General features: G+C 68.0%; 48 protein-coding genes and 1 pseudogene (2 of these 49 running past the window's edge). 23 read left to right on the forward strand and 26 right to left on the reverse strand.

Annotated features, from left to right (window positions below):
• A protein-coding gene (locus ACM6JT_RS32740) for a hypothetical protein (RefSeq protein WP_175747873.1) crosses the window boundary here: on the forward strand, positions 1–263 show its 3' portion. Its footprint begins 88 nt before the window's first position; only the last 263 of its 351 coding nucleotides appear in the window; its start codon lies off the left edge, out of view; it ends in the stop codon at positions 261–263.
• Positions 260–472 (forward strand): twin transmembrane helix small protein, encoded by a 213-nt coding sequence (locus ACM6JT_RS32745; protein WP_006489184.1) that lies wholly within the window; start codon positions 260–262, stop codon positions 470–472. The genes ACM6JT_RS32740 and ACM6JT_RS32745 overlap by 4 nt, the downstream gene beginning before the upstream one ends.
• A gap of 247 nt (positions 473–719) precedes the next feature.
• Here ACM6JT_RS32745 and ACM6JT_RS32750 read toward each other — a convergent pair whose 3' ends face one another.
• On the reverse strand, positions 720–1,382 hold the full coding sequence (locus ACM6JT_RS32750) for a response regulator (RefSeq protein ID WP_175747871.1): 663 nt from the start codon (positions 1,380–1,382) through the stop codon (positions 720–722).
• Here ACM6JT_RS32750 and ACM6JT_RS32755 point away from each other — a divergent pair.
• From ACM6JT_RS32755 to ACM6JT_RS32765, 3 genes are all read left to right on the forward strand, one after another.
• Entirely contained in the window at positions 1,353–3,293 is a 1,941-nt protein-coding gene (locus ACM6JT_RS32755) for a hybrid sensor histidine kinase/response regulator (protein WP_243712486.1), read from the forward strand. The two genes, ACM6JT_RS32750 and ACM6JT_RS32755, sit on opposite strands and share 30 nt — an antisense overlap.
• 480 nt (positions 3,294–3,773) lie before the next feature.
• Positions 3,774–4,655, forward strand: coding sequence for a sterol desaturase family protein (locus ACM6JT_RS32760; protein ID WP_034184407.1), 882 nt, complete (start codon positions 3,774–3,776; stop codon positions 4,653–4,655).
• Between the two features lie 118 nt (positions 4,656–4,773).
• Positions 4,774–6,705: a serine hydrolase domain-containing protein gene (locus ACM6JT_RS32765; protein ID WP_235212581.1), complete on the forward strand. Its 1,932-nt coding sequence runs from the start codon at positions 4,774–4,776 to the stop codon at positions 6,703–6,705.
• A gap of 119 nt (positions 6,706–6,824) precedes the next feature.
• On the opposite strand, the gene ACM6JT_RS32770 is transcribed toward ACM6JT_RS32765, so the two are convergent.
• Entirely contained in the window at positions 6,825–8,129 is a 1,305-nt protein-coding gene (locus ACM6JT_RS32770; RefSeq protein WP_217589203.1) for a HipA domain-containing protein, read from the reverse strand.
• Positions 8,119–8,403 carry a helix-turn-helix domain-containing protein gene (locus ACM6JT_RS32775; protein WP_034184404.1) on the reverse strand — a complete coding sequence of 95 codons (285 nt, stop codon included), beginning with the start codon at positions 8,401–8,403 and terminating at the stop codon, positions 8,119–8,121. The genes ACM6JT_RS32770 and ACM6JT_RS32775 overlap by 11 nt, the downstream gene beginning before the upstream one ends.
• 422 nt (positions 8,404–8,825) lie before the next feature.
• On the opposite strand from ACM6JT_RS32775, the gene ACM6JT_RS32780 reads away from it, so the two are divergent.
• The 7 genes and pseudogenes from ACM6JT_RS32780 to ACM6JT_RS32810 all read left to right on the forward strand — a co-directional run.
• Positions 8,826–10,061 (forward strand): hypothetical protein, encoded by a 1,236-nt coding sequence (locus ACM6JT_RS32780; protein WP_414857987.1) that lies wholly within the window; start codon positions 8,826–8,828, stop codon positions 10,059–10,061.
• A gap of 167 nt (positions 10,062–10,228) precedes the next feature.
• Positions 10,229–11,158 carry a TauD/TfdA dioxygenase family protein gene (locus ACM6JT_RS32785; protein ID WP_175747863.1) on the forward strand — a complete coding sequence of 310 codons (930 nt, stop codon included), beginning with the start codon at positions 10,229–10,231 and terminating at the stop codon, positions 11,156–11,158.
• A gap of 46 nt (positions 11,159–11,204) precedes the next feature.
• Entirely contained in the window at positions 11,205–12,236 is a 1,032-nt protein-coding gene (locus ACM6JT_RS32790) for an ABC transporter substrate-binding protein (RefSeq protein WP_131949569.1), read from the forward strand.
• Positions 12,237–12,303: 67 nt separating this feature from the next.
• Positions 12,304–13,281 (forward strand): ABC transporter ATP-binding protein, encoded by a 978-nt coding sequence (locus ACM6JT_RS32795; RefSeq protein WP_414857988.1) that lies wholly within the window; start codon positions 12,304–12,306, stop codon positions 13,279–13,281.
• The gene (locus ACM6JT_RS32800) at positions 13,278–14,165 is read left to right on the forward strand and encodes an ABC transporter permease (protein WP_175961694.1); all 888 of its coding nucleotides are present in this window, start codon (positions 13,278–13,280) and stop codon (positions 14,163–14,165) included. The genes ACM6JT_RS32795 and ACM6JT_RS32800 overlap by 4 nt, the downstream gene beginning before the upstream one ends.
• 172 nt (positions 14,166–14,337) lie before the next feature.
• Positions 14,338–15,555: an acyl-CoA dehydrogenase family protein gene (locus ACM6JT_RS32805; RefSeq protein WP_407972776.1), complete on the forward strand. Its 1,218-nt coding sequence runs from the start codon at positions 14,338–14,340 to the stop codon at positions 15,553–15,555.
• Positions 15,556–15,562: 7 nt separating this feature from the next.
• Positions 15,563–15,809: pseudogene (locus tag ACM6JT_RS32810) on the forward strand (nitrilotriacetate monooxygenase); the annotation flags it as partial.
• 18 nt (positions 15,810–15,827) lie between these two features.
• On the opposite strand, the gene ACM6JT_RS32815 reads toward ACM6JT_RS32810, so the two are convergent.
• From ACM6JT_RS32815 to ACM6JT_RS32830, 4 genes are all read right to left on the reverse strand, one after another.
• Positions 15,828–17,015: an LLM class flavin-dependent oxidoreductase gene (locus ACM6JT_RS32815; RefSeq protein WP_217589208.1), complete on the reverse strand. Its 1,188-nt coding sequence runs from the start codon at positions 17,013–17,015 to the stop codon at positions 15,828–15,830.
• Positions 17,016–17,130: 115 nt separating this feature from the next.
• Positions 17,131–17,655: a c-type cytochrome gene (locus ACM6JT_RS32820; protein ID WP_414857989.1), complete on the reverse strand. Its 525-nt coding sequence runs from the start codon at positions 17,653–17,655 to the stop codon at positions 17,131–17,133.
• Complete coding sequence (gene soxC, locus ACM6JT_RS32825) at positions 17,648–18,913, reverse strand: sulfite dehydrogenase (RefSeq protein ID WP_414857990.1); 1,266 nt, start codon at positions 18,911–18,913, stop codon at positions 17,648–17,650. Before soxC ends, ACM6JT_RS32820 begins: the two co-directional genes overlap by 8 nt.
• A 132-nt stretch (positions 18,914–19,045) precedes the next feature.
• Positions 19,046–20,230 carry a porin gene (locus tag ACM6JT_RS32830; RefSeq protein WP_414857991.1) on the reverse strand — a complete coding sequence of 395 codons (1,185 nt, stop codon included), beginning with the start codon at positions 20,228–20,230 and terminating at the stop codon, positions 19,046–19,048.
• Positions 20,231–20,716: 486 nt separating this feature from the next.
• Here ACM6JT_RS32830 and ACM6JT_RS32835 point away from each other — a divergent pair, with 486 nt between their 5' ends.
• Both ACM6JT_RS32835 and ACM6JT_RS32840 read left to right on the forward strand, forming a co-directional pair.
• Positions 20,717–21,061, forward strand: a complete 345-nt coding sequence (locus tag ACM6JT_RS32835; RefSeq protein ID WP_072437935.1) for a DUF3088 domain-containing protein — start codon at positions 20,717–20,719, stop codon at positions 21,059–21,061.
• A 53-nt stretch (positions 21,062–21,114) separates the two neighbouring features.
• Positions 21,115–22,122, forward strand: a complete 1,008-nt coding sequence (locus ACM6JT_RS32840) for an ABC transporter substrate-binding protein (protein WP_414857992.1) — start codon at positions 21,115–21,117, stop codon at positions 22,120–22,122.
• A gap of 230 nt (positions 22,123–22,352) precedes the next feature.
• On the opposite strand, the gene ACM6JT_RS32845 is transcribed toward ACM6JT_RS32840, so the two are convergent.
• From ACM6JT_RS32845 to ACM6JT_RS32855, 3 genes are all read right to left on the reverse strand, one after another.
• Positions 22,353–23,495: an FAD binding domain-containing protein gene (locus ACM6JT_RS32845; RefSeq protein ID WP_414857993.1), complete on the reverse strand. Its 1,143-nt coding sequence runs from the start codon at positions 23,493–23,495 to the stop codon at positions 22,353–22,355.
• Between the two features lie 39 nt (positions 23,496–23,534).
• Positions 23,535–24,410, reverse strand: coding sequence for an alpha/beta fold hydrolase (locus ACM6JT_RS32850; protein ID WP_034184392.1), 876 nt, complete (start codon positions 24,408–24,410; stop codon positions 23,535–23,537).
• 364 nt (positions 24,411–24,774) lie between these two features.
• Positions 24,775–25,494: a TetR/AcrR family transcriptional regulator gene (locus tag ACM6JT_RS32855; RefSeq protein ID WP_034184391.1), complete on the reverse strand. Its 720-nt coding sequence runs from the start codon at positions 25,492–25,494 to the stop codon at positions 24,775–24,777.
• A gap of 351 nt (positions 25,495–25,845) precedes the next feature.
• On the opposite strand from ACM6JT_RS32855, the gene ACM6JT_RS32860 reads away from it, so the two are divergent.
• Genes ACM6JT_RS32860 through ACM6JT_RS32870 form a run of 3 tightly spaced genes read left to right on the forward strand, consistent with a single transcriptional unit; the run spans position 25,846 to position 29,048 of the window.
• A complete protein-coding gene (locus ACM6JT_RS32860; RefSeq protein ID WP_105392429.1) occupies positions 25,846–26,586 on the forward strand; it encodes a YoaK family protein in 741 nt (246 codons plus the stop codon).
• Positions 26,587–26,634: 48 nt separating this feature from the next.
• A complete protein-coding gene (locus tag ACM6JT_RS32865) occupies positions 26,635–27,576 on the forward strand; it encodes a hypothetical protein (protein ID WP_034184659.1) in 942 nt (313 codons plus the stop codon).
• A gap of 14 nt (positions 27,577–27,590) precedes the next feature.
• A complete protein-coding gene (locus ACM6JT_RS32870) occupies positions 27,591–29,048 on the forward strand; it encodes an alginate export family protein (RefSeq protein ID WP_258170593.1) in 1,458 nt (485 codons plus the stop codon).
• Positions 29,049–29,076: 28 nt separating this feature from the next.
• On the opposite strand, the gene ACM6JT_RS32875 is transcribed toward ACM6JT_RS32870, so the two are convergent.
• Positions 29,077–29,982 (reverse strand): LysR family transcriptional regulator, encoded by a 906-nt coding sequence (locus ACM6JT_RS32875; protein ID WP_414857994.1) that lies wholly within the window; start codon positions 29,980–29,982, stop codon positions 29,077–29,079.
• Between the two features lie 124 nt (positions 29,983–30,106).
• Here ACM6JT_RS32875 and ACM6JT_RS32880 point away from each other — a divergent pair, with 124 nt between their 5' ends.
• Positions 30,107–30,757, forward strand: a complete 651-nt coding sequence (locus ACM6JT_RS32880; protein ID WP_414857995.1) for a DsbA family oxidoreductase — start codon at positions 30,107–30,109, stop codon at positions 30,755–30,757.
• Positions 30,758–30,958: 201 nt separating this feature from the next.
• Positions 30,959–31,900 carry an MBL fold metallo-hydrolase gene (locus ACM6JT_RS32885; RefSeq protein ID WP_105392463.1) on the forward strand — a complete coding sequence of 314 codons (942 nt, stop codon included), beginning with the start codon at positions 30,959–30,961 and terminating at the stop codon, positions 31,898–31,900.
• A gap of 28 nt (positions 31,901–31,928) precedes the next feature.
• Here ACM6JT_RS32885 and ACM6JT_RS32890 read toward each other — a convergent pair whose 3' ends face one another.
• Entirely contained in the window at positions 31,929–32,837 is a 909-nt protein-coding gene (locus ACM6JT_RS32890; RefSeq protein ID WP_414857996.1) for a helix-turn-helix domain-containing protein, read from the reverse strand.
• Between the two features lie 397 nt (positions 32,838–33,234).
• Here ACM6JT_RS32890 and ACM6JT_RS32895 point away from each other — a divergent pair, with 397 nt between their 5' ends.
• The 3 genes from ACM6JT_RS32895 (at position 33,235) to ACM6JT_RS32905 (ending at position 38,955) form a co-directional block, all read left to right on the forward strand.
• On the forward strand, positions 33,235–36,132 hold the full coding sequence (locus tag ACM6JT_RS32895) for an ATP-binding protein (RefSeq protein WP_414857997.1): 2,898 nt from the start codon (positions 33,235–33,237) through the stop codon (positions 36,130–36,132).
• 164 nt (positions 36,133–36,296) lie between these two features.
• Complete coding sequence (locus ACM6JT_RS32900; protein ID WP_243712485.1) at positions 36,297–38,186, forward strand: amidohydrolase; 1,890 nt, start codon at positions 36,297–36,299, stop codon at positions 38,184–38,186.
• Positions 38,187–38,283: 97 nt separating this feature from the next.
• Entirely contained in the window at positions 38,284–38,955 is a 672-nt protein-coding gene (locus ACM6JT_RS32905) for a phosphohydrolase (protein WP_414857998.1), read from the forward strand.
• A gap of 78 nt (positions 38,956–39,033) precedes the next feature.
• On the opposite strand, the gene ACM6JT_RS32910 is transcribed toward ACM6JT_RS32905, so the two are convergent.
• The 13 genes from ACM6JT_RS32910 to ACM6JT_RS32970 all read right to left on the reverse strand — a co-directional run bounded on the left by ACM6JT_RS32910 (position 39,034) and on the right by ACM6JT_RS32970 (position 54,325).
• On the reverse strand, positions 39,034–40,146 hold the full coding sequence (locus ACM6JT_RS32910) for an alkene reductase (protein ID WP_414857999.1): 1,113 nt from the start codon (positions 40,144–40,146) through the stop codon (positions 39,034–39,036).
• A gap of 181 nt (positions 40,147–40,327) precedes the next feature.
• On the reverse strand, positions 40,328–41,545 hold the full coding sequence (locus tag ACM6JT_RS32915) for an MFS transporter (RefSeq protein WP_034184384.1): 1,218 nt from the start codon (positions 41,543–41,545) through the stop codon (positions 40,328–40,330).
• Positions 41,546–42,175: 630 nt separating this feature from the next.
• On the reverse strand, positions 42,176–43,093 hold the full coding sequence (locus tag ACM6JT_RS32920; protein ID WP_034184382.1) for a LysR family transcriptional regulator: 918 nt from the start codon (positions 43,091–43,093) through the stop codon (positions 42,176–42,178).
• Positions 43,094–43,163: 70 nt separating this feature from the next.
• On the reverse strand, positions 43,164–45,425 hold the full coding sequence (locus tag ACM6JT_RS32925) for a molybdopterin cofactor-binding domain-containing protein (protein WP_414858000.1): 2,262 nt from the start codon (positions 45,423–45,425) through the stop codon (positions 43,164–43,166).
• Positions 45,425–45,925 carry a (2Fe-2S)-binding protein gene (locus ACM6JT_RS32930; RefSeq protein WP_105392436.1) on the reverse strand — a complete coding sequence of 167 codons (501 nt, stop codon included), beginning with the start codon at positions 45,923–45,925 and terminating at the stop codon, positions 45,425–45,427. Before ACM6JT_RS32930 ends, ACM6JT_RS32925 begins: the two co-directional genes overlap by 1 nt.
• Positions 45,922–47,202: a c-type cytochrome gene (locus ACM6JT_RS32935; RefSeq protein ID WP_414858001.1), complete on the reverse strand. Its 1,281-nt coding sequence runs from the start codon at positions 47,200–47,202 to the stop codon at positions 45,922–45,924. The genes ACM6JT_RS32930 and ACM6JT_RS32935 overlap by 4 nt, the downstream gene beginning before the upstream one ends.
• Before the next feature lie 412 nt (positions 47,203–47,614).
• Positions 47,615–48,739, reverse strand: a complete 1,125-nt coding sequence (locus ACM6JT_RS32940) for an FAD-dependent monooxygenase (RefSeq protein ID WP_414858002.1) — start codon at positions 48,737–48,739, stop codon at positions 47,615–47,617.
• A gap of 166 nt (positions 48,740–48,905) precedes the next feature.
• Positions 48,906–50,039, reverse strand: coding sequence for an amidohydrolase family protein (locus tag ACM6JT_RS32945; protein ID WP_414858003.1), 1,134 nt, complete (start codon positions 50,037–50,039; stop codon positions 48,906–48,908).
• 40 nt (positions 50,040–50,079) lie between these two features.
• Complete coding sequence (locus ACM6JT_RS32950; protein ID WP_414858004.1) at positions 50,080–51,714, reverse strand: cation acetate symporter; 1,635 nt, start codon at positions 51,712–51,714, stop codon at positions 50,080–50,082.
• Positions 51,711–52,070: a DUF485 domain-containing protein gene (locus tag ACM6JT_RS32955; RefSeq protein ID WP_243566928.1), complete on the reverse strand. Its 360-nt coding sequence runs from the start codon at positions 52,068–52,070 to the stop codon at positions 51,711–51,713. Before ACM6JT_RS32955 ends, ACM6JT_RS32950 begins: the two co-directional genes overlap by 4 nt.
• A 75-nt stretch (positions 52,071–52,145) precedes the next feature.
• Positions 52,146–53,372: an FAD binding domain-containing protein gene (locus ACM6JT_RS32960; RefSeq protein WP_414858005.1), complete on the reverse strand. Its 1,227-nt coding sequence runs from the start codon at positions 53,370–53,372 to the stop codon at positions 52,146–52,148.
• A 1-nt stretch (position 53,373) separates the two neighbouring features.
• On the reverse strand, positions 53,374–53,853 hold the full coding sequence (locus ACM6JT_RS32965) for a VOC family protein (protein ID WP_414858006.1): 480 nt from the start codon (positions 53,851–53,853) through the stop codon (positions 53,374–53,376).
• Positions 53,854–54,052: 199 nt separating this feature from the next.
• Positions 54,053–54,325, reverse strand: a complete 273-nt coding sequence (locus tag ACM6JT_RS32970) for a ubiquitin carboxyl-terminal hydrolase 14 (protein WP_034184373.1) — start codon at positions 54,323–54,325, stop codon at positions 54,053–54,055.
• Positions 54,326–54,542: 217 nt separating this feature from the next.
• On the opposite strand from ACM6JT_RS32970, the gene ACM6JT_RS32975 reads away from it, so the two are divergent.
• Positions 54,543–55,814 carry an NAD(P)/FAD-dependent oxidoreductase gene (locus tag ACM6JT_RS32975; protein ID WP_414858007.1) on the forward strand — a complete coding sequence of 424 codons (1,272 nt, stop codon included), beginning with the start codon at positions 54,543–54,545 and terminating at the stop codon, positions 55,812–55,814.
• Positions 55,815–55,857: 43 nt separating this feature from the next.
• Here the strand turns inward: ACM6JT_RS32975 and ACM6JT_RS32980 are convergent, their stop codons facing one another.
• Positions 55,858–57,671, reverse strand: the final stretch of a protein-coding gene (locus ACM6JT_RS32980) for an AAA family ATPase (protein WP_414858008.1). Its footprint extends 3,271 nt past the window's final position; the window shows 1,814 of its 5,085 coding nt (coding positions 3,272–5,085); the start codon falls outside the window, past its right edge; the stop codon is at positions 55,858–55,860.

Here is a 57,671-nt window from a genome sequence, read left to right on the forward strand (position 1 = left end):
CGAAAGAGATCGATGCGAGACAATATGCGGCGCTGTCGCGTTCGTATGCAAGTTTCCCGCTGCCGTTCCGGCACGAGATCTCGGAAGCGATGGACCACGGCCGGATCAACGACCGGCGCTACCAGGCACTCGTGCGCGATTCGCTGGGCAACGGCGTCGCGCTGGACTGGCCGGCATCAGGCGTCGGCGACATCGCGGACGAACGACAAAAACTGGCCGAACTGATTCAGGCCGATTCGGATCTTCAAAGGCAACACCCATGAAAACCCTGCTGGTCTCCGTGGCATTCGCGATGATCATCGCGAGCCTGATTTTCGCGCTGTATTTCATGAATCACGATCGCGGCAAGTCGAAGCGGATGGCGTGGTCGCTCGCGGCACGCGTCGGGCTGTCGGTCACGCTGTTTCTGTCGCTGCTGATCGCGTACAAGCTCGGCTGGATCGAACCGACCGGATTGCCGATCGGGCGTTGAGCGGGGCACGCCCCGCGGCATGCGGGGCGTTTTCGTGAATGCAAGTTTGATTCGGTAATCGAGGTGTTGTGATAAGAATACTTATCCCGATGGTACTGGTCGGATGCCGATGAACGTGCGGCGAGTCGGGTAGATCCCCCCGTTTATCGGACGATCGCGTGCCGTCTGATCGCGCTCGAGGGCACGGGGGCTTGCATGGCGGTATTCGTGGTCGGCGCGAAGCGTGTCGCCTTCGGCCGACGGACCTTCAGCGCAGCAATTCCTCGGCGCGAAGGTTGCCGGGAAGCGGTAATTCGGCGAGGCCGTCGCGTATCGCATACGCGGTCACTTCGGCCACGTTATGCAACGACAGTTTCGTCATCAGATTCTGACGATGCTTGCGTACCGTCAACACGCTCAGGTTCAGCCGGGTGGCAATCTCTTTGCTGGAGTGTCCGTTGGCGATCAGCACGAGGATTTCCTTCTCCCGCGCGGTGACCGGTGGTGGTGCGGCACCGCCGCCGGCGTTCTCCAGCACATGGGCGAGCGCGTCGCTGATATAGCGGATACCCGACAGCACCAGGGAAATGGCATGCAGCAGTTCGTCGCCGTCTTCGTGCTTGAGCATGTACCCGTCGACGCCGATCGCCACAGCCGCGCGCACCGTGACGGGGTTCTGATTGCCCGTGACCACCAGGATCCGGGTCTGCGGCGATTGCGTCTTGATTTGCTTCGCCAGTTCGATGCCGGGGTAGCCCGGTAGATCCAGATCCAGCAGCAGTAAATCCGCCTGCGTGTCGCGCACCAATCGAGCGGCGATCTGTCCGTCTCCGGTTTCCCCCACGACCTGCCAGTTGGCGCGCGTTTGCAGCAACAACTTCAACCCGTCGCGAATAATGGCGTGGTCTTCGGCAAGCACGATGCTTTTCATTTTTCTTTCGCCTTCTCCCGGATCACCCGGAAGTGCATTCCTTTGCGACAATACGACGCGATCCCCGTTGCCGGTGCGTCACGCGGCGGACCCGATCGACACCAGGCCAGTTTAACGCCGGATTTGCTACGCGACTTTGAAATGGCAAAAAGCATAGCGCAAGAATATCGTGCCAACGTGCGGCTGGAACTGGTCAATACGCTATACCGCCAGTCGCCGCCCATCCTGTTCGGCAACATCGCCGTGGTCAGCCTGACGACCTTCCTGCTGTGGAACGAGGTGTCGCGACGCACGCTGCTCGGATGGGCCGCGGCGATCTGCGTGCTGACCGCGATCCGCGCCGTGATGGTCTGGCGCGATCGCCGCGCGGGCGAGCATCCCGTCGAGACGGCCAGCGGCCGCGCGCGGCGATACGTGTTGTTAGCGGGATTGTCCGGCTGCCTGTGGGGCGCCATGGGCGTCCTGTTTTTCTCGCCGCACAACACGATCGTGACAGCCTTGATCTGCATCGTGCTGGCCGGCATGACCGGCGGCTCGGTGGCGTCGCTTTCATCGTGGTGGCCGACCTATGTCGCTTACGCATTGCCGACCGTGCTGCCGTTCGCGATTCGGTCGTTCGAGTATGGCAATGCGCTGTTTTCGGTGCTCGGATTGCTGTCGCTGTTCCTGCTCGCGGTCAATCTCGCGTTCAGCCGCACGCTGCAGCGTACCGTGCGGGACGCGGTATCGCTGCGCTTCGAGAACGTCGACCTGATCCGGCAGCTGACTGCGGAGAAGGAGCGCGCCGAACTCGCGAATCGAAGCAAGTCGCAATTCCTGGCTGCCGCCAGCCACGACCTGCGTCAGCCGACGCATGCGCTGGGCCTCTACATCGCGACGCTGCGTGCAATGGCCCGGGCGCCGACCGTCGACGGAACCGCGCTCGACGATATTGCCGAACGGCTTCGGGCCGCGTTGAAAGGCATGTCGCAATTGCTGAACGTGTTGCTGGACATTTCCCGGCTCGATGCGGGCGTGATCGATGCCGAGCCGCGCCGCTTTCCGCTGCAGCAGGAACTCGATGCACTGGACAATCAGTTTCGTCAGGCCGCGTTGGCGAAAGGATTGACGCTCAGGATCCGGCCGACGTCGATCTGGCTGGAAACCGATGCGGTGCTGCTGCATACCATCCTGTCGAACGTGTTGTCGAACGCGGTGCGCTATACGCGCAGCGGCGGCATTCTGGTGGGCTGCCGCCCGCGCGGCACGGACGTCGAAATCCAGGTCTTCGATACCGGCATCGGCATCGAAGCCGATCAGCTGCCGAACATTTTTCGGGAGTTTTACCAGATCGGCAATGCGGCGCGCGACCGGGAACAGGGGCTGGGCCTCGGGCTGGCCATCGTGCAGCGCACGGCCGTGCTGATCGGGGCCGGCGTCCAGGTGCGCTCGGCAGCGGGCCGCGGCTCGCTGTTCTCCGTGCGGCTTGCCGCGATCCGGCAAGCGCAGTTGCGCGAGGCCGCGATGGATCTGCGGAGCAGGGGCCCGGAATCCGCACGCGGGCGAACGCGGAAAACCTTTCTTGTCGTCGACGACGATCGCGACGTGCTGGCCGGCATGCAAACCCTGCTTCAAACCTGGGGCCACACCGTGGTCGCCGCGCAATCGCTGGAGCGCGCAATCGAGCTGGCCGCGTCCCGTCGTGCCGAGCTGGACATGATCGTGACCGATTTCAGGCTGGCCGGGCACGTGACCGGCGCGGATGTCGTCCACGCGGTGTTTCGGGTCATCGAACGCGAGATCCCGGCAATCATCATTACCGGCGATACGTCGCCCGAGGGCATCCATGCCGCTTCGGCGAGCGGCTTCAGCGTGATGCACAAGCCGCTCGATCCGCAGGAAATGCAGGCGCTGATCGACGGATCGGCCTGACGGCCTCGTTCCCGCCCGTGCCGGCGCACGGGCGTGAGGCATTCGACGCGTCGGCCGGTGCGGCGAATACTGCATATGCGGTATTTACCCAAGCGAATCGCGTGCAGTACCTTCGCACCTGCTGGCAATCGTAAAAAAACAGCAGCGCGGGGTATCGAAGAAAGCCTGGATAGCCGGGGAGACCAACCTGTCGTTCGGGCCGGCGGGCAGTTGGCCGGCCCGATCGCGACGGCGGCCGGGCCGCACGTCCGATCGGATCGGCACGTCGCCGGCACGGCCCGATGTGGCGCAAGAGCCGGTCGGACCGGCCGCGGCCGATTTGTCCGGGCGCAGTACTTTCTGAAAGCATCGCGACAGGGGGCCGTGCCTGCACCCTGAATCGCGTTCACCTTGCGCATGAGCCGACCGGCGGATCGCGGTCGAATTCTTGAACGGCAATGGCCTTGGTGCCATCGCCCACCGGCCTGGAGCGCAACGGTCATGCAAAACCTGCCCGATATCATGGTGGCCGCGTTGCCGGCTTTCGCGGTGCTGATCGCGGTCGAGGTCGTGCTCGCCGCGATGCTCGGGAGGCGGCTGTACCGGACCCGCGATACGCTGGCGAATCTCGCGCTTGCAGCAGGCGCGTTCGTCGCCAGCGTCCTGACCGGCGGGCTGGTGCTGACGGTGCTGAGCTGGGTGTACGCGCACCGGCTTTTCACGATCCCGATGAACGTCTGGTGGGCGTGGGTGCTGTGTTTCTTCGCGGACGATTTCAGCTATTACTGGTTCCATCGCCTGAGTCACGAGGTGCGCTGGTTCTGGGCCTCGCATTCGGTGCACCATTCGTCGGAGCAATACAACCTGTCGGTGTCGCTGCGCCAGACCTGGACGGGCACGATCAGCGGATCGTTCCTGTTCTGGGCGTGGATGCCGTTGCTCGGGTTCCATCCGAAGATGATCCTGTTCATGCAGTCGGTGAGCCTGATTTACCAGTTCTGGATTCACACGGAAGCGATCGACAAGATGCCGCGCTGGTTCGAGGCGCTGCTGAACACGCCGTCGCAGCATCGCGTCCATCACGGCAGCGATTTCGACTATCTGGATACGAACTACGCCGGCACCACGATGATCTGGGACCGGCTGTTCGGGTCGTACACGCCGGAGCGATTCACGCCGCACTACGGTTTGACGTCGAGCATCGGCACCGACAATCCGTTCAGGATCGCGTTCTACGAGTGGGGCAACATCGCGCGCGATCTCGCGAAGGCCGGGGACCTGCGCACTGCGATCAATTACCTGATCCGGCCGCCGGGCTGGAGCCCTGACGGCAGTTCCCTGACGACGCGTGACGCGCGGCGCGCGACACAGCAGGTTTCTTGAGCAACGGATACGCCGACCCACCGCGCTGCGATGCCGGGCGCCATGTCGTGTCCGCGCGGGGGCCGGGAGTGACCGGGAATCGAGGTCCGGGATACCGAATGACATCGGAGTGAGAACAATGAAAACACCTATGCCGAACACACGCGATTCGCATGATCCGCATTCAGGCGCCGTCCCGGCCAGCACCGGTCGCCGGCAGTTTCTCGAGTATGCCGGCGCGGGATTGCTGTCCGCGGTGCTGCCAGGTTGCGGCGGGTCGGACAGCATTCAGAAGCAGCCGACGTATGGCGCAACCATTGCCGTGGGGCGGCAAACCATTCAGGCCGCGCTCGACGCCGACCGGCAGAACGTCGCGAGCATCTCGGTTGCCTTGCTGAAGGACAACCAGGTGGTGTGGGCCGAGGCTTTCGGCAATGCCGTGGTCAGCCCGGACGCCGCCGCCACGCCGACGACGCGCTACAACATCGGCTCGGTCACCAAGGTCATCGCGGCGCTGGCCGGCGTGATCCTGCAGGATCGCGGGCTGATCGACCTGGACGCGCCGATCGTGCGCTACGTGCCGTCGTTCTCGATGTTGTCGCCGCAGTACGCGCAGATCACGTCGCGTCATCTGCTGTCGCATTCGTCGGGCCTGCCCGGCCAGAATGTGAACGACATGTTTTCGTATGTGCCGATCCCCGGCTACGCGGCGGCGGCGCAGAAGGTGCTCGCCAACGAGCACCTGAATCACCCGCCGGGCCAGTTCGCGGTGTACTGCAACGACGGCTTCACGATATTCGAACTGGTGGTCGCGGCCGTCACCGGGCAAAGCTTCACGGATTTCGTTCAGCGCAATATCCTCACGCCGCTGAACATGACGAATTCCGGCTTTCTGACCAGCGTGCCGACCCGCGGCGAATTCGCGCTCGGGTACGCGAACGGAACCCAGTACGGGCAGGAAATCACGAACGCGTATGCAACGGGCGGCCTGGCGACGACGCCGCTCGACATGATGAACCTCGCGCAGATGTTCATCGGCAACGGCCTGTTCCAGGGGCAGCGGATCGCGTCGGCGGCGGGGATTGCCGACATGCTGACGGACCAGACCGACCGGTGGCAGATCAAGTCGACCCGGCTCGGCTATGCGTATGCGTTCGGTCTCGGCTGGGACGACGTCGACGATCCGGTGCTCCGCGCCGCCGGTGCCGCGGCGGCGTACAAGAGCGGCGGCACGCAGTTCTTTTCCAGCCATTTCTACGTGCTGCCGGCCGCGCGGATGGCGCTGATGATCACGGGCAGCATGGGCTACGACGCGGGCAGCATCGCGCCTGCGATCCTGCTGCAGGCGTTGCAGGAAGACGGCAGCATCGCCGCCGCGCCCGCACGCGTGAATACGAGTGCGCCGTCGGCGGCGCCGTCGCCGGACGTTTCCGCGGTCAATGGCGTTTACGGTAACGAATCGACGCCGGTGCAAGTCGCCGTGAACGCGGACGGCAGTCTGGCGTTGACGAAATGGAGCGGCACCGGGTGGGCGCAGCTCGGCCCCGACGCCACACCCTACCGGTATCGCAGCGACGGCTGGTGGTGGAGCGACGGCGATACCACGTCGTACCGGTTCGATATCCTGCCGGGCACGGACGACGCGGGCAATGCGGTGAGCAACCGGTACCTGACCAAGCGTGTCATCGACCACTCGGGTTATGTGTTTCGCGTCGCGCCGTATGCGCAGCAACTGCAGGCACTGGCGGCGCTCGACCCCGCGTGGCAGGCGCGCGTGAATTCGTCATGGAACGTGATCAACGAGTCGGCGCAGTCGGTGTCCCCGCCCGGCAAGCTGCGCGTGTCGCTCGGCAGCCTGGACGCGTTGCGGGGCTATGTGGTGTTCGGTTACAGCGCCGACGGCGGGGCCCACACGAGCTACCAGCTATTGAAGCCGCTGGCCGACGATCGCTGCGGCATGTCCGTCACGGTGCCGGTCATGCTTGGCCGCGACCTGTTCGAAATCAGCCTGACGAACGTGAACGACGTCGAGACGATGGCCGCTTCCGGATGGCTGTGCCAGCGGGCTTGAGAACCAAGGTGAAGGGTTCGATGATCGACGTTCGTCCCGATCGGAATCATGGCGTCGGCGATATCTGGCCGGCGAACGGCGTTTGTGCCGCTGCGAAATCGATACCCGCGCTCATCCGCTCATCCGCGCGCCTGACGAAGCGCGCGACCCATCTCCGCGATCGGCATCGACGCAATCGAGTTCAGCAGGCGGATTTCCCCGGCATCGGGGCGGGCGATCTCGCGCACTTCGTCGAGCGTCTGCGCGACGCTGCGATCGAGCGGTTCGAGAAAGCGCCGAAGCTCGCTTTCGGCCGCCTTCTCCTTGAGCCCGAGCGCGTTGCCGAACGCGATCAGCGCGCCCATGTCGATATCGGAGAACCGCGTCGCCGTGCCGAGCGGCATCGTCAGTTCGCAGTGCGGCCAGTGGTCGCCGCGATGGTCGGGCCGGTGCGTGGGCGTGTGATAGACGACCGTGCTGACGATGTCGTAGAACGGCGCAAGCCGGTAGCCGCGCGCGTCGACGAAGAACGACAGGTTTTTCAGGTGCGCGTCGCCGTTGCCGACCACCACGTTGAAGATCGTCCAGCGGAACACCGACAGGCGCGCGAGGGCGCGCGTGCTGGTCTGCCCGATCGCGCGGGCGAGCTCCTCCGCGTTCGCGCGCTGGTACTTGAAGCCGCGATCGTAGTTCAGCAGCTGCATCGCATCGATCGTGTGCAGGCGTCCGGCCGGCTGCGATGCGGTGTCGCGGTCGAAGCGGTCGATCACGTAGCACGCGGACGGTGCGCGAAGAAAATGCACGTCCGGAACGTCGAGGCCCATCCGCTTCGCAAGCTTCATGCAGAAGAACTCGTTGATCGCCGAATGCGGATAGCCGGCGGCGCGCATGTCCGGCTTCAGCAGATGCATTGACGGCTCGCTGCCGACCGGTTCGAACAGCGCGTAGTCCGGCGCGTCGCCGCGCAGGATCAGCAGCAGCTTCTGCTGCGCACCGGCCGCGGACATGCGCTTGGGCGCGGTGGCCGTCAGCGCGTGCTCGGGCATCGCCTGGATGCGGCGCTCGAGCTCGTCGAGCGCAAGCGGCTGCATGCTGCCGGCCGCTTCCTGCTCGCCTTCGGCCAGCAGCGTGAGCGCGCCGGCCGATTCGCGCCCGAAGTACGCGAGCAGGCCCCACGCGTCGGCGGCATCGACCTTCGCCTCGCGCGCGAGCGACGTCCGCATGCCTTCTTCGGGCAGCAGGTTGTCGAAGAACCACTGGACCGGGCGATCGGTCGAGCTGTCGGTGAAGGTGCCGGCGCGCAGCGCGAACGCGGGCGATAGCGGGTACGCGTGCGGCGACGCGAGCCACTGCGCGTCGTACGTGAACGACCAGATGCCCTTGTCGTCGGTCAGCGTGCCCATGCGCAGCCCGTTCGCGGACGCGATCAACGTTCTAGCCGCCATGGCTGCTCCTGCGGCGTCGAGCGGCCTTGAGCGCGTTTTCCGCCGAAATCTCGATCGACGACTGCGCGAACAGGCTTACGCCCAGTTCGCCGAGCAGCAGCAGCACCTTGCCGATTTGCGCGGTCGGCTTCCCGGCCTCCACCTGGCTGATGAATTTCGGCGAGAGCCCCGTGGCGTTCGCGAGTTCGTCCCGCGTGAACCCCTGCTGGAGCCGCACGGCGCGAATGAGGTTGGCGAGGGCGCCGATCGTGTTGACGGACCGAGTCTCCGGCATGACGTTCTCCGTGCTTCGTATCTGAGCGGGAACAGTATTGCACAACTTGCGGGTTCGGGCATTGATTCGTATCCGTTCGGAAACGAAAGTGCTCCACAGGTGACTGGATGATCGTTTCGTTCCCGAGCGGGAACCGGATGGCATCGAATCGCAGGCAACGGCATTTCCGTATCCGGGCGGATACGTGATTGGCGCGCAGGACGGAGCCGGCCGCGCGTGCAACCCGGGCACGGGACGGCGCGCATCGACGCTGACGCTACGTTGTGCTCGCCCGGACCGACATGAGCGTGCACGTCCGTCCGACGATCGTACGGCGCGCGTCAACGCCGCTGTGCAGCGGTCGGCAGCGCGCGTCGACATCGTTAGAATGACCGCGGCACAGCGGCCCATTCCGTGACCCGTCACCCGATCGACATGAACCCATGACCGTACAAGAACTCGAAAAACTGATGCGAAGCCTGTTCGACGACGACAGTCTCGAAGTCTTCGGCGAGACCCGCTACAGCCTCTCTTTCGTCGTGCCCGGCAAGGTCAAGGACGTCAAGGCGGCGCTGCTCGCGCGCACGGACCCGGCCGGATGGGACGGCGAGGCGGTGCACTGGTTCTACCGATGCGACGACGAGGACTGGGCACTGTATCTGCGCTCGATCCCGCATGCGGTGTCCTGCATCGCGACCGTGCAGTCGCTGCATGCGCTCCACATGCAGCGGCATCTGGACGCATCGGCGGTCACGCCGGAGCAGCAGGCGAGCTACGACGCCGAGGAGGCGCAGCGACAGCAGGAGGCCGAAGCCCGGCGCCGGCGCGACACGCGGACCGAGCCGCTTGCGCCGCTCGGCGGGCCGTTCCATACCGATGGCGAACGCGTATGGGCCCGCATCGGCAGCGAGCATCGGTATCGTGCGCTCAACAATTTCGATCTCGGCAGCTTTCGGCATCTGGTCGACAACTTTGCCGTCGATGCGTCGGGGCTGCGCTACTACGCGAGCGGCGCCGCGTTCGGCTACGACGACGAAGGCGAAGGGCTGATCGCCGACGGCGATGCCGCGACGCTGCAATCGCTGGGCGGCGACTGGTACCGCGATGCACGGCAGGCCTACTATTTCGGCCCCGATATCTACGATCGCGGCGAATGGCATCTGACCGTGGTCAACGCGGACGTCGCCAGCCTGACCCATATCGGCGGCGCGTACGCGCGGGATGCGAAGCACCTGTTCTGTGCCGGCGTGCGCAAGCGCGGCATCGCCGATCCGGCCCGCGTGGTCAGCCTCGGTTACCGGTATGCACGGCTCGGCGCGCAGATTCTTTACGACGGCAAGATCGTGACCAAGCCGGGGGGCATCGACGTCGAGACGGCGCGCGCCGTCTTTCACGACGTGCTGGTCGACGATGACGGCCACGTGCTGTGGGGGCAGAGCTATCGCAAGCCGTTGCCGGGGATCGACGCGAAAAGCCTGCGCTTTCTGACGCGGTTCTATGCGGTCGACGACCATCGCGTCTACTACCGGACCAACACGAACCTGGCCGTTTGCGACGGCGTCGATCGCGCGAGCGTGGAGGTCGTGTCGTCGATGAGCATCCGCGACAAACACGGGTTGATCGGCCTTGGGTATCCGGATGGCGTCGTGCGCGTGCCGGATTCATCGACGCAATCCTGAAGGTCCCGATCGGACGGTTTCGTGCGCGGCGCAACCGCCCGTTGCCGCCCGTATGCCCGAGCAGCGATCTTTATGACCGCAGCAGATAAACGTATCCGAATCGCTTCGTTGACGCAGTCCGGCACGCACTCGTAGATTCGCGTTTTGACCGAATCAGGGGCCGTGCCGTGACGACTACCGCCATCCGCGACGCTGCAACGCTTTCCGCCGGGCATCCGCCCGCATCTTGGCCGGGCGGTGCGGCGCAACGCTTCGACATCGTTCCGTTCGACGCGCCGCTCGGCGCCGAAGTGGTCGGCCTCGACCTGTCGCGGCCGCTCGACGCCGAAGGTTTCGCGCGCATCCATCGCGCGCATCTCGACCATCACGTGCTGGTGTTTCGCGACCAGCGCATCACGCCGGACGAGCACATCGCATTCAGCCGCCGCTTCGGCCCGCTGCAGATCCACGTGTTGCACCAGTTCGCGCTTGCCGGCCACCCGGAGGTGCTGATCGTGTCGAACATCGTCGAGCACGGCAAGCCGATCGGGCTCGGCGACGCAGGCCATTTCTGGCATTCCGACCTGTCGTACAAGGAGAAGCCGAGCCTCGGTTCGCTGCTGCACGCGCAGGAATTGCCGGCGGAGGGCGGCGATACGCTGTTCGCGAACATGCATCTCGCATGGGACACGCTGCCGGCCCACCTGCGCCGCGCGGTCGACGGGCGGCGCGCCGAGCATACGTATCTCGCGCGCTATGCGGAACTGCAGGCGCGCAGCCCGTGGCGGCCGAACCTGTCGCCCGAGCAGATCGCGCAGGTCGATGCGGTCGTCCATCCGGTCGTGCGCACGCATCCGGAAACGGGCCGCAAAGCGCTGTTCGTCAGCGAGCATTTCACGACGCGCATCGTCGGCCTGCCCGACGACGAAAGCCGCGCGCTGCTCGACGAACTGTTCGCTCACAGCGTGCGCGCCGAACACCTGTACCGGCACCGGTGGCGCGAGCACGATCTCGTGTTCTGGGACAACCGTTCGCTGATGCATCTCGCCGCCGGCACGCCCGACCATCTGCGCCGCAAGCTGTACCGCACGACGATCGAAGGCGACGCGCCGTTCTGAGCCGCGTGCCGCGTCATTCTTCCGCCCCATCCTGACCGGAGTTCCGATGTCGTTTTCGTTTTTGCCGGCGCGCCGCGCGCTGGCGGCCACGCTCACCGCCGCGCTCGCGTTTGCGGGCACGCTCGCACCGCACGCCGCGCATGCGGAAGGCCGCATCCGCATCGCCGAGCAGTTCGGCGTCGTCTACCTGATGCTGAACGTCGCGCGCGACCAGCAACTGATCGAAAAGGAAGGGCGCAAGGCCGGCCTCGACATCAAGGTCGACTGGGTACGGCTGTCGGGCGGCGCGGCCGTGAACGACGCGCTGCTGTCCGGCGCGGTCGATATCGCGGGCGCGGGCGTCGGGCCGCTGCTGACCGTGTGGGACCGCACACGCGGCCGGCAGAACGTGAAGGGTGTCGCGTCGCTCGGCAATTTCCCGTACTACCTCGTCAGCAGCAACCCGAACGTGAAGACGATCGCCGACCTCGGCGCGAAGGACCGCATCGCGGTGCCGGCGGTCGGCGTGTCGGTGCAGTCGCGCGTGCTGCAGTACGCGGCCGCGAAGCAGTGGGGCGACAAGCAGTTCGACAAGCTCGACGCGCTCACGCAGGCGATTCCGCACCCCGATGCGACGGCCGCGATCCTCGCGAACAGCAGCGTGATAACCGGCCACTTCGGCAATCCGCCGTTCCAGGAGCAGGAGCTTGCCGGCAACCCGAATGCGCATATCGTGCTGAATTCGTACGACGTGCTCGGCGGCCCGAGCTCGGCGACCGTGCTGTACGCCACCGAGAAATTCCGCGACGACAACCCGAAGACCTACCGCGCGTTCGTCGCCGCGCTGGCGGACGCCGCGCGGCAGATCGCGGCCGACCCCGAGCGCGCGGCCGATACCTATATCCGCGTGAACGCATCGAAGATCGATCGTGCGCTGCTGTTGAAGATCCTGCGCAATCCGCAGGTGCAGTTCAAGACCGCGCCGCAGAACACGCTGCCGCTCGCGCAATTCATGCATCGCACCGGCGCGATCCGCAACGAGCCGAAGTCGTGGCGCGACTACTTCTTCGACGATCCGGCGACCGCCGGCGGCAGTTGAGCGGTGCCGCCGCTTCGACGCCGCGATCGACGCTTATGCGTCGGCACGGTTTCGATATGCGCAATCGTTGGTTGGTCCGCGCGATGCCCGGCCGTATGTTGACGCTTTACCCGCAAGAGATCCGATCGTGAACGCCACTTCTCCCCGAACCTGGCTGCCGCCGTATGCGGCGCGCGGCGGCGCGTCGGCCGCCGCCCAGGCCGCGCCCGATGCGCGCGCGGCGATCCGGCCCGCGCAGGCCGGCGCGCACAGCGAACGCCTGCTCGCCATCGACCGCGTGAATCTCGAATACCGCAGCGGCGCGCGGATCGTTCGCGCGACGCACGACGTGAGCTTCGACGTGTACGGCAGCGATCGCTTCGTGCTGCTCGGCCCGTCGGGTTGCGGGAAGTCGACGCTGCTGAAGGCGATTGCCGGCTTCATCGAGCCCGTGTCGGGTTCGATCGCGCTCGATGGCCTGCCGGTGCGCGGGCCGGGGCCCGACCGCATCGTGGTGTTCCAGGAGTTCGACCAGTTGCCGCCGTGGAAGACGGTCGTCGAGAACGTCGCGTTTCCGTTGCGCGCCGCTGCGAAGCTGTCGCGTGCCGAAGCACGCGAACGCGCGCTGCACTATCTCGACAAGGTCGGGCTGAGCGCATTCGCCGATGCGTATCCGCACACGCTGTCGGGCGGCATGAAGCAGCGCGTCGCGATCGCGCGCGCACTGGCGATGCAGCCGCGCGTGCTGCTGATGGACGAACCGTTCGCCGCGCTCGACGCGCTCACGCGCCGCAAGATGCAGCAGGAACTGCTGCGGCTGTGGGACGAGTTTCGCTTCACGCTGCTGTTCGTCACGCATTCGATCGAGGAAGCGCTCGTCGTCGGCAACCGGATCCTGCTGCTGTCGCCGCATCCGGGGCGCGTGCGCGCGGAACTCAACAGTCACGAGCATTCGCTCGACAGCGTCGACACCGGCGACTTCCGCGACAACGTCGCGCGGATCCATCGCCTGCTGTTCGATACCGATGCAACGGGCGTGCCGACGACGGAGGAAGCCGCATCATGAGCACGATCGATCCGGTCCTGCCGCCGCTGCCGCCCGTGCGCGCCGAATACGAACGCACGCTCGACACGCTGCCCGACGCCGAACGCGCGGCGCCGGCCCCGCTGTTGCGCCGCATCGCCGGCGCGGGCTGGTTCCGCCGCAGCGTCATCGCGCTCGTGCTGATCGCCGCATGGGAGATCGTCGCGCGGATCGTCGCGAACGATCTGCTCGTGCCGACCTTCGGCGCGACGCTGGCCGCGTTCGTACAGGGCATCGAGTCGGGCGAACTGCTCGTGAAGACGGGCATCTCGATGTCGGTGCTGCTGCGCGGCTACGCGCTGGGCGTGTTCTTCGCGTTCGCGCTGACGTCGCTCGCGGTTTCGACGCGCATTGGCCGCGACCTACTGACGATGCTCACGTCGATGTTCAATCCGCTGCCGTCGATCGCGTTGCTGCCGATCGCGCTCTTGTGGTTCGGGCTCGGCACCGGCAGCCTGCTGTTCGTGCTCGTGCACGCGGTGCTGTGGCCGCTCGCGCTCAGCATGTACACGGGCTTCGCCGGTGTGCCGGCCACGCTGAGGATGGCCGGGCGCAACTACGGCCTCACGGGCCTGCGCCAGATCGCGCTGATCCTCGTGCCGGCCGCGCTGCCGTCGATCCTGTCGGGCCTGCGCGTCGGCTGGGCGTTCGCGTGGCGCACGCTGATCGCGGCCGAGCTCGTGTTCGGCGCGAGCGCGGGGCAGGGCGGGCTCGGCTGGTACATCTTCCAGAACCGCAACGAGCTGTATACCGACCGCGTGTTCGCGGGTCTCGCGGCCGTCATCGTGATCGGCCTGCTCGTCGAGAACCTCGTGTTCGACACGCTCGAACGCGCGACCGTGCGGCGCTGGGGCATTCAGCACTGATGCGATGGTGCGCCGCCATTCCCGGCGCACGCATAACAAAAGCTGAAATAGGTTTTTCGCGCGCGGCGGGTGCGTCCCTATACTTTGCGGTGCCGCGCGTGCGCCGTGTCGCGAATGCCTCGACCACGCCACGCAGCGACGCTCCCGATCTTCTCGCATAAGGAACCGCCGAATGACTGCCCGTGATGCCGTCGACCCGCGCGACGCGTTGCGCGACGCGCTCGCCGCGCTGCCCGATCTCGCGAACGCGATCGGGCAGGATGCCGCGCAACGCGAAGCGCGTCGCGAGCTGCCGTTCGAAGGCTTCGCGATCTTCCGGCGCTCGGCGCTGGGCGTGCTGCGGATTCCGGTGGCGCGCGGCGGCCTCGGCGGCACGCTGGTCGATCTGTTCGACACGATCGCGACGCTGGCCGCGGCCGATTCGAATCTCGCGCACGCGCTGCGCATCCACTACGACATGACCGAGACGCTGAGGCTGTCGCCGCGCACGCCGTTCAACGACGTGCAGCTCGAACGCGCGCTGGCCGGCGCGATCTTCGGCGGTGCGTCGACCGAGCGCGGCACGTCGCGGCCCGGCGAGAACACGACCGTGCTGCGCCGGGACGGCGCTCATCATCGCGTGACGGGCCGCAAATACTATTCGACGGGCACCGCGTTTGCCGATTTCGCGCGCATCAACGTGGAGAACGAGCAGGGCGACGCGCTTGCCGTGATCATTCCGGTCGCGCGCGACGGCGTGCAGGTGCTCGACGACTGGGACGGGATGGGGCAGCGCATGACCGCGAGCGGCAGCCTGCTGCTCGACGACGTGCAGGTGTTCGCGGACGAAGTGGCCGCGCGCGACGGTTCGTCGCTCGTCGGCCGCCATTGCGGTGCGCTGCGGCAGCTTCATCTGGTCGCGACGGGTGCGGGCATCGTGCGCAACGTGGTCGCCGATGCGCGCCGCTATGTGCTCGCGCACGGCCGCCCGGCGCTGCACAGCCCGGCGCCGACCGCGCGCGACGATCATTTCATCCAGCAGGTCGTCGGCGAACTGTCCGCGCACAGTCACGCGATCGATGGGCTCGTGCGCGAAAACGCGCGGGCGCTCGACCGCTCCGCCGACGCGATCGAGGCCGGCGACGCCGATGCGCATGCGCTCGTGCTCGACAGCGCGCTCGCGACCGCGCGCACGCAGTTGATCGTCAGCAAGCTCGCGTTGCATGCGGCCGAGCGGTTGTTCGAAGTCGGCGGCGCGTCGGCGACGGCGCGCGAACACAACCTCGACCGGCACTGGCGCAACCTGCGCACGATCTTCAGCCACAACCCGTTGCTGCACAAGGCGCGCGTGATCGGCGACTACGAGTTGAACGGCGTGACGACGCACCTGACCGAAGGGCGCGTGTTCTGATCCGGCCGCGCGCGGCCATGCGCAACTCGTCGGCACGGCGGAGCAGATCGTCGACCCGCTCGAGGAGCGGTTCGTGCGCTACGGCGCCGACGGCTACAGCGTGATGGCGCCGACGCTGCCCGGCGGGCTCGACGATTTCATCGCGCTGGTGCTGCCCGAGCCTGCGCCGCCGCGGGTTGTTTCGCAGCGACTATGCGGGCCGCACGCTGCGCGACCACCTCGGGTTGCAGCGGCCCGTGCGCCGCGGCGCGCGACGCATCGGCCGCCTGACTTCAGCGCCGCAACCCGGCGTCGCGCAGCAGCGGCAGCACGCGCTCGCCGAAGAAGTCGAGGTCGGGCTTGAAGTCGTAGAAGCTCAACTGGATCCCGTCGATGCCCGCGCGGTGCAGTCGCACGATGGTGTCGGCGACTTGGTCGGGCGAGCCCGTGATCGAGATATTGCCGCCGATCGCGCGTGCGGCAGCCTGCGAGCGCTGTTCGAAGCCGCCGCGCCACGCATGCGCGTCGCTGTCGAAGCGATGGAAGCTGCCTTCGTCCGCATGCGCGACGATCGCGTCGCGGTACGCGCGCGCTTCGGCCGCCGTCTCGCGGCAGATCACGAGCGGATTGAGCAGCGTGCGGATCGTCCGGCCGCGTGCCGCGGCGGCCGCCTTCACGCGTGCGGTATGCGCGGGCAGCGCGTCGAGCGCGAGGTCGACGTCGGGGCCGGCCGGGCTCGTGACGAATACGATGTCCGAATAGCGCGCCGCGAAATCGATGCCCGCGTCGGAGCCGGTCGCGTTGATCAGCAGCGGGCGGCCGTAGCGCGGCTTCGGTGTCACGAATGCGCCGCCCAGGCGCCAGCTCGACAGTGCGGGCGCGTAGCTGAAATTGTCTGGTTGCGCCCACAGCTGCTGGACCGCGTCGAGGAATTCGGCGGCCATCTCGTAGCGCCGGTCGTGCTCGATCCGGTTCCAGCCGAACATCTCGTGCTCGATCGCGCGATGGCCGGTCACGACGTTGATGCCCCAGCGCCCGCGCGAGATGTGATCGAGCGTCGCGGTGAATTTCGCGAAATGCAGCGGATGCCACGGCCCGTAGAGCACATGGCTCGTCGCGACGAGGATGATCCGCTCGGTGCGCGCGGTCAGCGCGGCCAGCGTCATGAACGAGTCGAGTGCCTGGCCGTCGAACACGCCGCCGTAGCCGCCTTTCGGCAGCCACTGCGACAGTGCGAACACGAGATCGAAGCCGAGCGCTTCGGCGCGCGCGACCAGGTCGGCGTTGTAGTCGAAGGTCCAGTCGGTCGAGCGCGGCAGCGTCGATGCGCTCCATCCGCCGGCCTGGATCGGCAGGAACAGCCCGAGCATCAGCGGTTGCGCGAGCACGCGCGACACCGGGCTGTCGGGGAAATCCGCCGGCGAGCGAACGTCGACGAACGGCGACGATGCGACGGGGGCGGCGAGGGTGGTTTCGCTCATGACGGGTTCCTTGCGGGGTGTGTGCGAGCCGAAGCCGAACGAAGACGATGCGCACGCGCTGCGGCGGTTCGCGCGGGAACGATTGCGGATTGCATGGCGAGCGGATCGCGTCGCGTCATAACCGGCCCGGCCTCGGATCGGGCACGAAACCGTCGCGGTTCGGCATCTTCACGCGCGGCAGCGTGCGTGCGTCGAGCCGCGCGTCATCGGGCACGATGCCGTTCAGGTGCAGCACGTATGCGGTGACCGCGTAGACGTCGTCCGCGCTCAGCGATTGCGGCGCGTTGTACGGCATCGCACGGCGGATGTAGTCGAACAGCGTCGTCGCGTAGGGCCAATAGCTGCCGACGGTCTTTTTCGGTTTCGTACCCGCGAGCGAGCCGATGCCGCCGACGAGCGGATCGCCGACGCCACCTTCGCCGCCGGCGCCGTGGCACATCGCACATTTGTCCGCGAACACATGGCCGCCGCGCGCGACCGTGCCCGCGCCGGGCGGCAGGCCGCTGCCGTCGGGCGCGACGTCGATGTCCCACGCGGCGAGCGCCGCGCGATCAACAGGCTGCCCGAGGCCGAAGCCTGCGCCGAACGCGCTTGATACGACCGTGGATGTGGCGACGAGAAAGGCGAGCAGCTTACGCATTGCGCACCTCGCCGTCCGTGCCGACGCGCCAGTTCTGGATGCCGTTGTAGTGGTACTGCGAATTGAGCCCGCGCGCGGCGACGAGCGCATCGCGGGTCGGCTGCACGTAGCCCGTGTCGTCGGTCGCGCGGCTTTGCAGGTCTGCCGGTTCGCCGTTCCAGACCCAGTCGGCCTCGAAGCGCGTCAATGCGCGATCGCGCACGTCGCCCGCGAGCCGCGCGGGTCGCCACGTGCGGCCGCCGTCGGTCGATACGTCGACCGCGCGAATCCGGCCGCGGCCCGACCACGCATAGCCACCGATCGGGTGATAGCCGTGCGCAGCGAGACGATGGCCGGCCGACGGCCGCGTGATCACCGACTTCGCGTCCATCTCGAACACGAACTGGCGCGCGCAGCCATCGGGCAGCAGGTTCGTATATTTCGACGTTTCCTCGCGCGTCATCTCCGGCGCGCGAACCAGCTTCAGCCGCCGCAGCCACTTGATGTTCGTGTTGCCTTCGAAGCCCGGCACGATCAGCCGCACCGGGTAGCCGTTCTCGGGGCGCAGCCGTTCGCCGTTCTGCGCATAGACGACGAGCGCGCGCTCGAGGATCCGGTCGAGCGGCAGGCTGCGCGTCATTGCGGCGCCATCGGCGCCTTCGGCGAGCAGCCAGCGCGCGGACGGATCGACGCCGGTTTCGTCGAGCAGCGTCGACAGCCGGACGCCCGTCCATTCGCAGCATGACAGCAGCCCGTGCGTGAACTGGACGGGCAGCCCGCTCGGGCCGTTCCATTCGCTGCCGGTGTTGCCCGAGCATTCGAGGAAGTGGATCCGCGATTCGGACGGGAAGCGCAGCAGGTCGTCGATCGTGAACACGCGCGGCTCGCGCACGAGGCCGTGCACGACGACGCGATGGCGCTGTGCATCGATGTCCGGCACACCCGCGTGATGACGCTCGTACACGAGGCCGTTCGGCGTGAGGTCGCCGAACAGGTCCGCGAGCGGCGTCATCGACGAGCCGGAGCCGGGTAGCGCAGGCGTGCGGGCGCTGCGGCGGATCACGTCGCGTTCGTGCGGGCCCGGCACGCCGTACGGCGGCGACAGCAGCGGCGCGCCCGGCGAATGCGTCCACGCCGGCACGTCCAGCGGGGAGAGCGGCTGGCTTGCGAGCGCGCCGCCGGCAGGCAGCAGCGCGGCGGCCCATCCGCCCGCGAGCTGGCGCAGCGCCGCGCGCCGGCCGGTGCGCGGCGGGCGGGAAGGAAAACGGGAATCGGTCATGGTCGAACGCGTATCGCGTGCGGCGGCCGCACGCGGGGAAACGGACATTCTCGGCAACCGGGCGCGACGCGGCAAACAACGATTCCCGCTTTGCTTATCGTGCTTATCGCGCGGCGCCCGCTGCGCGTGCCGTCAGAACTTCACGCGCAGCCCGCTGACGATCGCGACCTGGCGGTTCGTCGACGACGCGCTGCCGATGTTCGAGATCGCTGCGACCTTGCGATAGCCGCCCGACGTTGCCGTGCTCGGATCGCCGGCCGCGAGCTGGTAGATGCCGGACAGGTAGAGATCGGTGCGCTTCGACAACGCATAGTCGAACCCGAGCGTGAACTGGTGCCAGCGCGGCTTCAACGTCTGGCCGCCGGTGCCCGGCAGGCCGCTCGCGCGCCCGTCGGTGAACGTATAGACGCCGATCAGCGTGGCCGCCGGCGTGATCTGATAACGCGCGTTCACGTCGTAGTTGTTGAACTTGCGCGACGAGCCGTCGACATAGTCGAGCTGCGTGTGGCTCCATGCGAAGCCGAGCGTCGCGCGGCCGAGCGCGTAGTTCGCGCCCACGGCGCCGATCTGCTGCTTGAGCACGCCGCCGTTCAGCCCGTAGAAGAACGCGCCGCTGTAGTCGTTGCCGGTGGTCGAGGTCGCGCCGCCCACCGCGCCGCTGGTATTCGACGTCGCGTTCGGATGATTGAGCCGCACGTAGCCGCCGCCGACCGACAGCGGGCCGTTCACGTAGTTCGCCGACACGCCCCACGCGTTGTTGTTCGAGAAACCGGTGCCCGCGCCGCCGTTCGCCTGGTTGCTGAACGCATAGAGCAGGTCGGCCGTGAAGCCGGCGATCGTGTCGCTGCGGAACTTCACCGCGTTGTTCAGCCGGAAGCTCTGGTTCAGGTTGTCGTTGTCGCCGACGTGCGTGGCCGGCGACCAGAAGCCGGACCCCGAGTACTGCGCGACGAGATCGGTGATCGGCTCGTACTGGCGGCCGAACGTCAGCGTGCCGAGCCCCTTCTTCGCGAGGCCCACGTACGCGGAGCGGCCGAACAGGCGGCCGCCCTGGCCGAGCCCGCCGTCGCTCGGCCGGAATCCGCTTTCGAGCGTGAAGACCGCCTGCAGGCCGCCGCCGAGATCCTCCGCGCCTTTCAGGCCCCAGCGGCTGCCGCTCAGCTTGCCGCTCGTCTGCTGGATGTTGCTCGCGCCGCCCTGGTTGTTCGTATAGGCGATACCGGCATCGACGACGCCGTACAACGTGACCGAACTCTGCGCATGCGCGCCGGCCGAACCGATCGAAACCAAACCCAGGACTACCGATTTTTTGATCATGACCATCCTCTGTTTTTATGACTACGTCTGCGAGGATCACGATGCTATTGACGACGGGCGCTGCGCTGAACGGTCGATCCGTGGTTTGTAAATCGCTGCGCGGCGGATTTGCAATGTGCGTTGCCGCACGCTCGACACGTGCGTCGCGATCGCGTCCGGCGCGCATGCTGCGGCGAACGCATCGCCCCGAAGGCGAACGCCGAGCGCCGGAAACACGCGGCCGCGGTCATATCGATCGATGAAATCGTTCGATATCCGCAATGCATGCCGTTCGGCTCGCGATGCTTTTATGCAACGCCCCCTGTGCGGCGAACGGCCGATGCGCTATGCGCGGCCGCATATCGATTTCGCAAAACGTTGGTAGGGCAGTGCGATGCGTGACGGTAGAGTCGGGCATCCGGTCGCGGGCCGGCATGCTCCGGGAACACGAGGGCGCCGACGCGCGCGTTCGTCCCGGTCGTACAACGAACACGGGAGCCGTTTGACATGAGTCGCGATGTACTGTTTTTGCTGGAACCGGGCTTTAGCGATCCGAAGCATCCGGGCCGACGCTTCGTCTGTCCGCATGGACTGTCGATCGAAGGACTGCTGGCGAGCGCGCCCGACCGCGCCGGCCGCATCGACGTGAAGCGAATCGGTTTCGAGCGGCCGCGGCATGCGGTGATCGACGCGCTCGACGACGCGCACCAGGGCCTGCCGGTGCTCGTGCTCGGCCGCGACCAGCCGGCGCCGGACGACGCGCAGACGCTCGGCGACGTGCGCTTCGTCACCGACGCGCGGCGCATCCTCGAACTGCTGGCCGAACGCCACGGATTTCCGGTGCTTCATTGATACGACGGTTTTCACTTCTTATCCGATTCCTATCCGACTGACAGGAGCATCCGATGTCGTCAATTTCGGCGGCACGCCGCCGCCTGCTGCTCGCCGGTGCCGCGGTCGTGTCGGCCCCGTTGGCCCCGTTTTCCGCAAGGGCCGCGTTCTCTGCGCCGGCCGTCAATGCCGATCTCGCCGGCACGACCTTGCGCGTCGCGACCTACAAGGGCGGCTGGCGCGCGCTGCTGCAGGCGGCCGGCCTCGGCGACACACCGTACCGGATCGAATGGCGCGAGCTGAACAACGGCGTGCTGCATATCGAGGCGCTCAATGCGGATGCGCTCGATATCGGTTCGGGTAGCGAAATTCCGGCGGTGTTCGCGGCGCGCCAGAAGGCCAATGTGCGGTTCATCTCCCGCGCACGCGAAGACCTGAACAACCAGGTCACGCTCGCGCGCAAGGACACGCCGATCCGCGGCATCGCGGAACTGAAGGGCAAGCGCGTCGGCTACGTGCGCGCGACGACGTCGCACTATTTCCTGTATCGCCAGCTGGCGGAGGCCGGCTTGAGCTTCGACGACATCCAGCCGATCAACCTGTCGCCGACGGATGGGTTGTCCGCTTACGATCGCGGCGACATCGACGCGTGGGCGATCTACGGCTACAACGGCCAGCTCGCGCGCAATCGCTACGGCGCGCGCGTGCTGAAGACGGGGAAGGGTTATCTGTCGGGCAATTTTCCGGTCTACGCGAACCCGCGCGCGCTCGACGATGCGCGCCGTCGAGCAGCGACGGGCGATCTGCTGCTGCGGTTCCGACGTGCGTATGCGTGGGCGAACGGGCATTTCCGCGACTATGCGCTCGTGCAGAACCGCGAGACGCGCGTGCCGGTTGCCGATCTCGTCGCGATGTTCGAGCAGCGCAGCGACGACTATGCGCTGCTGCCGGTGACGCCCGACGTGGTGGCGCAGCATCAGCAGGTCGCGGATGTGTTCGCTCGTATCGGCGTGCTGGATGGACCGGCGAATGTCGCGCCGTTCTGGGATACGTCGTTTAACTCGGTGGTTGCGGCGGGTTGAGGCGGTGCAGCGGGGAGAAACCCGTGTGGCTTCACGGCTTCAGGCTCGACGTGGGCCCCGTCGGGCGACCCGGCGCGACCGGATCAGGAGAACGTCGTCGCGTTCGAGTGAAATCGGCGCCCGGTTCGAGCATCTGAAAAATAAAAGGTTCGTCACCGCGTTGCAGGTCGACGGCGGTATGTCGAAGACCATCGCATGATCGAACGATGCACCGCGCGTCCGATCGCCGGTCACGCGCGCCCCATGATCCGGTTGCCGAGCGAGATACCGAGTTCGGACAGCGACGCATTGGCGGCAAGCTGACGGGCCTCCCAGCCCGACAGCGCCGCATCGAACGCAGGGCCGTGCACGACGCCGCGCAGCGCGTCGGCGAGACCGACCGCATTCTCCGCCGCTTTCGCGACGCCGGCGGCCGTGTGCGGCCGGACGAGGCAGGCCGCGTCGCCGAGCAACACCGCGCGGCCGAACGCCATGCGCTCGACCGCGAGATCCAGGATCGCCTGCGCGAACGGTGCCTGCGTTGCATCGACGAGCGCGGCGAGCGTCGGCGCAAGCATCCGGCGGCCGGCATCCACGAGTTCGAGCCGGTTGTCGTCCCGCATCGCGCCGGGCGGCAGCGACCCGTCGCGCTGCGTGCCGTCCTGCGCAAGGAACAGCGACGGCAGGCGATCCGCTGCGAGCCGCCGGTACCAGACCCAGTTCACGCGTCGTTTGCCCGGTTCGATCGCGCCGTCGCGGCCGGGCACCAGATAGGTCAGGAACAGATGCGCGTCGCCTTGCTGAAACGTGAAGCGGTCGCGCAGCACCCGCAGTGCCGTTTCGGGAAGCAGATGCTCGTCGACGAGCCCGCGCCACGCGACATACCCCGCGTACGCGGGCCGCGTGTCGGGAAGCAGTTGCGCGCGGACGATCGAGCGGCCGCCGTCGGCGCCGACCAGCAGGTCGGCCTGCTCGACGCGGCCGTCCGCGAAATGCGCGATCACGCGGTCGCCTTCCTGCGCGAACCGCTCGAACGATACGCCGGCGTGCACGACGCCGGCGGGCAGCGCGCGCTTCAGGGCCGTGTAGATCACGTTCCACGCGGTCTGCGTTTGCGGCATGTACAGGCGTTGCACGATCCGGTCGTGTTCGTCGAGATAGATCCGGTCGACCGAATCGACGCCCGCATCGCGCGGCACGGGCACGCCGCCGAACGTGAATGCGCGTTCGATCGGCGCTTGCAGCACGATGCCGCCGCCGCGGCTGTCGAGGTCGTTCGGCGATTGCTCGAAGACCTTGACGCGCCATCCGGCTGCCCGCAGCGCGGTGGCCGTGAAAAGCCCGCCCACCGATCCGCCGATGACGACCGCCAGCGGGCCCGAAACGTCGCTCATGATTGCTTTCTCCCGATGATCCTTCGCGCGCGCGGCGGTTCAGCCTTCCCAGTGCTGCAGGAAGTCGAGCAGCAGCGCGTTCACGCGCTCCGGCTGCTCCTCCTGCGGCAGGTGGCCGCACTGCGCGATCGGCTCGGCACGCAGGTTCGTCGCCATGCTTTCCCACACGGATTTCATGTCGAACATCTTGCCGACCGCATAAAAATCCTCGCCCCAGATCGCCATGGTCGGGCATGCGATCCGGACGTCCGCATCGACGAGATCCTGCTTCACGTCTTCCGCGTTCGCGCGATAGTCGGCCAGTGCGCCGCGCACGGCGCCCGGGCGTCGATACGCGCGCACGTACGTGTCGAACGCGTCGCCGGAGATCGCGTGCGGGTTGTAGCACCAGTCGGAAAAGAAATAACTCAGCCATTCGGCTTCCTTGCCGGCGATCAACGCCTCGGGAAGGTCCGGCACCTGGTGGAACAGGAAGAACCAGTACGCGCGCGCCGTTTGCGCGGTCATGTTCTGCGCGACGATGCGCGTCGGCACGTTGTCCATCACGACGAGCCGGTCGACGCGTTCGGGGAAGTCTTTCGAGAAACGCGTCGCGACGCGTGCGCCGCGGTCGTGCCCGACGAGCGCGATGCGGTCGATGCCGAGCGTGTCGAGCAGTTCGGCGAGGTCGCGCGCCATGTTGCGTTTGTCGTAGCCGGCGGCCGGCTTGTCGGTTTCGCCGTAGCCGCGCAGGTCGGGCGCGATCACGCGGTAGCGCTGCGCCAGCGCGGGGATCTGGAAGCGCCACGCGAAGCTGGTTTCCGGGAAGCCGTGCAGCAGCACGACGACGGGCCCGCTGCCGGCATCGATGTAATGCTGGCGGATGCCGTTCGCGGTGACGGTGTGATGGGTGATCGAAGGCGTGGCGATGGTCATGTGACGGTCCCTGTCCGGTTCGTCCCGCGCACGGCAGGCGCGGGCGCGAATACTTGTCGAGGATAGGCGAAGCGCGCGGCGTGCCGGATAAATTGTTCTGAATTCGTCTGGTAGCGCGCGCGGCCGGGCGTCGACCGCTGCATCACGATCACGTTGTTGCCTGGTGGCCGGTGCCCCTTGATCGTCGCGTGAATCGCGTGAATCGCGCCGCAAGCGGCGGTCCGACGGTCGGCGCGACCGACCAAGGAGCCCGAGTGCGAAAATGCCGGATGCCGATTCGACCGTCATCGACCGTCGTCGACCGTCGTCGACCGTCGCGCCGCAGTTGCACGCGACCCGCGCGCGATCGCCGGCCGCCGCCGCGTCACGCGCGCCGGCGGCGCCGGCCGGTCGCGCCCGACGCGAGCTGCTTCAGCGTAGCGGGCGTGCCGTGCAGGAATGCGTCGATCAGCCGTTCGATTTCGGTATCGAGATCGTCGGGCACCGGCAGGCCGTAGACCCATTTGCGGACGCCGAAATAGAAGATGCTCGCGTGCAGGCTCCAGACCAGTTCGATTTCCGCATTGCGCTGGGCCTCCGTCGCCGGCGTGGCGATGTCGTATTCGTACCGCAGCTCGCGCAGCACCGGCAGGAATACGCGTTCGCGCAGCCGCGACAGGTAGCGCGTGTTGAACCCCTCGCGGCTGAGCCCCGCGAAGATGAAGGTGCGGATCCATTCGCGCCGCAGGATGGTCTGCGCGTACGCGCGGTAGAACGCGACGAGCCGCTCCTGCAGCGGGACCGCGCGATCGGCGATCAGCTTTTCCCAGTCGGGATCCCACGTGTAGATCTCGTCGTAGACACGATCGATCAGCGCTTCCTTGCTCGGAAAGTACCGGTACAGCAGCGGCTGGGTGACGCCGATCTGCCGCGCGAGCTCGCGCGTGCTGCCGGAAAAGCCGTGCGTCGCGAAGTGCTCGATCGCCTTCTCGACGATCTGACGCTCGCGCGCTTCCGGCGCGAGCCGGCGGCCCGGCGTGACGGCGTTGCCGTCGGTGTCGGTCCCGGGCTCGCGGGCCGGCGTGCTGCGTTTTCTTTCGGTCATTCGTCGGCTCCTGATGGCGCGCATGCCTAAACTATCGATCGAAAAATAACACGATCGGGGCCGCGAATACGGTTTGCAGCGCGGCTTTTGTTGCGGCGCTGAATTCCTTGCGGTATCGCCCTGCGTCGAACCGGACCGGCGCCTCCGTCCTGCGCGCGAGCCGGCGGATTCAGAAAATTTCAGGCCGCCGCCAAGACATTCAGGCCGGCCTTCACTACTCTAGCTTCCGAACCGCCGCATGGGCCGGATGCCAGTCGGCAAGCCGGACCCGTCGGCGAAACCGGAGCGGAACATGCTTTATCTGATCTCGTCGGGCGCCGGCGCAGTCGACACATTCCAGGAAACCGGCTCATGCCTTCGCAGCAAGTAACCGCGGGCGCCGCCGCCGCCGCGCCCGATCACGTGCGCGGCGAGGACGTGTTTCTCGCGTCGATCGCCGGTTATGTCGACACGCTTGGCTTCGTCGCGCTGTTCGGCCTGTTCACCGCGCACGTCACCGGCAACTTCATCCTGATCGGTTCGGGGCTGGCGGGCGTCGGGCAAGGGCTCGTGATCAAGTGGCTCGCGTTTCCGGCCTTCATCGCCGGCATCGTCGGCGCGCGCGTGCTGGACCATCGGATGCGCGTGCTGGGCCATGGCGTGCGCGCACGTTCGCTGTATGCGCTGCAGGCCGTGCTGCTGGCCGGGTTCATGCTGGCCGGCGTGATGGCATCGCCGATCGCCGACGCCGACGCGCCGAGGACGATCCTGTGCGGCCTGCTCGGCGCCGCGGCGATGGGTGTCCAGAACGCGCACGGCCGGCTGACGGCCCGCTCGGTCGTCGCCAACACGGTGATGACGGGCAATGTCACGCAGGCAGTGATCGATGCGTTCGACTGGCTCGTGCCGCTCGCAGCGCCTGCCGAACGGGACGCCGCGCGGGTGCGGCTGCGGCGCACGCTGCCGCCGGTCGCGGGCTTTGCGCTCGGGGCGGGCGCGGGGGCGGCGGCCTATGTGTTCGCCGCCTTCTGGGCACTGGCGCTGCCGCTCGCCGCGCTGTGCTTCCTCGCCTATCAATCCGGTCGGCCCGACACGCGGCCGACGTCACGCTGAATGCGCGCGCAGCATACGGCTGCGCTTGCCACTTTCAAGGAGAATTCGATGTTTGCACTGAAGTTGCGACAAGTATTGCGGATGACGGCCGCGTCGACGGCCGTGCTCGGCGCTTTGCTGGCGACCGCGCCGGCTCATGCCGACGAGACGCGCCTGCTGGAGACCTCGTCCGCGAAGGTGCCGGCCGTCGCGGTCGGCCCGCAATACGACACGACGCACGTGTGCGTCGCACCGGAGGATTTCGACCGCTTCACCGACAGCTTCGTCGCGACGTTCGGCGGCAAGAAGTCGAAGCAGGGCGTGTTCCAGGTCACGCCGACGCCGAGCCAGACGATGTCGCAGCTGGTGCTGACGCCGGTCGGCACGGTCTCGGTGTTCGGCTTCAAGACGCCGATTCCGTATCCGTTCTGCGAGGAGCGCACCGGCTATCTCGTCACCGACATGGACGTCGCGGTGAAGTCGGCGCGCGCGCACGGCGCGGACGTGATCGTCGACACGTTCCCCGATCCGATCGGCCGCGACGCGATCGTCCGCTGGCCGGGCGGCGTGAACATGCAACTCTACTGGCACACCCAGGCGCCGAAGTATGACCCGCTGCAGACGGTGCCGGAAAACCGCGTGTACGTGTCGCCGGAAAGCGCGAGCAAGCTGGTGCACGACTTCGTCGCGTTCTCGCGCGGCAAGGTCGTGTCCGACGTGCGCAAGGCGCCGGGCATCGAGATCGGCCGGCCGAACGACACGTATCGCCGCATCCGCATCGAGTCGGGCTTCGGCAAGATGACCGTGCTGGCTACTGACGGCCATCTGCCTTACCCGTTCGGCCGCGAGATGACCGGCTATGAAGTGCAGGATCTGGCCGCGACGCTGAAGCAGGCGCAGGCCGCGGGCGTGACCGTGCTGGTGCCGACCTTCACGTCGGACGGGCGCGATGCGGCGCTCGTGCAGTTCCCGGGCGGCTACGTCGCCGAGATCCACGCGCGGTCGAAATGATGGGCCGCCGGCCGATGAGACGGGCGTGGCGGCGCGTGCTGCCGGCCGCCGTGCTGGCGGGCGGCGTCGCGACGTGCGCCGGGACGGCGGCCGGCGCCGAGGAAGCCGCGGCGGCCGATGCCGCGGCGCCGGCCTCGACCGCCGGCGCGACGTGTACGGCCAAGCGGCCGACCGTGCTGTTCAACCGCTGGCAGGAAGACTGGTCGGTACTCGCGGATCCGTGCGTGCCGCGCAAGCCGCTCGATGCGCTGAAGTACATCCCGCTGGGCGCCGACCCGTCGACCTACCTGTCGCTCGGCGCGAACCTGCGCGAGCGCTTCGAGCTGAACAACGCGCCGCTGTTCGGGCTCGGCGCCGCGCATGACGACAATTACGTGATCCAGCGTGCGACGGTGCATGCGGATCTGCGTTATGCCGGGCATTTCCAGGCGTTCGTCCAGTTCGTCGATGCGCGGCCGTTCGGCAAGGATACGGTCGGGCCCGTCGACAAGGATCAGCTCGATATCGAGCAGGCGTTCGTCGCGTATGTCGATCAAATTGGCGGCGGCACGCTCAAGGCCCGCATCGGCCGGCAGGAGATGGCGTTCGACTTGCAGCGGTTCGTGTCGGTGCGCGACGGGCCGAACGTGCGCCAGGCGTTCGACGCGCTGTGGGCGAACTACGAAATCGGCAAATGGCGGCTGATCGGCTATGTGACGCGTCCGGTGCAATATCGCAACGACGCGGTGTTCGACGACGTGTCGAACCGGCACCTGCGATTCGACGGCGTGCGCGTCGAGCGCAGCGGCACGGGCCCCGGCGACCTGTCGGCCTACTGGTCGCGCTATACGCGCGACAACGCGCGTTATCTCGCGGGGGCCGGCACCGAGCGGCGCGACGTGTTCGACATGCGCTACGCGGGCAAATCCGGCCGGCTCGACTGGGACGTCGAGGCGATGCTCCAGACGGGGCACATCGGGCAGGACACGATCGGTGCGTGGGCGTTCGGCGCGCTGGGCGGCTACACGTTCACGAAGACGGCGGGCACGCCGCGCATCGGCATCCAGGTCGACGGCGCGTCGGGCGACAAGCATCCCGGCGACGGGCGCATGGGCACCTTCAACCCGCTGTTCCCGAACGGCTATTACTTCACGCTGGCCGGCTACACCGGCTACAGCAACCTGATTCACGTGAAGCCTTCGCTGACGTTCAAGCCGGCCAGCAACGTGACGGTGCTGACCGCGGTCGGTTTCCAGTGGCGCGAGTCGACAGCCGACGCGATCTACGGGCAAGGGATGTCGGCGGTGCCGGGCACGGCCGGCAAGGGCGGTTCGTGGACGGGCATGTATGCGCAGGCCCGCGTGGACTGGCTCGTCAATGCGAACGTGGCGCTGGCCGTCGAGGCCGTGCACTTCCAGATCGCCAACTCGATTCGCGCGCTCGGTGCGCGCAATGCCGACTATGTCGGCATGGAAGCGAAGTTCGGCTGGTAATGCGGCGCGGCGCGCCGCGCCGCGCGGCTCAGTGCTGCGCGCGCGCCAGCGCTTCGACAAAATCGATGAACGCCGTCACGCGCTTCGAGCCGCGCTGGTTCGGCAGGTAGAGCGCGGTGACGACCGAGCGCGCCGCATCGGGCGTGATGTCGTACTGTTCGAAGAGCCTGCGCAGGCGGCCCGATTGCACGTCGGCATCGACCAGCCAGTCAGGCAGCAGCGCGATGCCGGCGCCGTCGAGCACGGCATCGCGCAACACCTCGCTGTGATTCGACTTCAGGCGCCCGGCGACGAGCACTTTCGTCGTGCCGTGCGCATCGGCAAACGTCCACGCCTGCTGGTCGCCGCCGAAGTGAAAGCGCAGACACCCGTGATCGACCAGCTCGCCCGGCGCCGATGGCGTGCCGTGCGCATCGAGGTAGTCGTGGCTCGCGACCACATAGCGCTGGAACGTGCCGAGCGGCCGCGCGACGACTTCCGCGGACGGCGCTGCTTCACCGAGCCGGATCGCGACGTCGATCCGGCCGGCGACGAGATCGACGCGTTCGTCGGTGAGCTGCAGGTCGAGGTCGAGCTTCGGATAGCGTGCGAGGAAGGCCGCGACGTGCGGCGCGATGCGGCGCACGCCGTACGCGACCGGCACCGACACGCGCAGCGGTCCGGACGGCTCGTCGCCGCGATCGGAAACCAGTGCGTCGGCTTCCGCGAGTTCCTCGAGCAGCCGCTTCGCGCGGGCGTAGTACACGGAGCCGGCATCGGACAGCGTGACCTGTCGCGTCGTGCGGTTCAGCAGCACGGTGCCGAGCGACGCCTCGAGCGCATCCACCGCGCGCACCACCGACGACGCCGCGAGCTCGAGGCGCCGTCCCGCGCTCGAGAAGCCGCCGGCTTCCGCTACTTCCACGAACGCGCGCAGCGCGGAGAATTTGTCCATGTCGTCGCCTTTGTGACTTCGTGTCTTTGTGCGCGCCGCAACGATGCATTGCGTGCCGTTCGCATTCTATCGTCGGCCCGCACGCGCTATCTTCCGGACTGCAATGTACAGGAAGGAGCCTGCGATGAAACCCCTCGAAGTAACGGTGACCTACGACCTCATCTGCCCGTGGTGCTGGATCGCGGAGCACCGGCTCGCGGAGGCGATCGACGAAGCCGGCCTGGCCGGCCACGTGAGCGTCCGGTTCGTGCCGTTCGAACTGAACCCGTCGATGCCGGCCGGCGGCATGGACCGCAAGGCGTACCGGAGCGCGAAGTTCGGCAGCTGGGCGCGCTCGCAGGCACTCGACGCGCATGTGGCCGAAGCCGGCCGGGCGGCCGGCCTCGTGTTCGATCATGCGCGGATCGCACGCACGCCGAACACGCGGCTTGCACACCGGCTCGTCTGGTTCGCCCAGCAACGCGGCAGCGCGGTCGCGCTCGTCGACGCGCTGTTTGCCGCGTATTTCCGCGACGGCCGCGATATCGGCGATGCGGACGTGCTGGTCGAGATTGCGGTCGGCGCCGGTTTGCCGGGCGACGCGGTGCGTGCGTTCCTGGCGTCCGGCGAAGGGCTCGACGCGGTGGTCGCGCTCGAAGCGCAGGCGGCAAGCGAAGGCGTTGCTTCGGTGCCGTCGACGCGCATCGGGCTGTCGGTCGTCAGCGGCGCGCAGCCGGCTGCCGTCTTTCGCGATGCATTGATTGCCGCGCAGCACGCGCGTGACCGGGCCGCCTGAATCCGGGCCGGCGCCGCCGGGGCCCGGCCTTCAGAACGATTCATGTCCCGCTCAGGATTATTGAGAATCCGGCCGGTAAGCTCGGTGTCGCGTGCATCTCGCCGGCCGGGCCGGCCGAGCGGCGCGCAACGTCGATACGCAACCCGGGAAACGGACATGAAGAACCTGAACTGGCGCACGCGCGCGGCGCGCTCGGGCCGCATGCTGCTCATCGCGTGGTGCACCGGCATCCTCGCATCGGTCGCGTTCGCGGGCGAGCCGGGCGGCGGCAACCAGGCCCCCGGTTTCTATCGGCAGAAGCTCGGCGACCTCCGGATCGTCGCGCTGTCCGACGGCACGCATCCGTTTCCGGTCGATACGGTCTTCCGCGATGTGTCGAAAGACGACATCCGGCGCGATCTCGATCGCGAGTTTCTCGAGCCGCCGGTACAGGGATCGATCAACGCGTTCCTGGTCGATACGGGATCGAAGCGGATTCTCGTCGATACGGGCGCCGGCGTGCTGTATGGCGACTGCTGCGGCAAGCTGCTCGCGAACCTGCGCGCGGCAGGCTATGCGCCGGAGCAGATCGACGAAGTGTTGCTCACGCACCTGCACAAGGATCATGTCGGCGGCATTGCGTCGAACGGCAGGATGACCTTTCCGAATGCGGTCGTTCGCGTGAACGAGATCGAAGCGAATTACTGGCTCGATCCGGACAACAAGGCACAGGCGCCGGCGTTCCTCGCGTCGTTTTTCGATGCGGCGGCCGCGTCGGTCGCGCCGTACGTCGCGGCGGGACGCTTCAAGACCTTTCGCGGCGAAGCGACGCTCGCCCCCGGCATTCGCGCGGTGCCGATGCCCGGCCATACGCCGGGCCATACGGCCTATCTGATCGAGAGCGGCAACGCCGGGCTGCTCGCGTGGGGCGACATCGTGCACGTCGCGGCGATCCAGTTGCAGGATCCGGACGCGACCGTCCAGTACGACAGCGATGCCGATGCGGCGCGCCGCACCCGGCGCGCTACGCTGAAGCGCGTCGCGGACAAGCGTTATCTGGTCGGTGCCGCGCACATCGCGTTTCCCGGGCTCGGGCATCTGCGCAGGGACGGGGAGCAGTACGACTGGGTGCCGGTCAATTACGACGCGACGCCGCTTCAATGACGCGCATGGCGCGCGCGTGGCGGCTGCTTCAGCGTGACAGTTCGCGCCGCCATGCGCCGGGCGGATGGCCGACGATGCGCGCGAACACGCGGTTCAGGTGGCTCTGGTCCGCGAAGCCGCAGACGGCCGCGATTTCCGCGAGCGTCATGTCGGTCGTCTCGATCAGTTGCCGGGCGCGGATCACGCGCTGTTCGAGCAGCCATTGATGCGGCGTGCGGCCCGTCGTGCGCGAGAACGCGCGGATGAAATAGCCGCGCGACAGATCGCATTCGTTGGCCACTTCCTCGATCGATACGCCGAGGTTGGCCTTTTCCATCAGCAGTTCCTTCGCGAGCGCGGCCTTGGCCGGCGACAGCAGGCCCTTGCGCTGCAGGTCGCGCGCGTGCGCATTGCCGTAGCGGCATGCGAGATGCGTGCCGATCGCGAGCCCCATCTGCTCGACGAACAGCGTGTTCAGCGCGCCCGGCGCGTCGAGGCTGTGGGCGACGGCGTGCGCGAGATGGCCCAGCACCGCGTCCTGCGTGTCGGGCGCGCAAGTCAGGCCGCCGATTTCCGTTCCGTCGTGCTCGCGGCCGAGACGGTCGAGGTAGCTGCGCGACAGCTCGACGAGCAGGAAGTCGAACTTGCCGTACAGGTCGGCGCGGAAATTCCGGGAAAAGTCGCGAATGTAGATCGAGTTGTTTTGAAACCGCCGCTCGGATTTGCCGGCCCCGCCGTAGATCGTGCGCCGGTGCCCGCCATTCAGCGACACGCCGATCAGGAAGCCGCGGTCGCTGGCCGCCATCTCGATGCGCTCGAATTGCTCGTCGCGCATGCATTTGCGGTGCAGCGTCAGGCCGCCGACCGACCTTTCAATATCCTTGGACAACAGGGTCGAGATGCATCCGAGCGTGTCTTTCGGCGTAGGCGCCGGTGGCGCGGCGAGAGGGGCTGGCATGGTGGAACGATCCTTCGATGGGGTGCGGTGCGCGAGCATCCTGGTTGCGTGCAGTGTATAGCACGGCCGACAGGCCCAAGATAACTTGAATAAATGTCCGCTGGCTGACGGAATGCTTGAGGCGGTCGATCCATGCCGCGCCAGGCCCGGCCGGCCTGCGAAGGCGCGATTCCGATCGATGCTGCCCCATTTGTAATCGCGCGCCGCGGGTTCGGCGGCATGCCTTTCTGCACGGCGCCAGCGCATTTTCCTTCAAGATTTTTGTTTAACCCGCGTTTACACTCGGCCCACTTTTTGAGACTTTGCGCCCGGCCTGCAGGGCTGGCCGGGTGCGGACTCCCGCCCCGGTGAACCGTGCGTTCACATGGCGGTCATCGTGGGGAACCTGGAGGCGGCCATGATCCAGATCGGGCATTTGTCGGTGGATTTCGAGCAGCGCGACATTCGCCATCACGGCGCGTCGCTGCGGATCGGCGCACGCGCGCTCGACATCCTTGAAGTACTGCATCGCGCGAACGGTTCCGTCGTGTCGAAGGACGACATCATGGATGCCGTCTGGCCGGGCCTGATCGTCGAGGAAAACCGGCTGCAGGTCCATGTCGCGACGTTGCGCAAGGCACTGGGCGCGAACCGCGACCTGATCAAGACGGTGCCGGGCCGCGGCTACCTGCTGATCGCGCAGCCGCCGGTCGCGCATTCGGCGGCGCCGCGCGCGGCCGACTGTCCGCCCGAGGTTGCCGCTGCCTTTCATCCGGTTCCGCTGGTCGGACGTCAGGCCGAGATCGAGCAGATCGTCGACATGATCGGACGTGCGCCGGTCGTCACGCTGGTCGGTGCGGGCGGCATCGGTAAGACGAGCCTGGCCAACCGCGTCGTGCACGAGCTGCGCAGCCGGTCCGGCGAGCGTGGCCTGTTCGTGGAGCTGGCCAGTGCCGCGACGCGCGACGACGTGCTGCTCGCGATTGCCGCGGCACTGGGGCTCGACACGGACGGCGTGCCTGCCGCCGACCGCATCGGCGACGCATTCGCCGCTTCGCGCGGCCTGCTCGTGCTCGACAACGCGGAGCACGTCGTCGACCTGGTGGCCGACCTCGTCGAAACGCTGACGTCGCGCGCCGCGCCGCTGCGCGTGCTCGTGACGAGCCGCGAGCCGCTTCATATCTCGGTCGAAGCCGTGTTTCGCGTGGCCCCGCTGGCGGTGCCGGACGGCAGCGCGTCCGTCGACGAGATCGTGCGCCATTCGGCCGTCGAACTGTTTCTGGCGCGGATTCGTGCCGCCACGCCCGATTGCGAGGTCGACGCGGCCGGCGTCAGGCTGATCGGCGACATCTGCCGGCGCCTCGACGGGCTGCCGCTGGCGATCGAACTGGCCGCCGCGCGCGTCGCGACGCTCGGGCTCGAGGTGGTCGCGTCGCGTCTCGACGACCGGCTGAACCTGCTGACGGGCGGGCTGCGCTCGGCGCTGCCGCGCCACCAGACGCTGCGGGCGACGTTCGACTGGAGCTACGTGCTGCTGGATGCGGCCGCGCGGTCGCTGTTTCGTCGCATGGCGTGCTTCATCGGCCCGTTTACGTTCGATGCGGCCCGCGAGGTGGCGATGGACCCCGGCATGTCGGCCGCCGGGATGATCGCGGTGCTCGGCGAGCTGGTCGCGAAGTCGCTGGTGACCGTCGAGTTCGACGGCGCGCAGGCGCGCTACCGGTTGACGGAATCGACGCGCGCGTATGCGCTCGAGAAGCTGCACAACGAGGGCGAATTCGAAGCCGTCGCCGAGCGTCATGCGCGCTACGAACGCGAGCAGGGGGAAGCGCGGATGCTGACGCAGGCGCAAGCCGCGGACCTCGCGAGCCTGCGTCTCGCGGCGGGCGAGCCGGCGCCGGCACCGGGCGAGCCCGCGGCGGCCGAGCCGCACGCGCTGGAAGCGGACGCGCTGGCGCTCGCGTTGCGGGAGCCGGCGCGGATGCGCGAATGTTCGATATCGGCGAGGCGAGCGCTCGACGCAATCGAGGCCGGGGCGGCCGGGGGCATCGATGCGGCGCGCGAAATGCGCCTGCGCGCGGCCTATGCGGCGGCGCTGCTGCATACCGACGGCGATACGCACACGGCCGCGGCGATGTGGGACCGGACGCTCGGTCTCGCAGGCCGGATCGGCGACGAGGCGTTCGACGCGCGTGCGCTGGTCGGGCTGTGGAACACGATGCTAACGCGCTCCGACATCCACGAATCGCTGCGCTACGCGACGCGCTTCGAGCGCGCCGCGGAGCGGCGGGGCGACCGGTCGCAGCGGCTGCTGGCGACCGCGATGGTCGCGACCTCGCTGCATTACTTCGGCGAGCATGCGCAGGCGCGCGAGCGGCTGGAGGCGGCGATGGCCGAGCTGGCCGAGGTCGGCGAACCGTCCTGTGCAGAGGCGGCGCTCGGGATCGACGTCGCGACGCTCGGCCGGACGATGCTGACGCGGCTCGTGTGGATGCAGGGCGACCCGGAATATGCAATGCGACTGGCGGCGCAGGCGGTCGAATGCGCGCGCCGCAGCGATTCGGCGCCGGCGTTGTGCGTGGTGCTCGGCGCCGCGGCCGTGCCGATTGCATTGCGCTATGGTGATCACGACGTGATTTCCGATTATCTCGGGACGCTGCGATCGACCGCAGAGGCGAACGGCTTCGACGTCTGGCTCGGCCACGCGGAATGCCTTGCCGGGCAGTTCGACATGCAGACCGGGCACCCCGGTGCCGGTCTCGCGCGGCTCGAGCCCGCGCTGCGGCGCATCGAGGCGAGCGGCTTTCAGCGCACGCTCGCGCCGCTGATCGTCGCGTACGCGGAAGGGCTGACGCGCACGGGCCGCGCGGCCGAGGCATGCACGAAGCTCGACGCGACGCTCGCGCGCTGCCGCACGCACGGCGAGCACCTGTTCGTGCCCGAGCTGCTGCGCGCCAGGGGGCTCGCGATGCTCGAACAGGCACGCAGCGCCGATGCGGACCTCGCGATCGCCTGCGAAGCCGACGGGCACCGTCATCTGCTGATGGGGATCCATACCGCGAACGGGCAAGGGGCCGCGATGTGGGCGCTGCGCGGCACGCTCGATCTCGCCGATCACCTGATCGAGCGCGGGCGGACCGGGCAGGCTTCGTCGCTGCTGGCCAGTCTGTCAGGGTATTTCGATCCGCAATCGCGTGCGTTCGACGTGCGCCGGCTGGCGCGCGTGCAGAACTTCGTCCGGCCGGAGACGACGCCGTCGACGGGCCGTACGCGGATGCGGCATGAGGCGGCGGATGCGATGCAGCAGGTGGCGTAACGGCGCGCCCGGCCCGCGCAGGACGCAGCCGCGCCATCGCGCCGCAGCCTGCCGGTCCGATCGATCAACGTTCAAGGGGAAGTGGATGGTCCGTGTATCGTCAATCCGGGTGCATGCCGCGTGCGGCCGTATGCCGGCTTTCGGCGCAAACAGGAGGCCGGACGGTGCTTAAGGCGACGGAATCCGCCGCAACGGCGGACCTCATCGTATGCAACGGCAAGATCGCGACGCAGGACGACCGGCAGTCGTTCGTGACCGCGCTCGCGGTGAAGGACGGCCGGATTCTCGCGACCGGCAGCGGGCACGAGGTGATGCGCCATGCGCGCGCCGACACGCTGCGCATCGACCTGAACGGCCGCACCGTGATCCCGGGGCTGAACGATTCGCACCTGCACGTGATCCGCGGCGGCCTGAACTTCAACCTGGAACTGCGCTGGGACGGCGTGCCGACGCTCGCCGATGCGCTCTGCATGCTGCGTCGCCAGGTGCTGCGCACGCCTGCGCCGCAGTGGGTGCGCGTCGTCGGCGGCTGGACCGAATTCCAGTTCGCGGAAAAGCGCGGGCCGACGGCGGCCGAGCTCAACGCGATCGCGCCCGACACGCCGGTCTTCATCATGCACCTGGGCGATAGCGCGCTGCTGAACGCGGCCGCGCTGCGCGCGATCGGCTATGGCCGCGATACGTCCGATCCGCCCGGCGGCGAAATCCAGCGCGATCGCCTCGGCAGGCCGACCGGCATGCTGATCGCGCGCCCGGACCTGGGCATCCTGCATGCGGCGCTCGAGAAGGGCCCGAAGCTCGGCTACGACGAGCAGATGAATTCGATGCGGCATTTCCTGCGCGAACTGAACCGCCTCGGCGTGACGAGCGCGATCGACGCGGGCGGCGATTTCCAGGCCTATCCGGACGACTATGGCGCGATCATGGCGCTCGCGAAGCGCGGCGAACTGACGGTGCGCATCGCCTACAGCCTGTTCGTGCAGCATGCCGGACAGGAACTCGACGATTACGCGCGATGGGTGACGCTGGCGCAGCCCGGCGACGGCGACGGGTTCCTGCGGATGAACGGCGCCGGCGAACTGCTGGTGTATTCGGCAGCCGATTTCGGGAATTTCCTCGAACCGCGCCCCGATCTGCCCGCCGCGCTCGAGGCTGAGCTGGCCGCGGTGGTCCGGCTGCTGGTGCGGCACCGCTGGCCGTTCCGGCTGCACGCGACCTACGACGAATCGATCGGCCGCTTCCTCAATGTGCTCGAAGCCGTGAACCGCGACATCCCGTTCGACGGGCTGCGCTGGTTCTTCGATCATTGCGAGACGATTTCGGATGCGAACATCGCGCGCATCGCCGCGCTCGGCGGCGGCGTGACGGTCCAGCACCGGATGGCGTTCCAGGGCGAGTACTTCATTGCGCGCTACGGCGCCGAAGCGGCCGCGCGCACGCCGCCGATCCGCGCGATGCTGGCGGCCGGGCTGCCGGTCGGCGCGGGCACCGATGCGACGCGTATCGCGAGCTACAACCCGTTCGTGGCGTTGTACTGGATGGTGTCCGGGCGCACGGTCGGCGGCACGGCGCTCTACCCCGAACGCAACCGGCTCAGCCGGATGGAAGCGCTGCGCCGCTATACGGTCGGCAGCGCATGGTTCTCGAACGAGGACGACCGCAAGGGCGCGCTGGTGCCCGGCCAGTACGCGGATTTTGCGGTGCTGACGGACGACTACTTCACGATCGACGACGCGCAGATCAAATCCTTGTCGTCGGTGCTGACGGTCGTCGGCGGCAAGGTCGTGCATGCGGACGACGAGTTTGCGCCGCTTGCGCCGCCGCCGCTGGCGGTCCGCCCCGCGTGGTCGCCGGTGGCCGAATTCGGCGGTGTCGGCGGATTCGGCCAGCGTCGTCCGGCCGCGCCGGCACAGCCGCGTGCGGCGGCCGACGCCGGCCCGGATGCCGGTTCCGTGCGCGGTTACGGGCGTCGTTTCGCGCAGTGCCTGCATGCGGCCGCGACAGAGTCCGTCAAGCAGTGCGAAGCATTCGGTCAACCCGGTGTCGTCTTTTAGGATGGCGTCGCTCAGCGGGCCGGCCGGGCGACCCCGGCGCGTGCCGCGCGATGAATGGATAATTTCCCGCCCCCGGCGCGGGGCAGAAGGAGACGAGATGAATTCTGCGCACACGTGCGCATCGGCCCATGACGAAGTCGCCGGCGTCCGCATTCCCCGGACGCCGATGGCGATCGAAGCCGCCGAAGCGGCATGCGCGTCGCTGCCGCAGGTGATTACCGACCACGCGTGCCGGGTGTTCGTTCTCGCGTCGCTTGCCGCGCGACGTGCCAGCGAGACCTGCGATGCCGATACGCTGTACGTGGCCGCGATGTACGCGAACATGGGCTTGAGCACCGCGTATGGCCGTTCGACCGAGCGCTACGAGCTCGACAGCGCCGATGCCGCGCAGGCGTTCCTGCTGCGCCATCAGACGTCGCAGCGGATGCGCGACGACGTGTGGCACGCGATCGCGCTGCATACGTCGCCCGGTGTGGCCGCGCGCGTGTCGCCGCTCGCGCGCGTGCTGGCGTCCGCCGTATCGACCGACCTGATGGCAACCGGCGTCGACGCGTATTCGGCCGACGAGCGGCGGGCGCTGCTCGCCGCGTACCCGCGCGGCGACGGGTTCGGCGACGCGTTCCTCGACGCGATCGCGCGCGGGGTCGCGCACCGGCCGGCGTCGACGTTCGGCACGTGGAGCGCCGACGTGCTCGAGCGCGCCGATCCGGATTTTCACCGGCCGAACTTCTGCGGACGCGTGCTGGGCGCGCGCTGGAACGACGCGTGAGCGGGTCGGCACGACGGGTTCGACCGAGGTCGGCGACGGCCTGAGCGAGACCGCATCGGGCCGCCGCCGGAGCGGGGCTCAGGCCGCCCGGCTGGCCGCGTCGTGACGCGCATAGTCGACGTATCCCGCGCGGTCGCTGCCATACCAGCCGACCGGCTTCGGCGCGGCGAGCGGCGCATTCGCCGCGATGCGCTCGACGAGATCGGGGTTCGCGATGTACGCGCGCGCAAACGCGACGAGATCGGCGTCGCCGGCATCGATCAGAGCGTTCGCGGCCTCCGGCGCGATGCCGCCGTTGACGATCAGCGTGCCGCCGAAGGTCTTGCGCGTGTTCTCGACGATGCGCGGCAGGTCGGGCTCGCCGCTCCAGCCGTTGGTGTCGGCCGCGTGCAGATAGGCGACGCCGGCTTCGTCGAGCATGCGGCCGACGTACGCGTACGTCGCGTCCGGATCCGCGTCGCGCACGTTGTTGTACTTCGCGTACGGCGAGATGCGCACGCCCACGCGGTCGAGCGGCGTCACGCCGCCGACCGCGTCGACGATTTCCTCGAGGAAGCGCGCGCGGTTCGCGATCGAGCCGCCGTAACGGTCGTCGCGGCGGTTCAGCGTCGACGACAGGAACTGGTGCGGCAGGTAGCCGTTGGCCGCGTGGATCTCGACGCCGTCGAAGCCGGCCGCCATCGCGCGGATCGCCGCCTGGCGGAATTCGTCGACCGTCCCGGCGACTTCGTCCGTCGTCATCGCACGCGACGGCGTCGCGTGAATCTTCGTGTAATAGCCGTTCTGCAACTGCGCCCACACCTGCAGCTGCTCGAGATCGTCGTTGACGCCCGACGGCGACAGCGGCGCATCGCCGCCGAGCAGCGTCAGCGAGCTGACCCGGCCGCCGTGCCACAGCTGCGCGAAGATGCGGCCGCCGTTCGCGTGGACCGCGTCCGTGATCTGCTTCCAGCCGGCCGCCTGTTCGTCGGTGACGAGCCCCGGCGTCAGTTCGAACGATGCGGAGGCCGGGCTGACGTTGGTCGCTTCGGTCACGATCAGGCCGGCGGATGCGCGCTGCGCGTAGTACTCGGCCATGAGTTCGGTCGGCTGGCCGCGCGACGGCGCGCGCGAACGCGTCATCGGCCCCATCACGACACGGTTGGGAAGCGGCAGGCCGCGCAGATCGTAGTGGCTGAGCAGGGAAGACATGATGGATTCCTTTTGCGTGGAGCACGGCGGCGCCGCTTATCGTGCGATAGCGTCCGGTTGTAACCGGCGCAACGGCGGGCCCTGCGGAAAGTTCGGGAGTGACGCGGGTGACGTGCCGGCAGCGTTCCGGCGCGCGAACGGCCCGGGCGGGATTCGCGCGTGAACCGGTGCCGGCGCCGGTTCAGGACTGAGCGTGGCGTTCCGCGTGCGGACGGCCGATGGCAAGGTAGTGGATGAGCGCAACGATCGGGAACGCGCCGGCGACCGCGGCGACGAGCGGCCAGCCGCCATGCTCGTACAGCGGGCTCGCGAGTGCGGAGCCGATGGCGCCGCCGACGAAGATGCTCGTCATGTACAGCGCGTTCAGGCGGTTGCGGCTCGCCGCGTGCAGCGCGTAGATCTCGCGCTGGCCGAGCACCATGTTCATCTGCACCGCGAAATCGAGCACGATGCCCGTGACGACCAGGCCATACAGGCCGGCGCCGTGGATCAGCGCGACCGCATACGACAGGGCGCCGGCAACCAGCGCGATCAGCGTCGCCCGCACGGTATGGCCGGCATCCGCGAGGCGGCCCGCGACCGGCGCCGACGTCGCGCCGATCGCGCCGACCAGCGCGAACAGGCCGATAGCCGATTGCGACAGCCCGTAGTGACGCGTCAGCTCGACCGGCACGGCGGTCCAGAACAGGCTGAACGACGCGAACATCAGGCCCTGGTAGAACGCGCGATGGCGCAGCACCGGCATCGTGCGGACCAGATGCAGCAGCGAGCCGATCAGCTCGAAATAGGTCGCGCGGTGATCGGGCTGGCGCGACGGGATCGTCAGCGCGAGCACGGCCGTCACGAGCGTCATCAGCACGGCGGCGGCCGCGAACACGAAGCGCCAGCCGAACGCGTCGGCCACGACGCTCGACAGCGGGCGCGCGAGCAGGATGCCGAGCAGCAGCCCGCTCATGATCGTGCCGACCACGCGGCCGCGCGAATGATCCGGCGCGAGGTGCGCGGCGAGCGGCACCAGGATCTGCACGGCGACGGAACTGAAGCCGACGAGCAGCGAAATCGCGAGGAACAGCCCGGGCGTCTGGACGACCGCGGCCGCCGCGAGGCTCGCGATCGACACGACGGCCGTGACGATCATCAGCTTGCGGTTCTCGAGCAGGTCGCCGAGCGGCACGATGAAGAACAGGCCGAGCGCATAGCCGATCTGCGTCAGCGACACGATGAGGCTCGCGGTTTCGCCGGACATGTGCAGGCTCGGCGCGATGAGTTCGGTGATCGGTTGCGCGTAGTACAGGTTCGCGACGATCGCGCCGCAACTGAACGCGAACAGCAGGATGAGGCCCTGCGTGAGCTTGGCCGCGTGCCCGTGGGGCGCGAGCGGGGTGGTTTCTGCTGACATGGTCGACTCCTTGGAAAGAGATATCGGGTGCCCGTGCGTCGGGCGGGCGTTGCGATTGCCGTCGCGGCGAAACGGAAGCCGCCGCATTGCCGTCAAGATTATTGATCGATCGATAACAAGGGAATACGTCCGGGGCGCAATCGAGCATTGCGCGCCACGCAAAGGGGTCGGACCGGGCGCGGAGGCCGGCCGACGCGACGCGGCATGCGGCCGCCCGTGACGGGGTTCGCAACGCGGTTCGTGACGTGACATCGTGCGCACGGGGCGGCCGCGCCTGCGCGAGGGTGACCGTGTCGGCGAGGGGCTTCGGTATGTCGGATGCGATAGGGGCCCGCGGCGTGCAGGCCGCGTTGCCGGCGAGCGCGATGCGGCCGCCGGCAACGCCGGGCCGAGGACTTCGAAGACGGCCTGGACGGACGCTGCGGCGGTCGCGATCTTCATGATGTGCCTCTCGAAACGGGCTCCCGGCGCGGATATCGCGGATCGCGAAGCCCGATGAGGCCAGTCTGGATCGACAGCGCTGAATAGTCCTGAACGCCGTCTTAAATCACGTGATTCATGCGGCGCGCGCGGTGGCGAGGAGGATCGGATTCAAAAGCGGGATTCAACGGCGGGCTTCAACGACGAGTATCAACAGCGCTTGCCCTGCAGCGTCGGAATCTCCGCGAACAGCCCCGCGAGCCAGTCGACGAAGACCTTGAGCTTGACGGGCGTATGCCGATTGGGCGGATACAGGATCGAGATCGGCCGGGGCGGCGGGTTGAAATCGGTCAGCACCTCGCGCAGGCGCCCCGATTTCAGATACGGCTCGACCAGGTACAGCGAGGTCTTGATCAGGCCGATCCCCGCGACGCCGCACTCGATGTAGGTGTCGGCGTCGTTGACCGCGACCGTGCCGCACATCTGCACGATGCGCGCTTCGCCGTCGACGACGTAGTCCCACGGCCGCGGGCGGCCCGTATCGGCCGAGATGTGGCTGACCGCGATGTGCTGCGCGAGATCGTCCACCGTTTCGGGTGCGCCGCATCGTTCGAGATACGTGGGGGACGCGCAGGTGCAGGTGGTCAGGCTGCCGATCCGCTTCGCGACCAGCCCCGAATCGTCGAGCGCGCCGATTCGCACCACGCAGTCGACGCCTTCGCCGACGAGGTCGATCTGGCGATCGGTCACGCCGAGCTCGACCATGATGCCCGGATGGGCGGCGAGAAATTCGGGCAGCGCGGGCACCATGATCTGCTTCGCCATGGCCGGCGGCAGGTTCACCTTCAGGCGGCCGCGCGGCACGTTGCGCGCCTGCGATACCGATGCCTCCATGTCGTCGATCTCGCGCAGCACCGCGACCGAGCGTTCGTAGTACGCCTGCCCGTCCTCGGTGAGCGAGATCCGGCGCGTGGTGCGGTTCAGCAGCCGGCAGCCGAGATGCTGTTCGAGCGCGCTCAGCAGAGCGGACACGCGCGGCGTCGTCAGGCCAGTCGTGTCGGACGCGCGCGTGAAGCTGCCTGTCTCGACGATGCGCGTAAACACGCGCATTGAAAGCAAGGTATCCATCGTTCCGAAATCTCCAGCCTGTTTATTGCCCGCGCCGGTTCATGCCGGCGCGATGTGTCGTGTGATGCCGCTATGCGTCGATGCGTTTCCTGAGCGCGTCGCCCGCAAACGGCATCTCGCGCAGGCGCTGGCCGGTCGCGTCGAAGATCGCGTTGGCGAGCGCGCCGGCGGTCGGTCCCATCGACGCCTCGGCTGCGCCGAGGAACGGCGCGCCGGGACGATTGATCAGATTGACCCGCACGCTTTGCGGCGCGGCCGAGAAGCGCAGGATCGGATAGCTGCTCCAGTCGAAGCTGCGCACGCGCTGCGTATCGTATTTCAGCGCCTCGTACAGCGTCCAGCTCGCGGACTGGATGATACCGCCCTCGATCTGGTTGCGAATGCCGTCCGGCGACACGATCTGGCCAGCGTCGACGGCCGCTTCCGCACGTTCGAGCGTCACCTGGCCGGTTTCCGGCACGACCGACACCTCGACCGCAATCGCGACGTAGGCCATCAGGTTCTTGTATTTGCCGAAGGCGAAGCCGACGCCGCGGTTGCGTTCGCGCGGCGGCCGCGGCCAGCCGAATTTCGTCGCGGCGAGCTTGATCACCTGGCTCGCGCGGTGATCCTGCATGTGACGCAGCCGGAATTCGACAGGATCGACGCCGGCCGCGTGCGCGAGCTCGTCCATGAAGCTTTCGATCGCCCAGACGTTCGTGTGCGCGCCGAGCGAGCGCATCGCCGACGTCTGCAGCGGCATCGTCGGCGAGAAGTTGTTGACGATGTGCATGTTCGGCAGCGCGTACAGCGGGATCGCGTTGCGGTCGCCGCCGCCCTCGGGCTGCAGCATCGGCGTCGACGGCGCGGGCACGAACGGCGGTTCGAGCATGCGCGCGGGCAGCAGCCGGCCGGCGTTGACGATCCGCTCGTTGTGCGAACTGCTCCACAGCGCGTAGTTCCAGTCGACGATGCGGCCGCTCGCGTCGAGCGACGCGTTGAGCTCGGTGACCATCGCCGGCGTGAAGTGGTCCCACGTATGCTCCTGTTCGCGCATCCACTGGACGCGGATCGGCTTGCCGGGCATCGCGGCCGCGATCAGCGCCGCATGCGCGGCCGCGTCGTCAGCGCCGTTGTGCCCGTAGCAGCCGGAGCCCTCGGTATGGATGCAGCGCACGCTCGCCTTCGGCATCGACAGCATCTCGGCGAGCGCGTCGCGCAGCGGGTAGACGCCTTGCGAGTGGGTCCACACGGTCAGCGTGCCGTTCTCGAGATGCGCGACCGAGCAGGACGGCCCGATCGAGCCGTGCAGCAGGTAGTTCTTCAGGAACGTGGCGGACAGCGTTTTCGTTGCCGGCGCGGTTTGCGCATGCGTATTGGCGATCTCGATGCGCTGCGTCGAGATTCGTTTCAGGTCCTCGTGAACCGTGTTGCGATCGGGCAGCGCCCGGCCGGGCGACCAGCGGCAGCCGGCGGCCAGCGCGCGCTGCGCGACGACCGCCTGCCATTCGCCCTGCGCGACCACCGCGAGCATGCTGCCGTTGCGCACGATCCGCACGACACCCGGCATCTTCAGGATCGCGGCGTCGTCGAACGACAGCAGCTTCGCGTCGTACACCGGCGGCATCACGACGCGCGCATGCAGCATGCCGGGCAGCGTCATGTCCTGCACGTAGCTGACACCGCCCGTGACCTTGTTCGGAATGTCGACGCGCGGCAGCGACGTGCCGATCACGGCGAACGTCGCGGGACTCTTCAGCGGCGACGTCGGCGTCGCGTTGCGATGCAGGTCGACGGTGCGGACCGCATCGCCGTAGCGCATCGTGCGGCCGTCCGGCGCCTTGATGACCGCGTCGGCGACGGTGAGCAGGCGCGCCTCGACGCCGAACTGCTTCGCGGCGCCGTCGACCAGCAGCCCGCGCACCTGCGCGGCGGCGTTCAGCAGCGCGGAGCCGCTGTCCGCCATCGTGTGGCTGCCGGCCGTCAATCCCTCGTCCGGCGACGCGCCGGTGTCGGCGGTCAGGAACGTGATCAGCGAGGGCTTCATGTTCAGCTCCTCGGCGGCCACCTGCAGCAACGCGGTGCGCACGCCGGTGCCGAGCTCGACCTTGCCCGTGAACACGGTGACCTTGCCGTCGGGCGCGATCTTGATCCACGCGTCCAGCAGCGGATTGGTCTTCAGGCTGCCGGCCAGCGTTTCGGTAGCCTTGGCCACGTGGACGGCGGCGCCTTCGTCCGCGATCACGACCTCGGCGGCGGCGCGCGCGGCCGGTGCGAGGCTGAACGCGACGAACAGCGCGCCGGAAACCATGAAGTGCCGGCGGCCTTCGTCGATATCGTCGGGTGGGTTCATCAGAGTCCCTTGCTGATCGTGACGGGAGCGGCGGCCGGTTCCGGGTCCGGCAGGCCCGCGACCTGGCGCACGGCCGCCAGGATCCGCATGTGGGTGCCGCAACGGCACAGATTCGGTTCCATGTGCGTGCGCAGCTCGTGTTCGGTGGGTTTCGGCTTGCGTTCCAGCAGCGCCTGCGCGCGCATGATCATGCCCGCGATGCAATAACCGCACTGCGCCGCCTGATGCTCGATGAACGCTTGCTGAAGCTTGCCCGGATGCTCGGCGGTGCCGAGGCTCTCGAGGGTCCTGACGCGGCGCTCGCCGACCGCGGCGACCGGGATCAGGCACGAGAACATCGGCTTGTCGTCGACGATCACGGTGCACGCGCCGCATTGCCCGAGGCCGCAGCCGAACTTCGCGCCGTGCAGGTGCAGGTCGTTGCGCAGCGCGTACAGGAGCGGCGTGGACGGATCGATGTCGAGCGTGTGCCGCACGCCATTCACGGTGAGGGTGATCATCGCGCGCTGTCCTCCTTTCTGAGTTTCGCGGCCAGGGTGTCGATGCCGCTCCATGCGGGGCGATCGGTGTACGTTTCGCGGAGGTACGCGGCGAGATCCGCGATCTGCGCGTCGTCGTACTGGTCGAGGTAAGACGGCATGTAGTTCAGCGTGTCCTCGCCGTGCCAGCCGATCCCGTTGAACATCATCTGGATCGCATTGCGCGGCGTGTCGGCGGCGACCGCCGTGCTGAATGCGAGCGTCGGCCGTTCGCCGATCGACTGCATCGGCGATGCAGGCCCGTGGCACTGCGCGCACGACGCCTGGAACAGCACCGCGCCGCGTTGGCCGGCCGGCGTCGTCGCATGGCGTTCGGCGGCGGTCGTCGCAGGCCGCGCGGCGGCCGGCTTCTGGATCGACAGGATGTAGGCCGCGATGGCTTCGACATCCTCGACCGGCACCGTCGCGAGATCGCGTGTGACGGGGAGCATCGGCCCGGCGGCCGCGCCGTGCTCGCTCGCGCGGCCGGTGCGCAGGTACGTGACGAGTTGCGCCTGCGTCCACGGCCGCACCGCGTTGCCGAGCGTATTGAGCGGTGGCGCTTCCCAGCCGTCGACGATGCCGCCGTCGAATGCCTTGCCCGACTGTTCGCCGCCGATCGCATTCAGCGGCGAATGGCAGGACGCGCAGTGGCCGAGGCCGTCGACGAGCAGCTTGCCGCGATTCCATTGCGCGGATCGCGAAGGGTCCGGCCGGTATGCGCCTTCGCGCAGGAACAGCACGTTCCAGAACGCGACCAGCGGCCGGAAGTTGAGCGGGAAGATCAGGTCGTTCGCCGGCGCCTTCGTTCGAACCGGCTCGCGGGTCATCAGGTACGCGTACGCAGCCGCGATGTCGTCGTCGGACATCCGCGTGAAGTGAATGTACGGAAACGCCGGGTAGAGCGGATGGCCGTCGCGGGCGATGCCGCTGCGCAGCGCACGCGCGAACGCGTCACGCGACCAGCGGCCGATGCCGGTGTCGGCATCCGGCGTGATGTTGGTCGCGTAGATCGTGCCGAACGGCGTCGCGAGCGGCAGCCCGCCCGCGAACGGCTTGCCGTCCTTCGCGGTGTGGCAGACGACGCAATCGCCGAGCGCGACCACGCGCGCGCCGGCCTTGATCAGTTGCGGATCGAACGATGCGCGGGCAGGCGGATCGATCGGCGCGATCGACGGCCGAACCATGATGCCGATCGCGACCGCCAGGCCGGCGATCGCGATGCCTGCCGCACCGAACCAGAGTCGTTTGTGCTTCATGCGCGCTCCACGTGAACCGGTTCGCCCGGCGTCATTCGATTGGCGGGGCAGTAGACGGCGTGTCGGACGCGCGCGTTCGCATGACGATCGCGCGCGGCACCGCGGATCAGGTTGGCGCGACAGGCGGACCGGCCGGTGCGGCCCGGCTTGCGCGTGCTCGCGACGGACGTTCCGGTCGGCGCCGGATGGCGGCACGGCACCGCCGATCGATTCGGCGATGACAAGCCTGTCCGGCGGCAGCGATTCGCGGTGGAGATCATGTCGTTACTCCAGGGGATGACTGCGCGCGGACGATTTGCCTGCGCGGCGGATGATGGGGGGCAGTCTACGCGGGCGCCGACGCTATTTCCTGAAGCTGCGCTGAAACGTTCTGAACACCCGCATGCTGCATTCCGGCGCCCGCGCACATGCGTCAGCGCGGCGTGCCGAGGCCGAACGAAGCGGCAAGTTGCGGACCCTTGTCGAGCAACGAGGTCACTTCCTCCCGCCGCCGGGCCGACCATGACGCCAGGCGCTCGACGACATCGGTCGCGTCCGCCGGCAGCGCTTCGGTGAGCGATACGGCATCGCTCGCCGCCTTCGACGTGCCGGATGCCGTATGAGGGCGCACGGTGCAGGCCGCGTCGCCGATCAGCGCGACACGACCGTCGACGAAAGCGGGGCTCAACGCATCGAAAATCGCCTGGTTGAACGGCGCGCGCGTCGCGAGCACCAGTTGCGACAGGGAAGCAGGCAAGCGTGCGCCGGCGAGTTGCCGCAGCGTCGCGACGGTATCGTCGGCAAGCTGCCCCGGATGCACGGACGCGTGGTGGACGTGGCCGGCCCGATCGGTCAGGTGGCGGCGCAGCGCATCCGGATCGGCTTCGTTGCGATACCACAGCCAGTTGAAGCGGCGCGTGCCCGGCGCGAGCGAGCCGTCGAGCGCGGGAATCAGGAACGCCATGAACAGTTCGCCCGGCGCCTTGTGCAGCGTCATGTTCTCGACCAGCGATGCGATCGACGCGGCGTCGAATTCGGCTTCGTCGACGATGCCGCGCCATGCGAGGTAGCCGGCAAACGACGGCGTATAGCCGGGGAAGAGGTGCGTGCGCAGGTTCGAGCCGGAACCGTCGGCTGCAATCAGCACATCCGCGCGGATGCGTTCGTCTGCGAGGTATACGTCGACACCGTCCGCGTCCTGGGCGAAGCCGGTGACCGTGCGGCCGTAATGGATGCGCCCGCGCGGCAGCGTCTCGCACAGCGAGCGGTAGACGGCGTCCCAGGACGAAAACGGCAGCATTTCGGGTTCGTTGCGCGTGACGACGCCGTCGCGATCGATCCAGCGTCGCCGGTGCGTCGGCACGCTGATCGTCTGGCGGCAATGCCGGCCATGCCGTTCGAGAAACGCCATCATGCGCCGCAGCACGGCCACGCCGCCGCCCCGGCCGCGCAGCGGCGTCGGCGAGCGCTCGCAGACCATGACGTCGTGTCCGATGCAATCGAGCGTCAGCGCGGCCGCGAGACCCGCGATCGATCCGCCTGCAATGACTATCTTCATCTTGCGTGATTCCCGTGTTCGGCCGGCGGCGTGCGTCGCCGGCCGGCCGTCGTGATGCGTGGCGTTGCATGCCGGCCCTCACCGGCTGGCAGGATGATGCCAGGTCCGGCAACGGCCTGCGCCGACGGTGCAATGGGTCGAAAATTTCCATATGCCTGCTTGCCCGCTAGATCCCGAGCAGCTTGCCCGCATTGCCGCCGAGGATCATCGAACGCTGTTCCGCCGTCAGGTCGAGGCGGTCGAGAAAGCGGACCGGCTGCTCGTAGCCCATGTCGAAGCAGTAGTCGCTGCCGAGTACGAGCCGGTCCACCCCGACGTTCTCGATCAGGAAGTTCAGCACGGGCCCCGAATGGGACACCGTGTCGTAGCTGAAGCGCCGCAGATAGCTGCTGGGCTTTTGCGCGAGCCGGCGCGTTTCGGGGCGGGCGGTCCAGCCCGCGTCGAGGCGCCCGACGAGGATCGGCAGCGCGCCGCCCGCATGCGGCAACGTGACGTGCAGGTTCGGGTGGCGGTCGAGCACGCCGCCCAGGATCAGGTGCGAGCCCGCGATCGCCGTATCGAACGGATTGCCGAGCAGGTTGCTCAGGTAGAAATCGCCGAGCCTGGCGCCGCCGACCGTTTGCTGCGGATGCAGGAACACGGGCAGGCTCAGTTGCTCGATGCGCGCGAACACCGGCGCGAACAGCGGATCGTCGAGATCGCGGTTGTCGATGTTGGTGCCCATGTACACGCCGCGCACGCCGGGCAACTGCGCCGCGCGCTCGAGTTCGTCGATCGCATCGGTCGCGTTCAGCATCGGCAGCGTCGCGAGTACGACGAACCGCGTCGGGTGCCGCCGGTAGACGCGCGACGCGGCCGAATTCCAGTCGCGCGCGAGCTTCGCGTTGAACGGCCGGTCGCCCCAGTACGCCATCGGCACGCTGAGCGACAGCGCCTGGACGTCGACGCCGGACGCATCCATGTCCTTGAGCCGCGCGTCGACGTCGATGAACTTCATCGGCAGCGGCCCGAGGCCGCCGGCGGGCGTCCGGAACGTGAACGACGCATCGTCGCACGCGAACGAGCCGCCAAAGCGCTTGCCTTCGCCGCCGACCAGATCGCAAAAGCTTTCAGGGTAGTAGTGCGCGTGGATGTCGATCGAGCGGGGCCGGTGCCGCGGCACGGCGGTCGAGGCGGCCGGTGCGCTCGCGGTGTCGGCTGCGGATGCGGTGCGTCCGGCGACGGCCGTGCCGGCGAGCGCGGCCAACGCGCCGAGCAGGCGGCGCCGTGCCGGCGACATGCAGCAGGTGCAATTCAACATGGTGTCTCCCACGGGATATCGTTTTTTCGGGGCGTGCGGCTCAGCCGCGTTGCGTCATGCCCATTTCGCAGGCGACGAGCTGCGCGTCGAACTGCTCGCGTTCTCGTTGCGCACGGGCCGAGCGGTCGGTGACGGAGAACAGGACGACGCCGACGAATGCCGCCGCCATCGAGAACAGCGCTGGATATTCGTACGGATAGACCGCATGCGCATGACCGAGCACCTGCACCCAGACGGTCGGGCTCAGCACGGTGAGCGTCACGGCGGTGGCGAGCCCGGTCAGGCCGCCCAGTACCGCGCCGCGCGTCGTCAGGCCGCGCCAGTAGATCGAGAGCAGCAGCACGGGAAAGTTCGAGCTTGCCGCGATCGAGAACGTGAGGCTGACGATGAACGCGATGTTCTGCTTTTCGAACGCGATGCCGAGCAGGATCGCGAGCACGCCGAGCACCAGGGTCGTCCCGCGCGCCACGCGCATTTCCTCTTGATCCGAAGCGCGGCCGCGACGCAGCACGTTCGCATACAGGTCGTGAGAGATCGCCGACGAACCCGCGAGCGTCAGTCCGGCGACCACGGCCAGGATGGTCGAGAATGCGACCGCGCAGATGAAGCCGAGGAACACGTCGCCGCCGACCGCATGCGCGAGGTGGATCGCCACCATGTTCGCGCCGCCCGCGATGGCGCCGGATGCGTCGCGGTACTGCGGGTCCGACGCGACGAGCGCGATGGTGCCGAAGCCGATGATGACGATCAACACATAGCCGGCGCCGACGATGCCGGTCGCATAGAGGATGCTCTTGCGGGCAGCGTTGACGTCGCCGACCGTGAAGAAGCGCATCAGGATGTGCGGCAGGCCTGCCGTGCCGAAGATCAGCGCGAGGCCGAGCGACACGGCCGAGACCGGATCGGAAACCAGGCCGCCGGGGCGCATGATCGCCGCATGTTTCGGATGCACGAGAATCGCCTGCGCGAACAGCGCATCGAGGCTGAAGCCGAAACGGCTCAGCACCATGATCGCCATGAAGGCCGCACCGGCGAGCAGCAGCACGGCCTTGATGATCTGGATCCAGGTCGTCGCCAGCATGCCGCCGAAGAACACGTAGACGACCATCAGCACGCCGACGATCAGCACCGCGACCGTGTAGTTCAGGCCGAACAGCAGCTCGACCAGCTTGCCCGCGCCGACCATCTGCGACACGAGATACAGCAGCACGATGACGATCGAGCTCGACGCCGCGAATGCGCGGATCGGCCGTTGCCGGAGGCGATAGGACACGACGTCGGCGAGCGTGTACTTGCCGAGATTGCGCAGCGGCTCGGCGATCAGGAACAGGATGATCGGCCAGCTCGCGAGGAAGCCGACCGAATAGATCAGGCCGTCGTAGCCGCTCGTGAACACCAGCGCGGAGATGCCGAGCAGCGACGCCGCCGACATGTAGTCGCCGGCGATCGCCCAGCCGTTCTGGAACGCGGTGATCTTGCCGCCCGCGGCGTAGTGGTCGGCCACGCTGTGGTTCTTGCGCGCGGCCCAGCGCGTGATGAAAAGCGTCGACGCGACGAACAGCAGGAACATGCCGATCGCGACCGGATTGTGCCCGTGCGCGAGCGTTGTGGGGCCGGCCGCGAACGCAGGTGCCGAGCCGATGGTGGCGATCGATGCGATGAGCAGGCGTTTCATTGATCGCCTCCGTGACGAATGGATGCGACGATCGTGTCGTACACCGAATTGGCCCGATACACGTAAAGCGCGACCAGCGCGAACGTGACGACGAACATGCCGAACCCGACCGGGATGCCCCACGGGGTCGGCCGGCCCGGCACGATCGGCTGTCCGAGCAGCGTCGGCGAAAACGCGAGCGTGAGGATGAATGCGAAATAGAGGGCGAGCATGACGAGCGTCAGCGACCAGGCGAACAGCCTTCTGCGCCTGACGAGATCGCGAAAGCGGGCATCGCGCAGCAGCGGGTGCGTGGCCTGTGCCGGCGCGTCCAGGTCGGGCGCGGTGCCGGCGGCAGCCGGAATCGGGTGGTTCACGGTGTCTCCTTCTGGTTTGGGTATCCGGGCCGGGCAGCGGGCGCCGCGCGTCTCGCACGCGGCGCCCGTTCGCGCTCAGAAATGCGGCGGAACGGCGGTTTCCCGCATCACGACTTCCGGCGTTCGATAGCGCTCGGCCATGGCGCGCTCGGTGTCGTTTTTCAGTTGCGCCTGCATGTAGGCGCCGAGGTGGCGCGCATGCTGCACGATCGCGGCGCCGAAGGCCGTACGCGTTTCGCTGTATTCGCACAATGCGTCGAGCGTGTCGGTGCGCGTGACGAGTGCGGTGACGAGCGCGAGCGCATCGCCGGCGGCCTTCGTGACGCCCATCCCGCAATGCGGCCGCGCGACGAACGCGGCGTCGCCGAGCAGCGCGATCCGGCCGAACGCCATGTTCGGCACTTCGAGGTCGTAGATCGGCTGGAACAGCGGTTGCGTCGCACGCGCCACGACTTCGGCGAACTGTGGCGCAAGCAATGCATGAGCCGCGTCTTCCATGTCGTCGAGGACGTCGCGGCGGATCAGCGTCGGCGGAATGCCGCCCGCCCACAGCTTGCCGGTCTCGTCGGTCAGCAGGTTCGGCAGGTCGGTGTCTTCGCGGGTCGCGCGATACCAGACGAAGTTGTAGCGGCGCTCGCCGGGTTTCGTACTGTTGCCCTGGCCGGCGACCGGATAGCCGAGGATCTGCTCGTGCGGCGGCAGGCCGAACGCGAATTTATCGAACAGCGTCGCGTGGGTCGCGTCCGACAGGCCGGCTTCGTCGACCAGCCCGCGCCACGCGACGTAGCCCGCGTACTGCAACCGCGCATCCGGCAGGAATTTTTCGCGGATCGCGGAGCGGAATCCGTCGGCCGCGATCACGAGATCCGCGTGCACGACCGAGCCGTCGGACAGCGTGACCGAGGCGCGATCCGGCCCGTCCGCGACATCGGTGACGACGGCGCCCGAGTGGTAATGCTGGTCGGGCAGTGCCGCGCGCAGCACGTGGTACATCTTGCTCCACGCGGTGAGCGTTTGCGGCAGCCCGCGTTCCGACGCCACGGTGCCGTCCCTGGCCAGCGTGATGCGCGATTCGACCTTCACGCCGATCGATTCGTCGATGCGCACGCCCGCGGCGGGCATCACGTCGAACAGTTCCGGGTGCGTGACGATGCCGGCGCCGCGGCCCGAGAGCGCCTCGGGCACGCGTTCGAACACGTCCACGTCCCAGCCGTTGCGCAGCAGGAGATTCGCGGCGAACAGGCCGCCCAGCGAGCCGCCGATGATGGCGGCCTTGCGGTTCGTCGAAGTGCTGTCGTTCATGTCAGTCTCCGTGGGTGTCGCCGGCCGAGGCCGCGGCGGGTAGTTCCAGGCCGGCGACCTCGGCGGCAGGGAAGTTGAGCTCGATCGTCACGCCGGACGGATCCTCGATGAAGACCTGGTGCAGCCCGAGGCTCGGCACCGTGCGGTCGCGCCACGCGATGCCTTCCGCGCGCAGCGTGTTCCACATCGCTTCGACGCCGGTCGCGAGGAACGCGATGTGGTCGACGGTGCCGGTGCCCGTTGCGGGCAGGTCCTTGTCGCCGAGATAGGCCGCGAGCCCGTCGGGGTTGGCCGGATCGACGCCGATGATGTGGACCGTGCCGTAATCGGCTTCGTCGCCGCCCTTGTAGAGCCACGCGCCGGGAAAGTCGAACGGCGGGCGATAGCCGCGCGTGAAGCCGAGCACACGTTCGTAGAAGCGGCACGATTTCTCGAGATCGAGCGTGCGGATCGAGTAGTGCGCGAGTCTGGATACGGGCATGGGAGACTCCTTGTTTATCGATAGATAAGTTATCGTTCGATAAACTATAGCCGAAAAGATCGGCATGACAAAGCCGCGATCGAACGGTGTTAACCCGTGGTCCGGAAAGGTGCCGGATCGATGTCGACAGGTGGGGGCGACGGGCGGCCCGTCGTGGGACACGGGCGCGCGCGGGTGCCGGATCCCGGCGCGCGGTGCGTTACGACGCGATCTCGCCGGCCATCACGTCGTCCGCATAGCACCAGACCCAGCGCTCGCCGGGTTCGATCGAACGCGCGAGCGGGTGGCCGGTTTCGTGAAAATGCCGGCTGGCGTGGCGATTCGGCGACGAGTCGCAACAGCCGACGTGCCCGCATGTCAGGCACAGGCGCAAATGCACCCACTGGCTGCCGGACTTCACGCATTCCTCGCAGTAGTCCTTGTCGGTGGTCAGGATGCGTGCTTCGCCGAGATGGGTGCAGGTCGTGGTCATCTTCCGCTCCGATGCCGGCGCCGGAGATCGCTCGCAGCGCGGCCGGCGCGAAGCTGCAAGCGGGGTTGGATACGCTGCATTGTGGACGGTCGTGTCGCGCGCGGACCTTAATTCTTATTAAGCATGTCACCCCTGGCGGCAGGGGGACGTACAGTCGCAAGTGCGCCCGGCGCGAGGTCCGGGCGAGATCCGACACGACGGTCACCGGGAGGCGCTCATGACTCAGCCGCAGCATGTCAAGGTAATCGGTTTGCCGAACAGCAAGGAAGCCTATGCAATCCGCGACTTCCTGAAGCGCGGCGTGATCGAGTACGAATGGTGCGAGCTGACGTCCGACACCGATTGCGCGCGCGAGCTGGGCATCGCGCCGCTGCGCGATATCCGGCTGCCGGTCGTCATCTTCCCGGACGGCTCGCGCATCTACCAGCCGACGCTGCCGGAGATCGCCGCGAAGCTCGGCTGGGTCGCCCGGCCGCGCTTCATCGAATACGACGTATCGATTTACGGCGCCGGTCCGGCCGGCCTGTCGGCGGCCGTCTACGCCGCGTCGGAAGGGCTGCGCGCCGTCGTGATCGAACGCGATGCGATCGGCGGGCAGGCGGGAACGAGTTCGCTGATCGAGAATTACATGGGGTTTCCGGACGGCATTCCGGGCGCCGAGCTGGCCGAGCGCGCGCGCCAGCAGGCGGTGAAGTTCGGCGTCGAGCTGCTGATGATGCGCGAGGGCGTGCACGCGACGTTCGTCGACGGCAAGATTCGCGTCGACCTGGCCGACGGCTCGATCCTGACCGCGCGCTCGAACATCTGCGCGACCGGGATCGAATACCGCAGTCTCGGCCTGCCCGACGAACGGAAGTTTCTCAACGCCGGCCTGTTCTACGGCGCGGGGTCGAGCGAAGCGCCGATGTGCGAAGGCAAGCACGTGTTCATCGTCGGCGGCGGCAATTCGGCGGGCCAGGCCGCGATGAACTTCGCGCGGCACGCGCGCGAAGTCACGATGATCGTCAGGGGCGCGTCGCTGGCGGCGACGCTGTCGCGCTACCTGATCGACCGGATCGAGCGCACGCCGAACGTGACGGTGCGGTACGGCTCGACCGTCGACGCGCTGCACGGCGACGGCCGGCTCGAAGCGATCGTGCTGCGTTCGGAAGACGGCGCGCGCGACGTGCTGCCGGCCACGCACCTGTTCGTCTGCATCGGCGGTGCGCCGAACACCGAATGGGCCCGGGATACGAACATCATCCGCAATCCCGGCGGTTATCTGGTGACCGGCAGCGACCTGTACGACTGCCCGGCATTCGAGCGCGTGTGGCCGCTCGAGCGCCGGCCCTACTATCTGGAAACGAGCGTGCCCGGCTCGTTCGCGGCGGGCGATGTCCGGTCGGGTTCGGTCAAGCGGGTGGCGTCGGCGGTCGGCGAAGGGGCGATGGCCGTGACGTTCGTGCACCGGTTCCTCGGCGAAGACGCGCATCGGCCGGGCGGCACCTGAGCCGCAGCGAGAAGCGGGTTGCGCGCCGTGCTTGCCCCACGGGTCAACTTGTCGTCGAAATCGGCAGCCGGAACGTCAGCACGGTGCCGCTGTCGTCGCGCGGCGCGGCGTCGAGCGTACCGCCATGCGCTTCGACGATCGAGCGGCAGATCGCCAGGCCCATCCCCATGCCGTGCGATTTCGTCGTGAAGAACGGATCGAAGATCCGGTTCGCGATGTCGGCATCGATGCCGGCGCCGCGGTCGGCAACGGAGACGACCGCGTAATCGTCGCCGACCTGCGACGCGATCTCGAGTTCGCGCGACGTGGCCAGTCCGTCCATCGCGTCGAGCGCGTTGGTGACCAGGTTCAGGATTACCTGCTGGATCTGCGTGCGATCCGCCATCACGCGGATGTTGCCGCAATGGAGGTCGACGCGCAGCGCGACCTGCTTCGCGTCGATTTCGGTCGCGGTGAGATGCAGCATGTCGCGAATCAGGTCGTCGATCGCGAGCGGCGCCAGCGCGGGCGGGGCCTGGCGCGCGAGCGAGCGCAGCGCGCGGACGATGTCGGCGGCACGCACGCCTGACGCACGGATGTCTTCGAGGCTCGCGAGCGCTTCGCCGAGATCGGGTTGCGCGCCGCGCAGCCAGCGCATGCACGCGCCGACGCTCGATACGATGCTCGTCAGCGGCTGATTGATCTCATGCGCGATCGACGCGGCCAGTTCTCCCATCACCGTCATGTGCGCGGTGCGCGCGAGCTCGGTCCGTGCGTGCCGCAGCGCGGCCTCGGTCTCGAGCCGGCGCGTGTTCTCGTCGATCAGTTCCGCGTAGAGCCGCGCGGATTCGAGCGCATTGGCCGCCTGCGGCGCGAGCACTTCCAGCATCGCGATGCGCCGCGGCGAAAACACGCCGTTGGACAAGGCATTCTCGAGATACAGCACGCCGATCAGCACACCCTGCTTCAACAGCGGCAGGCAGAACAGCGAGCGCGTCGGGTGCGCGCGCAGGCTGTCGGCGTGGTCGGGCACGCCTTCGCGCTGCGCGTTCGCGAGCACGACCGGCTTGCGGGTCCGGGCGACGGTGTTCAGGATCGACAGCGGGACATCCTGCTCGGTCGGTTCGCTGCGGGCAATATCGACGATCACGTCGCTGCCGACGGTCCGCGCGGCTGCCTCGATCGTCAGCCGGTCGTGCCGGGCGAGCAGCAGCAGGCCATAACGCGCGCCGGCATACACGATCATGTTGCGCATCAGCGTCTGGATCAGGCGCTCCAGCACGATTTCCTCGGACAGCGAATGGGCCGCGCGCATCGCCAGCGAGAAATCGAGATCTTCGCGCGCGGGCATGGGCGGGCCGCCCGGCGACGGGTCCATCACGAGGAACGGATGCTGCGCTTCCAGCGCCTGGGTCTTGCCGGCCGCGCCCCAGCGTCGGTAGCACGCATGGGCGAGCCGCAGCTGATGGCGGGCGGGGCCGGCGAGCCCGAGCGACGTGGCATGATGCGCGGCCAGTTCGTGCGCGAGCGCCTGTTCGTGCACGAAACCGTGTTCCGCCGCGAGGCTGGCCGAGGCCTCGTACTGCTGCATCGCGACGATATGTTCGCCGCGTACGCGCGCGAATTCGGCATCGATCAGCGCGAGCTTGTTGCGGAACGTGACCGGATTGCGTTTGCTCCACGCGGCGAAGCGGGCGCGTTGCGGCGCATGGCGTTCGAGCAGCCGCTCGGGCGGCGTGGCGCCGCGGTCGCTCGCGATGCCGGCCAGCACGCCGAACAGGTGGAAGTCGGACAGCATGATGTGCGCGGGAGTGGACCACGCGCTCGAAGCGGCTGCATCGAGCGCCGCACGCGCCGCGTCCGCGTCGCCGAAAATGA

It is taken from the genome of Burkholderia sp. IT-111MI5 (assembly GCF_949752865.1).
Taxonomy (GTDB): domain Bacteria; phylum Pseudomonadota; class Gammaproteobacteria; order Burkholderiales; family Burkholderiaceae; genus Burkholderia; species Burkholderia pyrrocinia_C.

Coding starts and splice junctions, on each gene's coding strand:
- ACM6JT_RS32745 (WP_006489184.1), top strand. CDS start 260: ATGAAAACCCTGCTGGTCTCCGTGGCATTCGCGATGATCATCGCGAGC.
- ACM6JT_RS32750 (WP_175747871.1), bottom strand. CDS start 1,382: ATGAAAAGCATCGTGCTTGCCGAAGACCACGCCATTATTCGCGACGGG.
- ACM6JT_RS32760 (WP_034184407.1), top strand. CDS start 3,774: ATGCAAAACCTGCCCGATATCATGGTGGCCGCGTTGCCGGCTTTCGCG.
- ACM6JT_RS32765 (WP_235212581.1), top strand. CDS start 4,774: ATGAAAACACCTATGCCGAACACACGCGATTCGCATGATCCGCATTCA.
- ACM6JT_RS32770 (WP_217589203.1), bottom strand. CDS start 8,129: ATGGCGGCTAGAACGTTGATCGCGTCCGCGAACGGGCTGCGCATGGGC.
- ACM6JT_RS32775 (WP_034184404.1), bottom strand. CDS start 8,403: ATGCCGGAGACTCGGTCCGTCAACACGATCGGCGCCCTCGCCAACCTC.
- ACM6JT_RS32780 (WP_414857987.1), top strand. CDS start 8,826: ATGACCGTACAAGAACTCGAAAAACTGATGCGAAGCCTGTTCGACGAC.
- ACM6JT_RS32790 (WP_131949569.1), top strand. CDS start 11,205: ATGTCGTTTTCGTTTTTGCCGGCGCGCCGCGCGCTGGCGGCCACGCTC.
- ACM6JT_RS32800 (WP_175961694.1), top strand. CDS start 13,278: ATGAGCACGATCGATCCGGTCCTGCCGCCGCTGCCGCCCGTGCGCGCC.
- ACM6JT_RS32805 (WP_407972776.1), top strand. CDS start 14,338: ATGACTGCCCGTGATGCCGTCGACCCGCGCGACGCGTTGCGCGACGCG.
- ACM6JT_RS32815 (WP_217589208.1), bottom strand. CDS start 17,015: ATGAGCGAAACCACCCTCGCCGCCCCCGTCGCATCGTCGCCGTTCGTC.
- ACM6JT_RS32820 (WP_414857989.1), bottom strand. CDS start 17,655: ATGCGTAAGCTGCTCGCCTTTCTCGTCGCCACATCCACGGTCGTATCA.
- soxC (WP_414857990.1), bottom strand. CDS start 18,913: ATGACCGATTCCCGTTTTCCTTCCCGCCCGCCGCGCACCGGCCGGCGC.
- ACM6JT_RS32830 (WP_414857991.1), bottom strand. CDS start 20,230: ATGATCAAAAAATCGGTAGTCCTGGGTTTGGTTTCGATCGGTTCGGCC.
- ACM6JT_RS32835 (WP_072437935.1), top strand. CDS start 20,717: ATGAGTCGCGATGTACTGTTTTTGCTGGAACCGGGCTTTAGCGATCCG.
- ACM6JT_RS32840 (WP_414857992.1), top strand. CDS start 21,115: ATGTCGTCAATTTCGGCGGCACGCCGCCGCCTGCTGCTCGCCGGTGCC.
- ACM6JT_RS32845 (WP_414857993.1), bottom strand. CDS start 23,495: ATGAGCGACGTTTCGGGCCCGCTGGCGGTCGTCATCGGCGGATCGGTG.
- ACM6JT_RS32850 (WP_034184392.1), bottom strand. CDS start 24,410: ATGACCATCGCCACGCCTTCGATCACCCATCACACCGTCACCGCGAAC.
- ACM6JT_RS32855 (WP_034184391.1), bottom strand. CDS start 25,494: ATGACCGAAAGAAAACGCAGCACGCCGGCCCGCGAGCCCGGGACCGAC.
- ACM6JT_RS32860 (WP_105392429.1), top strand. CDS start 25,846: ATGCCTTCGCAGCAAGTAACCGCGGGCGCCGCCGCCGCCGCGCCCGAT.
- ACM6JT_RS32865 (WP_034184659.1), top strand. CDS start 26,635: ATGTTTGCACTGAAGTTGCGACAAGTATTGCGGATGACGGCCGCGTCG.
- ACM6JT_RS32870 (WP_258170593.1), top strand. CDS start 27,591: ATGAGACGGGCGTGGCGGCGCGTGCTGCCGGCCGCCGTGCTGGCGGGC.
- ACM6JT_RS32875 (WP_414857994.1), bottom strand. CDS start 29,982: ATGGACAAATTCTCCGCGCTGCGCGCGTTCGTGGAAGTAGCGGAAGCC.
- ACM6JT_RS32880 (WP_414857995.1), top strand. CDS start 30,107: ATGAAACCCCTCGAAGTAACGGTGACCTACGACCTCATCTGCCCGTGG.
- ACM6JT_RS32885 (WP_105392463.1), top strand. CDS start 30,959: ATGCTGCTCATCGCGTGGTGCACCGGCATCCTCGCATCGGTCGCGTTC.
- ACM6JT_RS32890 (WP_414857996.1), bottom strand. CDS start 32,837: ATGCCAGCCCCTCTCGCCGCGCCACCGGCGCCTACGCCGAAAGACACG.
- ACM6JT_RS32895 (WP_414857997.1), top strand. CDS start 33,235: ATGATCCAGATCGGGCATTTGTCGGTGGATTTCGAGCAGCGCGACATT.
- ACM6JT_RS32905 (WP_414857998.1), top strand. CDS start 38,284: ATGAATTCTGCGCACACGTGCGCATCGGCCCATGACGAAGTCGCCGGC.
- ACM6JT_RS32910 (WP_414857999.1), bottom strand. CDS start 40,146: ATGTCTTCCCTGCTCAGCCACTACGATCTGCGCGGCCTGCCGCTTCCC.
- ACM6JT_RS32915 (WP_034184384.1), bottom strand. CDS start 41,545: ATGTCAGCAGAAACCACCCCGCTCGCGCCCCACGGGCACGCGGCCAAG.
- ACM6JT_RS32920 (WP_034184382.1), bottom strand. CDS start 43,093: ATGGATACCTTGCTTTCAATGCGCGTGTTTACGCGCATCGTCGAGACA.
- ACM6JT_RS32925 (WP_414858000.1), bottom strand. CDS start 45,425: ATGAACCCACCCGACGATATCGACGAAGGCCGCCGGCACTTCATGGTT.
- ACM6JT_RS32930 (WP_105392436.1), bottom strand. CDS start 45,925: ATGATCACCCTCACCGTGAATGGCGTGCGGCACACGCTCGACATCGAT.
- ACM6JT_RS32935 (WP_414858001.1), bottom strand. CDS start 47,202: ATGAAGCACAAACGACTCTGGTTCGGTGCGGCAGGCATCGCGATCGCC.
- ACM6JT_RS32940 (WP_414858002.1), bottom strand. CDS start 48,739: ATGAAGATAGTCATTGCAGGCGGATCGATCGCGGGTCTCGCGGCCGCG.
- ACM6JT_RS32945 (WP_414858003.1), bottom strand. CDS start 50,039: ATGTTGAATTGCACCTGCTGCATGTCGCCGGCACGGCGCCGCCTGCTC.
- ACM6JT_RS32950 (WP_414858004.1), bottom strand. CDS start 51,714: ATGAAACGCCTGCTCATCGCATCGATCGCCACCATCGGCTCGGCACCT.
- ACM6JT_RS32960 (WP_414858005.1), bottom strand. CDS start 53,372: ATGAACGACAGCACTTCGACGAACCGCAAGGCCGCCATCATCGGCGGC.
- ACM6JT_RS32965 (WP_414858006.1), bottom strand. CDS start 53,853: ATGCCCGTATCCAGACTCGCGCACTACTCGATCCGCACGCTCGATCTC.
- ACM6JT_RS32970 (WP_034184373.1), bottom strand. CDS start 54,325: ATGACCACGACCTGCACCCATCTCGGCGAAGCACGCATCCTGACCACC.
- ACM6JT_RS32975 (WP_414858007.1), top strand. CDS start 54,543: ATGACTCAGCCGCAGCATGTCAAGGTAATCGGTTTGCCGAACAGCAAG.